The 57,671-nt window shown below is 46.7% G+C and carries 46 protein-coding genes and 1 riboswitch (1 of these 47 running past the window's edge); of the genes, 5 read left to right on the top strand and 41 right to left on the bottom strand.

Annotation, left to right across the window (positions count from 1 at the left end; genetic code table 11):
• The 3 genes from smc to RDW05_RS05155 all read right to left on the bottom strand — a co-directional run.
• On the bottom strand, nt 1-547 hold the start of the coding sequence (smc, locus tag RDW05_RS05165) for a chromosome segregation protein SMC (RefSeq protein ID WP_307978094.1). 3,023 nt of this gene lie to the left of the window's left edge; the window shows 547 of its 3,570 coding nt (coding positions 1-547); its start codon is at nt 545-547; its stop codon lies off the left edge, out of view.
• Between the two features lie 88 nt (nt 548-635).
• Nucleotides 636-1,133 carry a DNA-deoxyinosine glycosylase gene (locus RDW05_RS05160; RefSeq protein ID WP_307978093.1) on the bottom strand — a complete coding sequence of 166 codons (498 nt, stop codon included), beginning with the start codon at nt 1,131-1,133 and terminating at the stop codon, nt 636-638.
• The gene (locus tag RDW05_RS05155; RefSeq protein ID WP_307978092.1) at nt 1,103-2,113 is read right to left on the bottom strand and encodes a radical SAM protein; all 1,011 of its coding nucleotides are present in this window, start codon (nt 2,111-2,113) and stop codon (nt 1,103-1,105) included. The genes RDW05_RS05160 and RDW05_RS05155 overlap by 31 nt, the downstream gene beginning before the upstream one ends.
• Before the next feature lie 147 nt (nt 2,114-2,260).
• On the opposite strand from RDW05_RS05155, the gene RDW05_RS05150 reads away from it, so the two are divergent.
• Nucleotides 2,261-3,571: an MATE family efflux transporter gene (locus RDW05_RS05150; protein ID WP_307978091.1), complete on the top strand. Its 1,311-nt coding sequence runs from the start codon at nt 2,261-2,263 to the stop codon at nt 3,569-3,571.
• 44 nt (nt 3,572-3,615) lie between these two features.
• Here the strand turns inward: RDW05_RS05150 and RDW05_RS05145 are convergent, their stop codons facing one another.
• The 3 genes from RDW05_RS05145 to RDW05_RS05135 all read right to left on the bottom strand — a co-directional run bounded on the left by RDW05_RS05145 (nt 3,616) and on the right by RDW05_RS05135 (nt 5,268).
• Nucleotides 3,616-3,987, bottom strand: coding sequence for a metal-sensing transcriptional repressor (locus RDW05_RS05145; protein ID WP_307978090.1), 372 nt, complete (start codon nt 3,985-3,987; stop codon nt 3,616-3,618).
• A 65-nt stretch (nt 3,988-4,052) separates the two neighbouring features.
• A complete protein-coding gene (locus RDW05_RS05140; protein WP_307978089.1) occupies nt 4,053-4,859 on the bottom strand; it encodes a Cof-type HAD-IIB family hydrolase in 807 nt (268 codons plus the stop codon).
• Nucleotides 4,849-5,268: a hypothetical protein gene (locus RDW05_RS05135; protein ID WP_307978088.1), complete on the bottom strand. Its 420-nt coding sequence runs from the start codon at nt 5,266-5,268 to the stop codon at nt 4,849-4,851. The genes RDW05_RS05140 and RDW05_RS05135 overlap by 11 nt, the downstream gene beginning before the upstream one ends.
• A 169-nt stretch (nt 5,269-5,437) precedes the next feature.
• Between RDW05_RS05135 and RDW05_RS05130 the strand changes: the two genes are divergently transcribed.
• Nucleotides 5,438-5,701 (top strand): YhdT family protein, encoded by a 264-nt coding sequence (locus RDW05_RS05130; RefSeq protein ID WP_304261833.1) that lies wholly within the window; start codon nt 5,438-5,440, stop codon nt 5,699-5,701.
• Nucleotides 5,694-7,196: a sodium/pantothenate symporter gene (gene panF, locus RDW05_RS05125; RefSeq protein ID WP_307978087.1), complete on the top strand. Its 1,503-nt coding sequence runs from the start codon at nt 5,694-5,696 to the stop codon at nt 7,194-7,196. Before RDW05_RS05130 ends, panF begins: the two co-directional genes overlap by 8 nt.
• Before the next feature lie 76 nt (nt 7,197-7,272).
• Here panF and RDW05_RS05120 read toward each other — a convergent pair whose 3' ends face one another.
• The 26 genes from RDW05_RS05120 to RDW05_RS04995 form a co-directional block, all read right to left on the bottom strand.
• Complete coding sequence (locus tag RDW05_RS05120) at nt 7,273-7,680, bottom strand: CGGC domain-containing protein (RefSeq protein ID WP_021719696.1); 408 nt, start codon at nt 7,678-7,680, stop codon at nt 7,273-7,275.
• Entirely contained in the window at nt 7,677-8,573 is an 897-nt protein-coding gene (gene dapA, locus RDW05_RS05115) for a 4-hydroxy-tetrahydrodipicolinate synthase (protein WP_307978086.1), read from the bottom strand. The genes RDW05_RS05120 and dapA overlap by 4 nt, the downstream gene beginning before the upstream one ends.
• 252 nt (nt 8,574-8,825) lie before the next feature.
• Entirely contained in the window at nt 8,826-10,046 is a 1,221-nt protein-coding gene (gene dapG / locus RDW05_RS05110) for an aspartate kinase (RefSeq protein ID WP_293809275.1), read from the bottom strand.
• Between the two features lie 110 nt (nt 10,047-10,156).
• A complete protein-coding gene (locus RDW05_RS05105) occupies nt 10,157-11,194 on the bottom strand; it encodes an aspartate-semialdehyde dehydrogenase (protein WP_307978085.1) in 1,038 nt (345 codons plus the stop codon).
• A 19-nt stretch (nt 11,195-11,213) separates the two neighbouring features.
• Nucleotides 11,214-11,984, bottom strand: coding sequence for a 4-hydroxy-tetrahydrodipicolinate reductase (gene dapB, locus RDW05_RS05100; RefSeq protein ID WP_307978084.1), 771 nt, complete (start codon nt 11,982-11,984; stop codon nt 11,214-11,216).
• A gap of 94 nt (nt 11,985-12,078) precedes the next feature.
• Nucleotides 12,079-12,244: riboswitch (Lysine riboswitch) on the bottom strand.
• Nucleotides 12,245-12,480: 236 nt separating this feature from the next.
• Nucleotides 12,481-13,734, bottom strand: coding sequence for an ATP-binding protein (locus RDW05_RS05095; RefSeq protein WP_307978083.1), 1,254 nt, complete (start codon nt 13,732-13,734; stop codon nt 12,481-12,483).
• Nucleotides 13,735-14,136: 402 nt separating this feature from the next.
• A complete protein-coding gene (locus RDW05_RS05090; RefSeq protein ID WP_307978082.1) occupies nt 14,137-14,703 on the bottom strand; it encodes an aminodeoxychorismate/anthranilate synthase component II in 567 nt (188 codons plus the stop codon).
• 3 nt (nt 14,704-14,706) lie between these two features.
• Nucleotides 14,707-16,170, bottom strand: coding sequence for an anthranilate synthase component I (trpE, locus tag RDW05_RS05085; RefSeq protein ID WP_307978081.1), 1,464 nt, complete (start codon nt 16,168-16,170; stop codon nt 14,707-14,709).
• Between the two features lie 622 nt (nt 16,171-16,792).
• The gene (locus tag RDW05_RS05080; RefSeq protein ID WP_307978080.1) at nt 16,793-17,980 is read right to left on the bottom strand and encodes an ATP-binding protein; all 1,188 of its coding nucleotides are present in this window, start codon (nt 17,978-17,980) and stop codon (nt 16,793-16,795) included.
• A 48-nt stretch (nt 17,981-18,028) separates the two neighbouring features.
• On the bottom strand, nt 18,029-18,238 hold the full coding sequence (locus tag RDW05_RS05075; protein WP_307978079.1) for a hypothetical protein: 210 nt from the start codon (nt 18,236-18,238) through the stop codon (nt 18,029-18,031).
• A 61-nt stretch (nt 18,239-18,299) separates the two neighbouring features.
• The gene (locus RDW05_RS05070) at nt 18,300-18,851 is read right to left on the bottom strand and encodes a hypothetical protein (protein WP_307978078.1); all 552 of its coding nucleotides are present in this window, start codon (nt 18,849-18,851) and stop codon (nt 18,300-18,302) included.
• Nucleotides 18,848-19,102, bottom strand: a complete 255-nt coding sequence (locus RDW05_RS05065) for a hypothetical protein (RefSeq protein ID WP_293829587.1) — start codon at nt 19,100-19,102, stop codon at nt 18,848-18,850. Before RDW05_RS05065 ends, RDW05_RS05070 begins: the two co-directional genes overlap by 4 nt.
• A 100-nt stretch (nt 19,103-19,202) precedes the next feature.
• Nucleotides 19,203-21,188, bottom strand: a complete 1,986-nt coding sequence (locus RDW05_RS05060; RefSeq protein ID WP_304260982.1) for a TonB-dependent siderophore receptor — start codon at nt 21,186-21,188, stop codon at nt 19,203-19,205.
• A gap of 254 nt (nt 21,189-21,442) precedes the next feature.
• Nucleotides 21,443-21,631 carry a hypothetical protein gene (locus RDW05_RS05055; RefSeq protein WP_307978077.1) on the bottom strand — a complete coding sequence of 63 codons (189 nt, stop codon included), beginning with the start codon at nt 21,629-21,631 and terminating at the stop codon, nt 21,443-21,445.
• A 190-nt stretch (nt 21,632-21,821) separates the two neighbouring features.
• Complete coding sequence (locus RDW05_RS05050; protein WP_304221318.1) at nt 21,822-23,045, bottom strand: ATP-binding protein; 1,224 nt, start codon at nt 23,043-23,045, stop codon at nt 21,822-21,824.
• Nucleotides 23,046-23,164: 119 nt separating this feature from the next.
• Nucleotides 23,165-25,399: a TonB-dependent receptor gene (locus RDW05_RS05045; protein WP_307978076.1), complete on the bottom strand. Its 2,235-nt coding sequence runs from the start codon at nt 25,397-25,399 to the stop codon at nt 23,165-23,167.
• A gap of 286 nt (nt 25,400-25,685) precedes the next feature.
• Nucleotides 25,686-28,745: an efflux RND transporter permease subunit gene (locus RDW05_RS05040; protein WP_307978075.1), complete on the bottom strand. Its 3,060-nt coding sequence runs from the start codon at nt 28,743-28,745 to the stop codon at nt 25,686-25,688.
• Nucleotides 28,745-29,860 carry an efflux RND transporter periplasmic adaptor subunit gene (locus tag RDW05_RS05035; protein ID WP_293722136.1) on the bottom strand — a complete coding sequence of 372 codons (1,116 nt, stop codon included), beginning with the start codon at nt 29,858-29,860 and terminating at the stop codon, nt 28,745-28,747. Before RDW05_RS05035 ends, RDW05_RS05040 begins: the two co-directional genes overlap by 1 nt.
• Before the next feature lie 143 nt (nt 29,861-30,003).
• Nucleotides 30,004-30,561: a hypothetical protein gene (locus RDW05_RS05030; protein ID WP_307978074.1), complete on the bottom strand. Its 558-nt coding sequence runs from the start codon at nt 30,559-30,561 to the stop codon at nt 30,004-30,006.
• Nucleotides 30,562-30,617: 56 nt separating this feature from the next.
• Nucleotides 30,618-32,573: a VWA domain-containing protein gene (locus RDW05_RS05025; RefSeq protein ID WP_307978073.1), complete on the bottom strand. Its 1,956-nt coding sequence runs from the start codon at nt 32,571-32,573 to the stop codon at nt 30,618-30,620.
• 12 nt (nt 32,574-32,585) lie between these two features.
• Nucleotides 32,586-33,614, bottom strand: a complete 1,029-nt coding sequence (locus RDW05_RS05020; protein ID WP_307978072.1) for an AAA family ATPase — start codon at nt 33,612-33,614, stop codon at nt 32,586-32,588.
• 98 nt (nt 33,615-33,712) lie between these two features.
• Complete coding sequence (cobN, locus tag RDW05_RS05015) at nt 33,713-37,423, bottom strand: cobaltochelatase subunit CobN (RefSeq protein ID WP_307978071.1); 3,711 nt, start codon at nt 37,421-37,423, stop codon at nt 33,713-33,715.
• 130 nt (nt 37,424-37,553) lie between these two features.
• Entirely contained in the window at nt 37,554-38,531 is a 978-nt protein-coding gene (locus RDW05_RS05010; protein ID WP_307978070.1) for an ABC transporter substrate-binding protein, read from the bottom strand.
• 93 nt (nt 38,532-38,624) lie between these two features.
• Nucleotides 38,625-40,595: a TonB-dependent receptor domain-containing protein gene (locus RDW05_RS05005; RefSeq protein WP_307978069.1), complete on the bottom strand. Its 1,971-nt coding sequence runs from the start codon at nt 40,593-40,595 to the stop codon at nt 38,625-38,627.
• Between the two features lie 265 nt (nt 40,596-40,860).
• The gene (locus RDW05_RS05000; RefSeq protein WP_307978068.1) at nt 40,861-41,871 is read right to left on the bottom strand and encodes a TonB-dependent receptor domain-containing protein; all 1,011 of its coding nucleotides are present in this window, start codon (nt 41,869-41,871) and stop codon (nt 40,861-40,863) included.
• Nucleotides 41,816-42,790: an ABC transporter substrate-binding protein gene (locus RDW05_RS04995; protein ID WP_307978067.1), complete on the bottom strand. Its 975-nt coding sequence runs from the start codon at nt 42,788-42,790 to the stop codon at nt 41,816-41,818. The genes RDW05_RS05000 and RDW05_RS04995 overlap by 56 nt, the downstream gene beginning before the upstream one ends.
• Nucleotides 42,791-43,130: 340 nt before the next feature.
• On the opposite strand from RDW05_RS04995, the gene RDW05_RS04990 reads away from it, so the two are divergent.
• Nucleotides 43,131-43,964, top strand: a complete 834-nt coding sequence (locus RDW05_RS04990; protein ID WP_307978066.1) for a PD-(D/E)XK nuclease family transposase — start codon at nt 43,131-43,133, stop codon at nt 43,962-43,964.
• Between the two features lie 126 nt (nt 43,965-44,090).
• On the opposite strand, the gene RDW05_RS04985 is transcribed toward RDW05_RS04990, so the two are convergent.
• From RDW05_RS04985 to RDW05_RS04945, 9 genes are all read right to left on the bottom strand, one after another.
• A complete protein-coding gene (locus RDW05_RS04985) occupies nt 44,091-46,013 on the bottom strand; it encodes a TonB-dependent receptor (protein ID WP_307978065.1) in 1,923 nt (640 codons plus the stop codon).
• 170 nt (nt 46,014-46,183) lie between these two features.
• Nucleotides 46,184-46,954 (bottom strand): carbon-nitrogen hydrolase family protein, encoded by a 771-nt coding sequence (locus RDW05_RS04980; protein WP_307978064.1) that lies wholly within the window; start codon nt 46,952-46,954, stop codon nt 46,184-46,186.
• A gap of 220 nt (nt 46,955-47,174) precedes the next feature.
• A complete protein-coding gene (locus tag RDW05_RS04975; protein ID WP_307978063.1) occupies nt 47,175-48,200 on the bottom strand; it encodes a radical SAM/SPASM domain-containing protein in 1,026 nt (341 codons plus the stop codon).
• Nucleotides 48,190-51,909, bottom strand: a complete 3,720-nt coding sequence (gene cobN, locus RDW05_RS04970; protein WP_307978062.1) for a cobaltochelatase subunit CobN — start codon at nt 51,907-51,909, stop codon at nt 48,190-48,192. Before cobN (RDW05_RS04970) ends, RDW05_RS04975 begins: the two co-directional genes overlap by 11 nt.
• Before the next feature lie 15 nt (nt 51,910-51,924).
• The gene (locus tag RDW05_RS04965) at nt 51,925-52,962 is read right to left on the bottom strand and encodes an iron ABC transporter permease (RefSeq protein ID WP_307978061.1); all 1,038 of its coding nucleotides are present in this window, start codon (nt 52,960-52,962) and stop codon (nt 51,925-51,927) included.
• 16 nt (nt 52,963-52,978) lie between these two features.
• Nucleotides 52,979-53,950, bottom strand: coding sequence for an ABC transporter substrate-binding protein (locus RDW05_RS04960; protein WP_307978060.1), 972 nt, complete (start codon nt 53,948-53,950; stop codon nt 52,979-52,981).
• A 7-nt stretch (nt 53,951-53,957) separates the two neighbouring features.
• On the bottom strand, nt 53,958-55,253 hold the full coding sequence (locus RDW05_RS04955; RefSeq protein WP_307978059.1) for a nitrogenase component 1: 1,296 nt from the start codon (nt 55,251-55,253) through the stop codon (nt 53,958-53,960).
• Complete coding sequence (locus RDW05_RS04950; protein ID WP_307978058.1) at nt 55,246-56,535, bottom strand: nitrogenase component 1; 1,290 nt, start codon at nt 56,533-56,535, stop codon at nt 55,246-55,248. The genes RDW05_RS04955 and RDW05_RS04950 overlap by 8 nt, the downstream gene beginning before the upstream one ends.
• Nucleotides 56,525-57,331 carry a nitrogenase iron protein NifH gene (locus RDW05_RS04945; RefSeq protein WP_304226263.1) on the bottom strand — a complete coding sequence of 269 codons (807 nt, stop codon included), beginning with the start codon at nt 57,329-57,331 and terminating at the stop codon, nt 56,525-56,527. The genes RDW05_RS04950 and RDW05_RS04945 overlap by 11 nt, the downstream gene beginning before the upstream one ends.
• A gap of 148 nt (nt 57,332-57,479) precedes the next feature.
• On the opposite strand from RDW05_RS04945, the gene RDW05_RS04940 reads away from it, so the two are divergent.
• Nucleotides 57,480-57,671 (top strand): MerR family DNA-binding transcriptional regulator (locus RDW05_RS04940; protein WP_307978057.1); only part of this gene is annotated, 192 nt, incomplete at its 3' end.

The following is a 57,671-nucleotide window of genomic DNA, read 5'->3' as shown; positions in this document are numbered from 1 at the left end:
CGTCCAGCTTGCGCACCGCGTCCTTTTTGCGCAGGCGGTATTTGGCAATACCTGCCGCCTCTTCAAACAGACTGCGTCTGTCCTCGGGACGGCTATTTAAGACCTCATCAATTTTATTTTGGCCGATAATGGACATGGAGCCCTTACCAAGGCCTGTATCCGCCATCAGGTCGATAATATCCTTCAGGCGGCAGCTTTTCTTGTTAATCGCATATTCGCTGTCACCGCTGCGGAATATGCGGCGCGTCAGGCTTACCTGCTCAAAATCAAGCGGCAGTGTCCTGTCGCTGTTATCAAAATCAATGGTGACCTCCGCTACGCCCAACGCTCTGCGCTTGCCGCTGCCGGAGAAAATTACGTCCTCCATCTTGCTGCCACGCAGATACTTGGCGCTCTGCTCGCCCAACGCCCAACGGATGGCATCAGAAATATTGCTCTTGCCTGAACCATTCGGTCCGACAACAGCAGTAATTCCCTTGTCAAAGGTCAATTCAGTTTTATCAGCAAAGGATTTAAAGCCATAGGTTGAAAAGGACTTTAAACGCACTAGCAATCACCCATTTTCTATAAATCAGTTATTATATCTTTTTATTGTATCATAAAATACAATTTTTTTACACCAGGCAGAAGTTCTCTCATGCTAAAAATTGTAAAATAACCTGCCAGCGCTCCGCCAAATCTGCCAGACGCAAACGCGCATTGGCCGGACTTGTCGACGGCAGATAAAAGATTCGCACCTGCTGCGGCAGTTTTTTGGCAAAATATTTTTTGAAGGCTACAGCCGCCTTGCCACCATTGCAGACCACTGCCTGTAAATGCGGCAGCTCGCCTGCAAGCTCAACGACAGCGTTCGGCGCCTCGTTTTTGATGCTGCTGTCCAAGCTGCCCTCGCGCTCGCAATAGCCCAGCGTGTCCCACAGCGCAATGTGATGCTTATGCAGCAAGGCCTGCTTGGCTGCGTAATCCTGCGGCACTTCCTCCTGCAAAAGCAGTGCCAACAGACGCCAGAAGCGGTTCTGCGGATGTGCGTAATATTCCTGCTGCTCCAGGGATTTTATTCCCGGCATGGAGCCTAAAATCAATATTCTGCTATCTTCGTCTGCTATCGGTGCGAAGGATTTACATGCGGACATACTCTTATCTCATCTGCCTTATCTTGAATTATCTGCAGCTTAAGCCCCTGGAAGCGTTCCTGCCAATAGTGCAGGTTACAGCTTTTTTGCCCGCGCAGCTTCGATTCCAGGCGTGCAGGGCAATATATTGTAACAGCGCCGCAGTCAGCCAGCTTCTCTAATTGTGACGTCACTTCGGTGCGCAGCACTCTGCTTTTCACCAGCTCGCCCATCGCCGGATGAAACGGTCCTGCAAGAATGTTGCCCGGTGCGCACAGCTCCTCGTCAGGCTGCAGGCCGATGCGGATAACATTCACGCCTGCTTCCGTCAGCTCGCGATAAGCCCAGGCCGCCTGCGTCACGGCCTCCTCCATAGTCAGCGGTACAAAGCGCCCCGCCGCGTAGTCCGCAGCCAGCGGCGTACCCTTGATTACTAACAAAGGATAGATGCGCGCCACATCAGGATGCATCTCGATAGCCTTACGCACTGTTTCCTGCACGCTGGCAAAGCTCTGCTCGGGCATGCCCACCATCAGCTGCAGGCCGACTTGAAAGCCGAAGCGTTTTAAAAGCGCCACCGCCGGCGCCACCTGCGCCGCCGTGTGGCCGCGCTCCGCTGCCGCCAGCACGCTGTCATCCAGCGACTGCACGCCCAGCTCCACCAGGCGCACACCATGCTGCTGCAAAAGCTGCAAGCGCTCTTCATCTATATAATCAGGTCGCGTTGAAAGGCGCACGCTGCCGATAAAGCCTTCGGCCAGCAATGCGTCCGTCAGCGCCAGCAGCTCCTCCTGCAGCTCCAAAGGCAGGCCGGTAAAGCTGCCGCCGTAAAACGCCGCCTCGTTGGCCACGCTCGGCCGCAGCCAGCTGCGCCAGCGCGCAAGCTGCTCTTTGGCGGCTGCAACAGCAGCCAGCTTCTGGCCGCTAATCGTCTTTTGGTTACAAAAGACGCATTGATGCGGACAGCCTGCATGCGGTATGAAAATTGGCAGAATAGACATAGATATCCCTTCTTTTGAACAAAAACACAGCTTTTATGTAAATTTTTCAGGAAAAAGCTGATTAATGAGAATTATTCCTATTGACATTATCCCCTGTAGGGGGTTATTATAGTGTTGCAATAAATTTAATAGGAATGTGGTGCAGCAATGAAATTATCTCACATGGAGTTTATAAAAACAAGTCTTCCCTTTACATTTTCTACAATGGCGGCCTCGCTTATGGGTGCCGTCGACACTGCCGTAGTCGGGCATTTGGGGAATTACACATACATTAACGCTGTTTCTTTAGGTGCAGTAATCTTCAGCACAGTCTACTGGCTCTTCGGCTTTCTGAAAATATCCACCAGTGGCTTTGCGGCCCAAGCCTTAGGTCAGCACGATCCCAAGCTGCTTGCCGGTGCTTTTATCCGCGGAGTGTTGGCAGCCTTCGGCATCGGCCTGCTGCTCGTCATTTTGCAGGAGCCTATCTGGCGGACGGCTCTGCTGCTCTTCAATCCGGACGCAGCAACCAAGCCTATGTTAGAGCAATATTATCGCATGCTCATCTGGATTATGCCGCTGACGCTCGTTTTCCAGACTGCACAGGGATGGTTCGCCGGCACGCTGCATGTACGTATCGCGGTACTCACCGCACTTGCCAGCAACATTATCAACCTACTGCTGGACGTGCTCTTCGTCATCGTATTGCATTATGAAGTAACCGGAGTTGCTGCTGCCACCTGCATCGCCAACATTACCGGCTTTTTGGCCATTCTGTACTTTTATGCCAAGCACAAGCCCCTGCCGCTGACAGCAGTGCCGCTGCGAAAAATCTTTTCCGGTCCCACCTGCCGTCAGATGCTGCAATGCGGTTCGCATCTCACCGTGCGTATGTTCTGCATGATTATCATGGTCAACAGCTTTATGCACCAAAGCTCAGCCTTCGGCGGTGAGCTTTTGGCAGCTAATTCTATTCTTTTTCAGATACAGTTCATTATGGGCGATATTCTGACCGGCCTTTCGCAGGCAGGTGCCATCTATTCCGGCATTGCCTTCGGCGAGCACGACCGCTCCATGCTCAATGATACGCTGCGCATCAGCTTTATCTGGGCCATCGGCTTCGGCCTGCTGCAGACTGTCGGCTATTATTGCTGTCGTCACGCCATTCTTGGCTGCTTCACCAATCTGCACAGCGTTATTGCCACAGCGCAGCAGTACGATTTGTTTATAGCCTTCTTCCCGCTTATCAGCGCACTCGGTATCGTCTACTACGGCGTATTCAATGGTGCGCTCTACACTAGGCCTATCTGCATCTCCATGCTACTGACCGCAGGCTGTTACCTTACCGCCTACTTTACGCTCATTCCGCTTTACGGCAACATCGGCCTGTGGCTGGCCTTTCTCATCTTCTATATTGCTCGCAGCAGCTTTTTACTGTTTTTTGTTCCCAAGCTGCAGCAAAGAGTAGCTTTGGCGTAATCTCAAACAAGACTGCACGTTCTTAACGTGCAGTTTTTTTAACTTCAGCGCAGATATTGGTCAATGGCCGCTTCAAAATCCTCCAGGCTTTTGCTGCCCTCACCTTTTTCGATAGCATGCAAAATGCAATGCTCCAGGTGGTCTTTTAAAATAACCTTGGCTGTATTATCCAACGCCTTGCGCACCGCAGCTATCTGAATCAGCACCTCCGAGCAATCCCTGCCGTTATCTACCATAGTCTTGATAGAACGCACATGTCCTTCAATGCGTGCCAGGCGGTTGACAACCTTCTTCTTATTAGGATGGTTGTGAGCGTGTGCATGAGCTTCCTGCAAAGTCTGCTGCTTTTTATCATCCTGCTGCGTAAGCTCCGCCTGTCTGCGCACATATTCCAATAAAGATTTTTCTTCTGCCATTACTGTCACCAACCTTATCTCTACATTATTAAAAGGGAGCGCACTAAACACGCTCCCTCATTTTATTACTCTGCCTGCGGCGTCAAAATGCTTTCGATTACCAAAGCAACGCCGTCATCATTATTAGATGCGGTAATAATTTTTGCATTCTGCTTCACGCTGTCCTTAGCGTTGGCAACCGCTACGCCGATACCGGCATTGGCAATCATCTTCACATCGTTATTGGAATCACCGATACACATAATTTCCTGCGGCTGTACGCCGTAGCTTGCCGCTACGCTTTTTACCGCCTCCCATTTGTTGACACCGGGCTCCATCAGCTCCAGAAAATTATCCTTGGAGCTGGTAACATCCAGCTTACCGGCAAAATCCTCTTTAAATTGCTGCCATACAGCGGCAAATTCCTCGCTCTTGGTCATAACAAGAATCTTATACGGTGCTTCATCTGTATGATAAAGCGCCTCACCAATCGCAGTAGTCTGAATACCGCTGATTTTGGTATACATGCGGGAGCATTCGTTCTCCTGCTTAATCAAAATGCTGTCACCCACATAAAGCTGCAGGTAATAGCCCTTCTCGCGGCAGTATGCCAGCACCTCGTTAGCTGTAGACAGCTTCATCTTGTGCTCGTAATAAACCTTGCCGCTCAGGCTGCCCTTAACGAGAGCGCCGTTATAGGTAACAAGCGGCACATCAAGACCCAGCTTTTCCGCATAAGGACGCACGGAAACGTACATTCTGCCCGTAGCAATCAAAAAAATCTTGCCTGCATCCAGCGCCTTTCTGATAGCTGCCTCGTTACGCGGAGAAATTTGGCAGTCCTTATTCAAAAGTGTATCGTCCATATCGCTGGCAATCAGCTTAATTTCCATGCTCCATCTGCTCCTTTAACATCAATTTATCCAAAAATATAGCTGCTGCCGGATAAAGCAGCAAAAGAAAAATACCGTGCATGATGCCAAAATTAAGGTCGTAGCCCGGCAGCATCCGGCAAACAGTTACGGCACCCTCCAGGGAGAAGGCAGCCATCACCAGCATAGCCTTCAGACAGTCATTTCTGCGTTTGGCCAGCTCCTGCAGCCTCGTCAGCAAAAAATACTTGTCCACAATAACGTGCATCAGCTTCAGGCCCAGGCACATAAAAGCACCTTCAATAAAAGAGCCTGCCACCAATCCGCCCAAGGTAACAACCTGCAGCATACCGGTTACATATTCACAAAGGAAAAAAATGACGCTCAGCGTCAGCCACATTGTGGCTAAATTATACATTGTTTTCTTCAAATTAATCACCAAAATACATTATAACACAGACAGCCGTCAAATTACACCAGGCGTCTGATATTTTATGATGCTTTTAAGCATATTTTGCAAGTATTTCTGCATATTTTGTGGTAAAATAAATTTATTAACGTAAGCAGACATCATTGTCTGTACGAAAGGAGCAGTTTATATGAAGCGCAGTGATAAATTCCGCCAGGCCAATCGTGAGGCTCTGGCTACTGTTGTTGCCACCATCGCCGTCATCATCTTCTGGTGCTTGGCAGGCTTTGGACTGGCAGACAGTAATATTACATTCTGGCATACACCTCTTTGGGTTTGGGGCGGCTGTGTAGGCACCTGGCTTTTTGCCATCGCCGTTACCATTTTCCTGACGAAGAAGGTTTTTGTCAACTTTGATTTGGATGACAGCACGGAGGATAAGCAGCATGAGTAGTATTTTGAACATTATACCTGCGCTGGCCTTTCTGCTGATTCTTTTGAGCATCAGCGCCTATATCCAGCGCACGTCAAAGGAAAACAGACAAAAGGATTTCGCCAAGGATTACTTCATCGGCGGGCGTACCCTCGGCGGCTTTGTGCTGGCGATGACCACCGCTGCCACCTACAGCAGCGTAAGCACCTTCGTCGGTGGTCCGGGCGTAGCCTGGGTTATCGGTTACGGCTGGCTGTACATGGCCATCGTGCAGGTAGTCGTTATCTTCCTCGTTTTAGGCGTATTCGGCAAAAAGATTGCCCTGATTGCGCGTGAGATTGACGCTGTAACCGTCATTGACGTGCTGCGTGCCCGCTATCATTCCGATTTTCTGGCGAACATGGCTGCCGTTGTTATTGTCGCCTTCTTCTGCGCCACCATGGTGGCACAGTTCGTCGGCGCCGCCAAGCTCTTCGAAGCAGTAACCGGCTTCTCCTACCTCACCGGCCTCACGATGTTTGGCCTGATTGTTGTCATTTACACCACTATCGGCGGCTTTAAGGGCGTTGCCGTTACCGACGCCTGCTGCGCCATCGCCATGATCGTCGGCCTGTGCATCCTCATGGGCGGCATGATGCATGCAGGCGGCGGCTTCAACAAAATCATGAGCTACATCAGCACCCAGCATCCCGATATGCTGGAGCCGCTTTCCCGCGGCAAGATGCCGATTTCGCTTTACATCAGCCAATGGCTGCTCGTCGGCATCTGTACACTGTCGCTGCCGCAGTCCGTTGTCCGCGGCATCAGCTACAAAAATACCAAGGCGCTGCATAACGCTATGATTATCGGTACCGTCGTCATCGGTGCTATGACACTGGTCGCAACCTGGATCGGTGTCATCAGCAAGGGTGTTCTGACTGCGCCCATCACAGCCTACGGCAACAGTGTTGATAACATCATGCCTGTCGCCATCGTGCAAAGCCTCACTCCCTTCTGGGCCGGCGTCATCATCATCGGTCCCATTGCAGCAACCATTTCCACAGTTTCCTCGCTGCTGCTTTCCTCGTCCTCCTCTATCGTCAAGGACGTGTACATGAACATCAAGGGCAAGCGCGAAGAGCAGCTCAGCAATAACCAAATTCGCCTCTACAGTCTGGGCGCTACTGTTATCCTCGGCCTTTTTGTTTATGCCATCGCCATCAAACCGCCAAGCGTTATCTGGCAAATTAACATGTTTGCCTTCGGCGGTCTGGAAACAGCCTTCTTCTGGGTGCTGATTTTCGGTCTTTTCTGGCCCAAGGCCAACAAATACGGCGCTATTGCTGCCATGGGCGGCGGTGTAATCATCTACTGCCTGGCCATGGTCTTTAAGATTAAGGTGCTTGACCTGCACCAGATAGTGCTCGGCATCGGCCTTTCCCTGCTGTGCTTCTTCATCGGCAACAGCTTCGGCAAGACCGTTGATGAAAAAACGCTGCGCATCTTCTTCCCCGAAAAATTTGACGACGAAAAATAAATATCGTCAATCGAAGAAACACCCTGTGCATTGCCAACGGCAATACGCAGGGTGTTTTTCATTACTTATTCAAAGCTCACTCAAATTCCTTATAGATACCTTCCTCGCGACGTCTGGTTGCCGTTTTGGAAATATATGTACCATGAACAATATTGGTAAGCTTCTTCTTCGCTAAAATCTTTTGAATGTAATCAAGATGCGGGCAAGGCGGCTTATGCGAATTATCCGATACCATGCAGGTAGAGAGATGCACGCAAAGCTCCTGCCCCTCCTCCTTAAAGCGGCGCAGGCGCTTCGCCAGATTCTCCAGCTTCACCGTCAGCGCACCGCCGGAGCAGCCACCGCAGGTGAAGCTCATGTAATGCGTATCCTCGGGATAACCGGCAAACTTGCCCTCACGGCTGTAAAAGGCGTGCGTACAGTTGTAGCCGCAGCAACGCTGCTGCACTGTGTCGCACTGGATAATTACTACCAGCTTGCTCATTTTATCATGCCTGCTGCTTTTAAAGCTGCATCCAGCTTAGCCTCAGCGGCAGCGCTGATAGGAGTCAGCGGCAGACGCGGAGCACCTGCTTCAATACCGGTAACCTTGGTAACGGCAGCTTTGATAGGAATCGGGTTACTTTCTATGAACATAGCCTTAGCCAAAGGCACCATGACCTTGTTGAGGTCAGCGGCATCCTTAACGCGGCCTTCACTGTAGGCCTGCATCAATTGCTGCAGTATGTTGCCGTTAACGTTGGCCAGAACGGAAATCAAGCCGCAGGCACCAACGGACAGGAACGGCAGAATCAGGCCGTCGTCACCGCTGTAAATGGAGAAATCTTCTGGAAGCACGCGATACAGCTCAGCAGTTTGTGCAACATTGCCTGCTGCCTCTTTAATAGCCACAATGTTGCTGAAATCTGCTGCCAGACGTGCAACAGTTTCCGGAGCAATGTTGCCGCCGGTACGTCCGGGAACGTTATAAACGATAATCGGCAGCTTGGTAGCCTTTGCTACTGCTGCAAAATGCTGGTAATAGCCTTCCTGAGTCGGTTTGTTGTAGTACGGGCCTACTACGAGGACACCGTCAACACCGCAGGCTTCCATTTTCTTAACCAAATCAATAGTGCTGGCAGTGCAGTTTGTGCCTGCACCGGCAACAATCTTAGCACGGCCGTTGACACGAGCAACAATGGTCTGCATGAATTTAATTTTTTCATCCATGTCCATGGTTGCAGCTTCGCCGGTAGAGCCTTCTACTACCAGGCCGTCACTGCCGTTAGCCAGCAGCCAGTCAGCAAAATCTGCACCGGCTGCATAATTGATGCTACCATCAGCGTTGAACGGCGTAACCATTGCCGTTAATAATCTGCCAAAATACGGTTTGTTCATTGTAATTCCACCTCTTAAAACTAATTGAAACCAAAGATCTCTATGAAATATTGATTATTGTCTAAATAAATTTTATATATTTTCCGGCGTACTTTTGGTGCGCTAAAAAATCCTAGCAACGCAGACGGTGCTTTATTTCCTCTTTACCCTAATAGGCTGTGGAGAAAGTGCTGGATGCCAGGCATGTCGACGACGGCGTACTAGCGATACGTCGCGGATACATAACAACGCAGACGGTGCTTTATACACAGACTACAGCTTGAAGGCCTCATGGAGCGCCTTCACAGCTTCCACCAAATGCTCCTCTTTTACAATCGCGGAAATCGTAGTATCGCTGTCCACAGTTTGCAGAATAGCGATATTGTGGCTGGCAAGCGCAGTTACAAAGGTAGCCATAATGCCGGGCACGCCACGCATAGCACTGCCGACAACGGAAACCTTACCGCAGCCCTCGTTCAGCGTATATTTAAAGCCTGTTGCATCAAGCACCTTGCAGGTGTGCTCTACGTCCGGAGAAAATACTGCAAACATTGCTTCCTTCTCGGACAGGTTCAAGCAGCCTACGCTGATGCCTGCATCTGCCAAATCCTCGAACAGATTGCGGCCTGCAGTAATATCCTGCGGATTCAGGTCAATGCGGAATTGTGCCAGATCATTAAGATGAGCAACGCCGCTGGCGCAGGATTCGTTAATCGCAATTTCGCCGCCGTTACCCTGACCGATGCGCTCACTGGTAATCAAAGTGCCGGGAGCATCGCTGAAGGTGGATTTTACATACATGGGAATATTGCTGCCCATAGCAATTTCCACAGCACGCGGATGAATAACCTTAGCGCCGTTCTGTGCCATCTGGCAAACCTCAGCATAGGAAATCTGCTGCAGAATATTTGCCTTCTCGACAATACGCGGGTCTGCAGTCATAATGCCCTCAACGTCTGTATAAATTTCAACAAAATCAGCCTTGAGCGCAGCGCCCAGTGCAGCAGCAGAGGTATCGCTGCCACCGCGACCTAAGGTAGTAAATTTATAGTTGTTTTCCGTCATGCCCTGGAAGCCGCAGACAACCGGAATGATGCCTGCCTCCAGCAGACGGATAAGACCGGAGGTATTGATGTTTTTGATACGTGCGGCACCAAACTGGGAATCAGTAACAATGCCTGCCTGACCGCCGGTGAGCGCCATAGCGTTGATACCGAATTTTTGCAGAGTTGCTGCCATTACGCAGGCGGAAATGATTTCGCCGCAGCACATCATCATATCCATCTCGCGCACATTAACGGAAAGGTTAACGTCCTTCAGGGTACCGATAAGAGTATCGGTCGCGTAGGGCGCACCCTTGCGTCCCATAGCGGAAACTACAACTACCGGGGAGTAACCGTTACGGATAGCCTGCTGTACCTTGTTTTTAACTGCAACGCGGGCTTCCTCACTTGCGACGGAGGTGCCGCCGAATTTCTGTACAATGATTTTCATGTAAATTGCTCCTCATCTGTTTAAATTAAAACGCAAAATGTACCGGATGCCGGAAAGGCTGTGGTGTACAGGCTGTACGCCAGGTAGTCTTTACACGCAGAGGTGCATTATTATTTTTCTAACCAGCCGTTTTTAATCATAACCTCAGCAATCTGCAGAGTGTTCAGTGCAGCGCCCTTGCGGATCTGGTCGCCTACTACCCACAGGTTAAAGGTATTCGGGTTAGACTCATCGCGGCGCAGACGGCCAACAAAGCAGTCATATTTTTCCGAGGTATATAAAGGCATCGGATAAACCTGGTTGGCAGGATCATCCATCATCTTAATGCCGGGGAAAGCGTTGATAGCAGCTGCCATATCCTTCAGCTCCAAATCATGCTCAAACTCAATGTTTACCGATTCGCTGTGGCTGCGGTATACAGGCACACGCACGGTAGTAGCGGTAATGCGCATTTCGTCATCATGCATAATCTTTCTTGTTTCGTTAATCATCTTCATCTCTTCTTTGGTGTAGAGATTGTCAAGGAAAACATCAATCTGCGGAATCAGGTTAAAGGCAATCGGATAATGCTTCGACAGACTTGCGGACGGAAGAATGTGTGCCTCCATCTCACGGCCCTCGCTGTAAGCCTTGGTCTGGTCGGTGAGCTCGTCAATGCCCTCCTTGCCGGCGCCGGAAACAGCCTGATAGGTAGAAACGACGATACGTTTAATGCGTGCCAGGTCATACAGCGGCTTCAGTGCCATAACCATAATAATGGTAGAGCAGTTAGGGTTGGCGATAATGCCCTTGTGCTTCAGGATGTCCTCGGGGTTAACCTCCGGCACAACCAGCGGCACTTCGGGGTCCATACGGAAGGTGCTGGAGTTATCAATAACAACGGCACCGGCTTTCACAGCGTAGGGAGCAAACTCCTTAGAAACGCTGCCGCCTGCGAACAGAGCGATATCAATGCCCTCGAAGGAGTCCTTGGTAGCCTCCTGCACAGTATATGTTTTGCCCATAAATTCAATCTGCTTGCCTGCGCTGCGCTTGGAAGCCAGCAGACGCAGTTCTGCAAATGGGAAGTTTCTTTCTTCGATAAGCTTCAGAAATTCAGTACCAACAGCACCGGTAGCGCCCAAAATAGCAACGTTATACTTTTTCATAAAATTCTCCCCCTCACTATTAGAGTAATTTATCTAAGCCGTATACCAGGCCTACTTGGTCAACAATTTTGCGGCAGCCAAGCGCAACGCCCGGCATGTAGCATTCGCGGTTTACAGGATCAGTACTGATTTTCAGTGTTTCGCCCTGACCGCCGAAGATAACCTCCTGGGAAGCAACGTAGCCCGGCAGACGTACACTGTGAATCTTCATGCCCTCGTAATCCGCACCGCGCGCACCTGCCATGGTTTCCTTTTCATCAGGATTGCCCTGGTGCATAGCCTTGCGCACCTCAGCAATTTTTTGTGCGGTAATAATCGCCGTACCGCTGGGAGCATCCAGCTTATTATCGTGATGCTTCTCGATAATTTCCACATGCGGGAAGTATTTGGCAGCCTCACACGCCAGCTTCATCATTACAACTGCGCCAAGCGCAAAGTTCGGTGCAATCAGCAGGCTGGTGTTGTGCTTGCGTGCCAGCTCATCAACCTCTTGCAAATCCGCATCGCTGAAGCCTGTTGTGCCTACTACTGCATGCACGCCGAGCGGCAGCATTTTGCGCAGATTGCCCATAACAACATCAGGACGGGTGAAGTCAACAACAACGTCCGGTTTGGCAGCTTCAATCGCAGCAACCAGGTCAGTCGTTACCTTAACACCGTCGCCCAGAGGCACGGTGCCTTCCTTAATATCTACAGCACCAACAAGCTCCAAATCAGCTTCGCTATATACCTTTTTACATACCTCGCTGCCCATGCGGCCCAGCGCACCATTTACCAAAACACGAATCATGTTGTTCACTCCTTAATCATAAAAATAACCGTTGAGATATTTCCTTTGGATTCTATCTCAACGGTTAGCATGCTAAATAAATATTCACACCCATAGCCGAGATAGCCCTCCGCTGCAGATGCAGCGACAGTCCGGCAGCTTTCACTGACGGCCCAGCACAACGACACGGCTGCCATTGCACTTCGGCGTTAGCCCTTTTGTGATGCTTCTCAGCTCCCGCTCCACAACCTACTCATGCTTTCCGCGCCTCTATCTTAATGGTTTGCTATTAAAAAAATTATATTACTGTTACTGCTATTTGTCAACGAGGAAAATTATTAGTATGTTCTTATAGCGGCAAGTGTAAAGATTTTACAAAAAGGGAAGGTATAATGATTTCTATTACGAGATTTTGGCATTTTCTCCCTTTTCTCGTAATAGCATTCTCCCTATTTACTGCTACATTACGCATCCTATTACGAAAAAAGTGCATTTTTTACCTTTTCCCGTAATAGAATCACAAAAGCATGCTTTCAGGTTGAAGTAAAAACTGCTGCAATCCCAGCACCAAAATTCCCTCCTCATTATACCAGGGCTTTATATCATCCTTAACCACAATAATCTTTTTAAACGAATCATTGATACGGACAAGCGAATTCTGTTCCTGCTCCATCTTCTCTCTATCAGGAATAGAAAAGGCGGACTGAATATAAAAGCGCTGACTACCCTTATTACAAACAAAATCAACCTCTAAATTTATCTTTACCTGCTTTCCTTCAGCATTTTTGGTACGATACTCTACAATTCCGACATCAACATTAAAATCACGCACCAGCAATTCATTATAAATAATGTTTTCCATAATGTGATTCTCTTCCTGTTGACGAAAATTCAAACGTGCATTGCGTAAGCCAACATCAGTAAAATAATATTTGAATGGTGAAGCAATATACTTTCTGCCTTTAATATCATATCGTTCCGCTTTATTCACTAAAAAAGCATCCTGCAGATAATCAATATATGCCCCGATAGTTTTATCACTGACCTTAATACCCTTGCTGGCAAAAGTATTGGCTAACTTGGAAGGATTAGTCAAAGAACCAACGGACGAAGCCAAAATATTTACCAAGGTATCCATAACCACATCGCCACGTAAGCTATTACGCTCTACTATATCAGCCAAATACACCTTGCTGAACAAATCTCTCAAATATTTTGCTTTTAGCTCATCCTTTTTACGAGCTAAAATTTGTGGCAAGCCACCATAAGTATAATAATTCTTCCATGCTTCTTCTTTGCTTCCTGCAAATGCTGAAACAAATTCTGCATAATTCAAGGGATAAACGCGTACTTCATCGCCACGCCCACGAAACTCTGTTAAAATGTCAGTAGACAAAAACTTAGAGTTACTGCCGGTAACATAAATATCCAGATTACTGTAGCGATTTAAGCCGTTTAATAGTTTTGCAAAACCATCAACAAACTGTACCTCATCAAGAAAAACATAGTTCATTTTCTCTGGAACTATCTTGCTTTTAATATACTCATTAAGCATTTGAATATTAAGCATATCTTCCCATTCAGGACTATCTAAAGCTATGCGTATAATGCAATCCTTATCTACTCCGTTTTGCAGCAGGTAATTGTAATACAGATTAAATAACAGATATGATTTGCCACATCTGCGAATACCGGTAATAACCTTAATCTCTCCGTTTTCTTTACGGTCTATAAGCTTTTGCAGATAAAGATCTCGTTTAATTTCTGTCATTTCACACACTCCTATTACGAGATTTTTCACCTAGTGCACTTTTCTCGTAATAAGTATAGCATTATTAAGCACCTTAAGCAAGCTTAAGCATACTTTCTATTACGAGTTTTATGCACTTTTTCCCTTTTCTCGTAATAGAACTATCTTTTTTACCGCTTCATCACGCATCCTATTACGAGATTTTTCACCTAATTCACTTTTCTCGTAATAGTACTCTTCATTTTTATCGTGTCCGCACGCATCCTATTACGAACTTTATGCACTTTATCCCTTTTTTCGTAATAGAAGTCTCAAGATTACCGCTTCTGCACACATCATATTACGAAAAAAGTGCATTTTTTCCCTTTTCCCGTAATAGAAAACGCAGAGCGCACGTACAACCGTCACGCCCTGCGTCAAAGCTCACAGGCTCAAAAAGTTCTTCAAAATCGTCCGTCCCTGCGGCGTCATAATCGACTCCGGGTGGAACTGCACGCCATACACCGGCAGCGTTTTATGCTGCAGCGCCATAATCTCGTTCTTCGCCGTTTTTGCCGTAACCTCCAGGCATTCCGGCAGGCTCTCCGGCTCCACAATCAGCGAATGATAGCGCGCTGCCTCAAAGCCATCCGGCATATCCTTAAAGATGGGGCTTGCTGCCTCAAGATACACCTTATCCGCCTTACCATGCACGATCTCCGGTGCATGCACCACGTTGCCGCCAAAGGCTTCACCAATCGCCTGATGCCCCAGGCAGACACCCAAAATCGGGAACTCACCGGCCAACTGGCGAATCACCTCCAGGCAAATACCTGCCTGCTTGGGATTGCCGGGACCGGGTGAAATAATAATGTGGTCAGGCTGCATTGCTCTGATATCCTCAAGCGTCAGCTTATCATTGCGCACAACCTTGATATCAGGATTGATTTCGCCAATCAGCTGATACAGATTAAAAGTAAAGCTGTCGTAGTTATCAATAATCAAAATCATTCCTTACTCCCCCTCTGCCGTCATGCGCAGCGCTGTCATGCAGGCGCCCGCCTTATTCACAGTCTCCTGAAATTCATTATCCACTACGGAATCCGCTACAATACCGCCACCGGCCTGAATATAAACTCTGTCGTTCTTCTTGACCATGGTGCGGATCGTAATGCAGATATCCATGTTACCGCCAAAATCAAGATAGCCCATGCCACCGCCGTAAATACCGCGGCGCTCCGGCTCCAGCTCGTCAATAATCTCGCAGGCGCGAATCTTCGGCGCTCCGCTCAGCGTGCCTGCCGGGAACACTGCCCGCAGCGCGTCCAGCGCGTCCTTATCGGCGCTCAGCTGTCCTGTAACCTTGCTCGTGATATGCATAACGTGTGAAAAACGCTTAATCGCCTTGTAATCACTCACCTTGACGCTACCAAAATCACAGACACGGCCCACATCGTTACGCCCCAAATCTACCAGCATATTATGCTCGGCGATTTCCTTGGCGTCTGCTAAAAGCTCCTGCTCCAGCGCCTTGTCCTCCTCACTCGTCTTGCCGCGACGGCGTGTGCCGGCAATCGGCATGCTGATGACCCTTTTGCCTACAACCTTCACCAAAGTTTCCGGCGAGCTGCCGGCGATTTCCATATCGTCATTATGTAAAAACACCATGTACTGCGAAGGGTTCGTCGTTCTCAAATAACGGTAAGCGCTGAAAAGGCTCTGGTCGTACGTCGCGCTGAATTTTTGCGCGTAAACAATCTGAAAGGCATCGCCGTTTTTGATATATTCCTTGCAGCGCAGGACATTTTTATTATACTGCTCGCGGCTTTGGTTACTGGTGAACTCGCCCAGCTTAGCCTTTACAGGCTTCTTCGGCTGCACAGGCTGCAGCAGCATCTCCTCCATCGCCGCAATTTCGCGCTCCGCCTTGGCGTAGTTGATGGCAGCATTATCCGTTTTGACATTCACAATCAGGAAAATCTTCTGCTTGAGATGATCAAAGGCAATCAGCTTATCAAACAGCATCAAATCGACATCGGCAAATTCCGCCTTGCGCTCTTTATTTACCCGCATATCCGGCTCGCAGTAGCGCATAAAATCAAAGCCGAAGGTGCCGACAAGGCCACCGGTAAAATTAGGCAGGCCTTCAATCTGCGGTGCCTTGTATTCCTCCAGAATATGGCGGATGCAGCCCAAGGGATCGTTTTCCTGATACTTCACGGCGGCACCGCTGATGATTTCCGCATTACCGTCGGTTATTTTCAAACGCAGCACAGGATCATAGCCTACAAAGGAATAACGTGCCCAGTGCTCACCGCCCTCAATGCTTTCCAAAAGGAAGTAGTTGCGGCTGCTGCGTCTTACATTGTCCAAAAACGCCAGCGGCGTCAGCATATCCGCCAGGCATTCCTTCGCTACCGGTACAGCCTTGAAATCCTGTGCATACTGCATGACCTGCTCCAAAGATAAATTCAACATTTTTTCACCTCATCTGCTTATTTACACCCGTGTCAACAAAAAAAGCCTGCCCTCGTACTGCTCGCTTTGAGCAATATCAAGGACAGGCTCTAAATACTAATACCTGCGGTACCACCTTGCTTCGCCGTACATCGGCGCTCTCTCGCAGAATGCTGACACATTCCTCACCCTTAACGCCGGTGTAACGTTGCTGAATACTCTCGCCTGCGCGATTTGACAGCACCCTCAACGGTCCATTTATCAGCCTGCATCTCTATCCGGCTTCCACCTGCCCGAACTCTCTGTAAGCGCATCTGCTGACTTGATCTCCGTCTCAACGGTTTGTGGTCTTTTTTGAAGTTATGCCTAGTGTAACACTCTACATTGATAGAGTCAAGAAAATATTACACTTTGCGTACTTCCGATTATTTTACAGTAAATAATGTAAAGCTGGTTACAGTTTCAAAATAACTGCGCAACAGCAAACAAGGCAAAGCTTACGCAAGTTTTTTCTTCTCCATGAGAAAAACTCATCAAAAATCCAAAGTTTTTCTTTTGCAAACGAAAAACTTCTGAATTTCAAGTACTTTTTCTTCTACAGGCGAAAAACTTTTGGATGTAGGAAACAATATAACTACTTGACTCAATTTTCTTCCAAAAGAAAATCTATGATATTCTTTTGCTCAATCCCATCCTCACCCATAGGGAATTCATCAAGAGTAAGCACATACTTCGGATAGCTGTCATTAATCTTTTTAAGTGGAGCAAATTCACGCTCATATGTTTTTTCATCTAAAACCGATGCAGATACTTGATAATAAATGCGCTTATCCTCTTTTTGAGCAATGAAATCTACTTCGAGCAAATCTAATTTGCCTATGCTGACCTGATATCCTCTTCGTAAAAGCTCCAGATAAACAATATTTTCAAGAATATGTCCGATATCGCGAGTGCGTTCACCCAATAAAAGGTTACGCAAGCCTATATCAACGATATAATATTTTTCCAGTGATTTCAAAAACTCTTTGCCTTTGACATCATAGCGATTTGCTTCATACAAAATAAAAGCATCTTTTAGTGCTCGAATATAGTTATCAATAGTCCCTGATGTAGTCCTTCTGCCATTACTGTTCAAGGTATCAGCTATTTTTTTAGTTGAAACTATATTTCCTATATTATCAAATAAAAATCGTATTACATCTTCTAAGAGCTTTACGTCTGAAATCCTCTTGCGTTCAACAATATCCTTAAGTAAAACAGTATTGAATATACCTCTAAAGTATTCCAAGCGAACTTCTTTGTTATCAATAGTTGCAGCATAAGGAAAGCCACCATTAAGATAATATTTATTAAACGCCGTCTTTTTATCTCCACCGACTAATTCCCAATACTCCTTAAACGACAACGGCAGTATGCTCAGTTCAATATACCTTCCAGACAACAATGTAGATAATTCACCAGAAAGCAAATATGCATTAGAACCAGTAATATAAATATCTACATCATCACGTAAGAACAAACTGTTGATAGCCTTTTGAAACTCTGGAACAATTTGTATTTCATCTAAGAATATGTAATTTTTTTCATTAGGGGATAAGTTTTCCAGGATATGATTATATAAAGCATGATAATCCTTAAGACTTTCCCAACGCAAATCTTCAAAATTTATATATTGACAGCATGAAGGATGAACACCGTTGCTTACTAAAAAATCTCTATACATTTCCAGCAGTGTCGACTTACCGGAACGACGCACACCTGTAATAACCTTGATAATCTTTTTATCTCGCATCAATTTTAGTTTTTCCAAATATGTCTGACGTACGATCATACAAATCCTCCTCTCCCAAACTAGCATTATACTTCTTTGTCCTTTATATCATAACAGAAAGGATAATGCCACGCAAGTTTTTCTTCTCCATGAGAAAAACTCATCAAAAATCAGAAGTTTTTCTTTTTTAAGTGAAAAACTTTTGGATTTCAAGCACTTTTTCTTCTGCAGGCGAAAAACTTTGGTTTCTATTTTTTCTTTCGCATGCCAAAAGGTAGTCTCTATGTCTACTTTTTTTAATGAATTTGCGCAACTCATTTTATACGTCATCAAAAAAGGCGGTGCACTCACACCGCCCCAAGGTTTCAGGTTAATTTTACTATTTCATACACGCATCACGCGGCAGTCCCAGCTGCTCGCAGATGTCGCCCCATTTTTGCTGTCGTGTTTTCATCGCCAGCAGCTCCTCCACGCTCTTGTCGCAGTGGCGTGCCAGAAACATTGCACGCTTCACCTGATGCGAAGCGTAACCCATGCGCATATATTTATCTACCAGCTTTTTATCCAGGCCAAACAAACGGTGGATACGGTCAACCTTATACTCATGCTCAGCACGCGCCAGCTTTTCCGGCGTCAGTCCCAGCAGGTAATCAACGCGCGTCCACACGTATTTATCGCGCAGCTGCGCCACCTCCTTCACCGGTTTTTTCGCTGCGTAAGCATGCAGGCACAGCTTTTTCAGCTCCATGTAGCTGATGCCGCTGTCAAAAAGCTCACCCAGCTCTTCTTTGTCGAAGAGGAAACTGTCATGCAGGCCGTTAACTGCTTTTTCCTTATCCATGGGCTTCTTGCCTGCGGCGCTGGCAGCAGCTCCGCCAATGACGAAAAGACCGCAGAGCATCAGGCAGATTAAAAGCGTTATCTTTTTCATTTTGCACCTCTTTGTGAATATTTAATTATTAAATGGGCATTTTTCTTGATTCTTGCTAAAATTTTCTCCTGTTCTTCTTTTGTATAGCCGATTACATCTTTGATTTCGTATTTCGGTAAAACGCATAAAAGGCTATGAAATCCATCTTCTGCATCAGGTGTTTCCACGTATACTAAAACAGTACCATCGGCTTTCATTTCCGAATGCGTATATTCAGTTCCATCATTTAATGTCAAATATGGATAAATCATATTAAGCACCATCCTTTCATACGTATTATAGCATATCTGCAAGTTCATAAAAAGCTATATAAAAGTGGCGGCGCTAACGGCGCCGCCGTAGGGTTAAGTGTTAGAAGCTATATTCATAGCCAACCATGAAGTTACGGCCCAAGGAATAAAAATTCGATGTACTGTTACTCGTAATATCTAATCTGTCAAATATGTTGTTAATGTGCAAAAATGCCTTTTGATTTTTCTCAGGTGCATAGGTGAAATGCAAATCAGTAAAGCATTGCGGCTTGAGTTCTCTTTGCGGTTTGTCTATAGAGGCTCTGGTAGACATCCTGTCTCCTACAAAGTTTACAGACATGCTAGCAGCAAATTTACTTTGCGTATAATCAACAGCTCCTTGCAGCTGATATTTATTATAAATTTGATGCCAATCCATATCACCATAGTTATGAATATTTTGAGCTTTAGGATTTTGGTAGGTAGCACCCCAACGTGTTGACCAATTATCATCATGCGTTATTGCATAAGACAATTCAACACCAGTGTTTTTAACATCTTCGTTGAAATAGTCTACTCCATCAACAAAGCCGTCGTTATCATAGTTTACTTTAGCGTCTATGGAATCCTTGATTTTATAATTGAACAAAGCAAATCGCAAGTTGCCTTTGCCGATATTCGATTTATAACCGATTTCATAATGTGTTCCCTGTTCAGGTTTCAGATCAAGCGAAGGATTCATATTACCGTTACCGAAAAGTTGAGTCAAATTAGGCAAACGGAATGATTTACCAATCTTTGCATAAAAACTGCTATCATCGCTCACCTTATAAATATATTGCAGTTCAGGAGTAAATTTGCTTAAGTTGTCATTATGAGTATAGTTGCTAGTACCGGTTTTATTATCCTTCTGATAGCCGTCACAGCCTGTTGCCCACGTTTCACGGGCATTAAAAATTAAATTGGAGTTATCGGATACCTTCCAATCATAAGAAGCATAGACAGAATAGTTATCACGTTGATAGGTGCTATTTTTATTATTGCTTGAAGAGAATAAATCCATATCTTCTTTTTGATAACCGGCACCGATTAATAATTTGTTTTCTCCCATATCAAATGTTTTTTGTAAATCAATATTTGTATTATGTCCTTTGCGCCAGCTATAAGGAGTCTTTGCGGACCATGCGCCCTTCGAAAAATTAGACCGATCATATGATTTTTCCTGAGTTCCGTAAGATACATTAGCCTTTAAACCATCTTTATCGTATTGAAGTAAGAACATATTGTCGGTATCTTCATAATAATTATTTTGCGTACGCTCGCCTGACAACGCTTTTTTCTGCCAGTATTCATGCTTGTTATTTGAATAACTATGCGTAAAGGTTAAGCCATCAAGCATTTTCCAGTTCCACAAAACACTTTTTCTATCACCTTTACCATAATCATATACAGTAGTCCTAGCAGTAGGTTTGCCAACATAGCCACTCATATTATCGGCTTTACCACGCTTCTCATAGCCGGCAACAATATTAAATTTATCTGCACCGACACTTACATTGTAGCGTTGCTTACCAAAATTACCTGCAGCAACTTTAACAGTATTGCTCATTGCTTTCTTGGTAATAATATTAATTACACCGCCGGTAGCTTCACTGCCATATAATACAGAACCGCCGCCCTTTACTACCTCAATTTTTTCAATAGACTCTGTAGGAATATCCTCCAGATTGTACTTACCATCTTGGTTCATAGGAACACCATTTACCAAAACCAATGTACCTTTTTCTACGGCACGAATCATAACCTTACTGGTCATTGTTCCCATACCGGTACCATTAAAACCTTGAGATTGCGTATTAACACCTAATGTGTTTTGCAACACATCATAAGCATTAGCAGCATTGCTTTTTTCAATCTGCTCTTTGCCATAAACATCTACAACAGCAGGAATATCCAAATCCTTTTTTTCTGTTCTTGTTGCTGTTACAACCATTTGGTCCAGCGAATACTCCTGCAGCTCTTCAGCAAATACGTTTGTGCCCCCCCATATTACACTACCGGTAATGAGGGCCGTCATCAATAAGCCCTTGGAAAAATTACTCTTCATGTTTACTCATACTCCTATCAAAAAAATTTATTGAAAAGCCCCAGCACACCCAGTCTTTCATGGTCATATGCAACAAGCTTCACAATCGGCAAAAAATATTTGTATATCAGCTCATCTAGATAATATTATATCTTATTTTAAAGTATATAGCTACTTCATAGTCAATATTTTTATGAAAATTTTTGCAAGTAAAAATCACCGCCAGATTCGTCTTCAATCTCAGCGGTGATCAATATTATTATTAATTTGTATCCCTAGGCGCTCATTTTAGCAGCCAGCGCACGTACTTCCTTTACTGAAAGCTTAGAGTACTTAACAATCTTATCTATGCATTCATTATCGGCCAGCATCTCTTTAGCTACGCTGATACGTGCTTCCTTTTGTGCTTTTCTCATAGCTTCTTTTTCACGCTTTGCTATAAGCTTTTCCATTACATCGCCCATTTTATCCAAGCCCTCCTTCTCTTCTTTAAAGTATCTAATTTTTTCAGCAACAATTATTTACATATTATAATAACAAACGTAAAATGCAAAGTCAAATAACTGCAAATCGTACTTTTTGTGCTAAACAGCTGCTCTTGTATACAAAAAGGCGGCGCAAGCGCGCCGCCATAAAACCATACGCCTGCAAAAATTACAGATACGAAATCGGTATAACCTTATCATTATCTTTCAACGCAACTATTCTATCATACGTGCAAATAACACCGCCACTGCCACGCTTAACTCCAGGGATAGAATCCAACACAGAAAAGGCTTTGATGTCTGCTGCTTTAGGATCAGCATGTTTTTTCATTTCCAAAGGATGGAGCACTCCATTACATTCGATAAGTAAATCTATTTCCTTTTGCTCCTTATCTCTATAAAAATATAAAGGCGGCTCTGCTATCCCCTTATTGTAATAACTCTTAACTATTTCAGCAATGACAAACGTTTCAAAAAACGCTCCTGCCATGGCTCCGTTTTTCAGCACATCAGCAGTAGTCCATTTCGTCAGATAGGCTGCCAAGCCAGTATCCATGAAATAAAGCTTCGGCGTTTTGACCACCCTTTTTAACACATTATTCGCATATGGACGCAACAAATACACTATATTGCAAGTAACAAGAATAGATAGCCAGCGTTCGGCGGTTGATACACTAATTCCCACATTCTTGGCAAGTGACGAAATATTAAGCAACTGGCCGGTAATACTTGCTACAGCAATCATGAACGTAATGAATTTCACTTCATCACCAACCTGTGTCAATTCACGCACATCACGTTCAATATAAGTTTTTACATAAGAAGCGTAGAAAATCTGCCAGTCATAATCCTCATTAAGCAATAAATCCGGCATGCTGCCCCTATGAATTACTTTCCATAAATCTTCATAGGTTATAGGCTTTAGTTCCTTTTTGCGTGCAGTAAAATACTCTTCAACTGGCAAAAATGCATCATTAAATTTAATCTGCTGATACTCACGCAGCGAAAGCCCCAATAGATTAAAAATGCCTAAGCGGCCGGCAAGCGATTCGCCCACATTCTTCATCAGTTTAAACTGTTGTGACCCGGAAAGGTAAAACATCCCTTTGCCGTTCTGTTCATCTACCTGCATTTTAATATAAGGAAACAGATTAGGCGCATACTGGATTTCATCCACAAAAACCGGTGGAGTATTATCTTTAAAAAAAGTAGCTGGCTGTTCAACTGCAGCATGAAGCTGCATGGGATCATCTAAGCTTATGTAATTAGCACTGTTGGCGAACCTGCGTAGCAAAGTTGTTTTACCAACCTGACGCGGACCTGTTACCAAAACTGCGCCAAACATTTTTGAAGCTTTTTCAAGTATGCTTTCCAAGTGACGATGAATATACATAAGGTGCTCCTTTCGACTAATTTATTTTTTAATAATATATTAGCCGTTTTTTTCTAAGAACGCAAGTTTTTTTAGAAAAAAAGGCGGCGCAAGCGCGCCGCCTCAGCTATTTTATTAAATTAGAAAGTATAAGAATAGGTCAACAGGAAGTTACGACCTTGTCCTAATGAATAGTTATAATATTCTCTGTCTAACAGGTTGAATACACTGAATTCCAGACCATGATGTTTGTCAAAATTGTATTTAGACGTAAAGTTAACGAGGAATACAGGATCGTATGCTCCAGGCACACCAGTGATAGTATCACTGTTATTAGCTTGACCAAACTTTTTACTATAATAATTACCAGCTAATTCAGCACTAAATTTATTGTCAACATAATCAACACCAATATTCAGCAAACGTTTCGGAGTCATGCGAACAATTTTATCATTTTCATCAACATTAGCACCCTTAGTAATTTGTGGATTTTGAATAGTTGCATTCACATAAGCAGAAAGTTTATCGTCAAACTGATGCGTTACACCAATCTCAAAGCCGATTGTCTTACCTTCACCCTCAGAGGTTAACTGCTTTTCTTGATAGGGACTAGTACCATCGCCATTTAGATTATCATTATCAGGCAGATTTTGATAATTACCAGTTGATGCCTGATAATTAATATTTTTTATTTTATTATGGAAAACTGCCATCTGCACAGTTGTCTTTTCGCCAATATTTTTCTTATAGCCAGCTTCAGTTGTTGTAATAATTTGCGGTTTCAAACTAGGATTAGCAATTACAACGTTCTTATTAGAAGCCGCTGTACCAGTTGCAGAACCATTAACCGTGCCAGAGAACATATCATAAAGAGAAGGTGCAGAGAATGCTTTACCCCAAGAAACATAAGCACTTTGGGTATCATCAAACTTATAGTTCAATGCTAATTTAGGACTTACAGCAGAATCACTGCGAGAACCTGGTCTATCATCTATACCATTAATATCATAAGCATGACCGTCTTTAACAGTCCAATGATCATAACGAAGAGCACCAATTAAAGATACTTTATCACTAAACTTATGCTCATCTTGGAAGAAAATACCATACATATCAGTTTTGCCTGCACCGGCTTGGCTGATAGTTTTAAAATCAGTTTTCTTGAGCTTTACCTTATCCATAATATCATGTTGATATTGAACGCCAAAAACAGCATTGTCATTATCGCCTAACTGTGCTTCCTTAACAACGCCTAAAGTATAGCGCTTGCTATCATATTGAGATAAATCGCTCTTAGAAGTGCCACCAGAATATACGCCACCATTCCAACTTCTGTTATCAGTCAAGCCTGCATTTACATGCAATTTAGCGTCCTTATCAGAATAACCAACTGTATAAATTCTCTCATCTACACCGCCAGGTGCTCCATCAAATGTTGATTTTAGCACACTAAATTTCTTTCCATCAGGAGTAAAAATGGTACCTGTTTTGCCAAGCCAATTCTCATGAGAGCTATAATCATAAGAATATTCATTTTTGGTTTTCATATAACCAACACTTAATGTCTTGGAATCATCAAATTTATAGGTCAACTTTCCTTTGTAATTATCTTCATCCCAGATTTTATTACCCTTCTTACCTACAATAGCTTGCAGACCATTACCTTTACTATTAGGGAGTACTTTATAACCTTCACCATTTGGTGTACCACTGCCAGATTTCAAACTTGCTGTTGCCATATCACTATATGTATGGCTATCAGTTCCCTGATAGTATAAATCGTAACCAAACTTACCAACCTTATCGCCAACATTTACTTTCTTAATCCATGTATGGTTAGTGCCGTAAGTTAAGGAAGTTTTAGCATGCATCTTTTCGCTATCCTTAGTCGTAATATTAATTACACCAGCCATAGCGTTACTACCATAAATTGCAGAACCAGGACCTTTTACAACCTCAATTTTTTCAATGCTTTCAACAGGAATATCATTCCAATTTACAGTACCGCTATACGCATTTACCATAGGTTGTCCATCCACTAATACAAGGACGTCACTGCCAGATTTTACACCACGCATAGTAACAACGGGTTTAGAGTTTGCTAAGCCACCAGTTCTAGATACGGCAATACCTGTAACCTTCTTCAAAGCATCATCAATATATGTTGCACCAGATTTCTCAATATCCTTTGCAGTAATCACTTCGACACTTGCAGGAACATCAATAATTTTCTTCTCCGTTCTCGTCGCCGTTACAACCATCTGGTCAAGCGTATACTCCTGCAGCTCTTCAGCAAATACATTTGTACCCCCCCACATTACACTACCAGTAATGAGGGCCGTCATCAATAAACCCTTGGAAAAATTACTCTTCATGTTTACTCATACTCCTAAAAAATATATTTTGACCACTCTTCCCCCGCCCAGTCTTGCATGGTCACGGGCTATCAAGCGCATCAAGCAAAATTGTAAGCTATACGGCAATATAGCTATAAAAAAGCGCCCTTGCTTTTATAATCAGCAAAGGCGCAAGTTGCTCTTCTGATATCCTATGAGAAAGCTTTCTGGCAAAATTTAGTTTCGCTTTAAGAATCTTTCTTTTTTCATATCTATAGTATACTACACAAGTCTTATATATTCAATATATATTCTTATTATTAAGCTAAATTCTACTAGGAAATTTTTCTTTCAACCACAAAAACAGTATCGGCAGCACCAAAAGCGTAAACACCGTTGATGTTATCATACCGCCGATGATTACCCACGCCATGCTCACGCGCGTCTCCGAGCCTGCGCTCAGCGAAAGCGCTGTCGGCAGCATGCCCACCACCATCGTCAGTGCTGTCATAAAGATAGGCTTCAGACGCGTTTTGCCTGCCTCGATTACCGCTGCCTTCGCCGTCATGCCTTCATGCATCAGCGTGAGCGTATAGTCCAACAGCAACGTGCCGTTTTTCGCTACCAGGCCGTCCATAACCAGGATGCCGATAAGAGAATACAGGTTGATGGTATTATGCGTCAACAGCAAACAGAAGATGGCACCGATAATGCCCAGCGGCAACGAGAACATACGGATGAACGGCGTAAATACCGATTCATAGAGCACTGCCAGCAGCAGATAAATCAAAAGCAGTGACAGCGACAATGCCATAGCCATTTCGGCAAAGGAATCGTTCATCGTGGTCGCCTGACCGGAAAAAGCATAGCTACTCTTAAGACCTGCGGCATTGAGCTTTTGCGTCAGCTCCTTAACTACCTCGTTCAGCGGTCTGTCCGTCAGGTTGCACTGGATGTTGATGATGCGCTCCTTGTTCACGCGACGAATCGTAATAGGGCCTACGCCCTCTTCTACGTCGGCAAGGTCGCCAAGAAAGACGCTTCCTCTGCCTGTCTGCACCGGAATAGCGCGCACGTCTTCAATATCATAGCCACTGCCACCGGCAAAGCGTACTGCAATATCGGTGTCATTGCCATGGTTTTGCACATCGTTCGCCAGTACGCCGGCACTGCGTCCGCCGATAGCGGCGTTAAAGGACTGCGCCACATCATTTACTGTCGCGTGATAATATTTCAGCTTGTCGCGGTCTACCGTCACCTTCAGCTCCGGCATGCCTTTAACATAGGAATTTTTGATATCCTTCAGGCCTGCAGTCGAAGCAAAAATCTGCTCTACCTTGGCGGAATCAGCCACGAGCTGGTCCATATCGCTGCCCTTAAGCTCCACCTGTACCGGTGAACGCACAAGGTTGCGACCGCCCGAAACACCGGTAACGGATGACTGAATCTCATTGACGCGCACCTTGATTTCGCCAAGATTCTGCTTGGCAAAGCTGCGGATGCCCTGTGCTACCTGCCACACGTCCCTGCTGCGGTCATCGCTGTTTTTGAGTGCGATAACAAGCTTGCCCATGCTCTGCGTGGTCGTTACATTCGTCATATAGTGCTCGATTTCCGGCACCTTGGCCAAATAATCCTCAAACAGCAGCAAGGCCTCGTTGGTTTGGTCAGCGTTAAAGCCCGTAGGCAGCTCAATATTCACCTGAATCGCGCTTTCGTCGGTACGCGGCATGTACTCTGAGCCAACTATACCGAGCGGCACCAGCGCCACCGCCACCGCAAAGGCTGCCAGTACTCCCAGCACCAGCTTCTTCGGCTTTTCTATGCATTTGCGCAGTAGAACATCATATTTGGCAATCGTCTGAGCTTCCAAAGCATCCAGCCTGCTCCACAGCTTGCCCTTAGGCTCCTCCACGCCGTTTTTATAAAAGCGCGAAGCCAGCATCGGTGTCAGCGTAAAGGATACGACAAGCGACATCAGCGTAGCAAAAACAATCGTCATGCCAAACTGCTTGAAGAACTGGCCTGTCGCACTTTGCATAAAGGCAATCGGCAAAAATACCACCACGTCGCAAAGCGTCATAGCGATTGCCGCCATACCAATCTCATTACGTCCTTCCTCCGCTGCCACGTCGGCGCTTTTGCCCATCGCCAGAAAGCGATGGATATTCTCCAGCACAACAATGGAGTCATCGACAAGAATACCGATACACAGCGCCATACCCATAAGTGACATCATATTGAAGGTAAAGCCTGCCAGATACATAAGGAAAAAGGTAGCAATCAGCGAGGTCGGAATGGCAATCATAACTGCCAAGGACGACTTCCAGCCACGCAGGAACAGATATAAAACAAGTCCTGTAGTCACAAGACCTTCGAGCAGCGTTTTTAGCGTGTTGCTCAGGGAATCGCGCACGAAATGCGACTGGTCATAAACAACTGTGAAAACGTAGTCAGGATAATCCTTGCGCAGAGTTTCCAGCTGCTGCAGCACGCCGTCTGCTGTGTCGACGATATTGGCGCCGCTGGCCTTATAAACCTCCAGCGATACCGCCTCATTGCCGTCTACACGGCTATAGGCCACGGCACGCTTATCCTTGGCCTGCACGTTAGCCACCTGCCCCAGCTCGATATATCTGCCGCCCGCACCCTTAAGCTGCAGGTGCTGAATCTCCTCCGGAGCCTTATACTGCGCCTGCAGACGCACGGTTTTTTCCAAAGCATCGGTATAGACGGAGCCGGAAGAAACAATAACGTTTTCCTTGCGCACCGCTGTAATAATATCCTGCAGCGTCAGTCCGTAATAATTGAGCTTATCCTTGTCAACCTCGATGGCAATTTCCTTGGCGCGGCCGCCTGTGACATCAACATCAGCTACACCGGCAGCCTGCTGTAGCCGTTCCTTAAAGCTGCTGTCAGCCAAGGCAAAAATATCGTCCAGGTTATCCTTGGAGGTTGCCGCAATCTGGATAATAGGAAACTCCTCAGAAGAACGCTTGAGCACTGCAGGCTCATCAATATCCTCCGGCAGATTCTTACGGATACGGCTGACTTTTTTCGTTGCCTCGATAGCCACCATATCAGCATCGGCCTGACTGTCCAGCTCGACAAAAATCTCCGCACGTCCGGGACGTGTAGCGGAACGCACCTGCTTGAAGTGCGAAATTGAGGACAGCTCGTCCTCAATCGGCTTCGTCACCTGCTGCTCGACTGATTCCGTGCTGGCGCCGGGATAATTGACAATAACGCTGATAAATTTAGAGTCCACGTCCGGCAGCAGCTCCACGCCAATGCGAAAGAAGCTGATAAGACCAAGGACGCAGACTAATATGTAAATCATGCAGATACCGATAGGCCGTTTAATAGAAAAGCGTGTAATATTCATTACTTCGCCTCCTCCTTGGCCACCTCAACCACCATGCCGTCACGCAGACGCGCAAGATTATCAAGGATAACCGTTTCGCCTATCTTCACACCCTGCACTATTTCAATGCTTTCATTATTACTTGCACCGGTAGTAACAGGCTTTTTCAGAGCCTTATTACCCTTGCCCAGCACATAGACGAAATATTTGCCATCCCGTTCCAGAACGGCATTTTTAGGTAAATATATAGTGGATGGCTTTTGCAGAAAACGCAATTCACCCTTGGCAAACAAGCCTGCCTTTACATTGGAGCCAGGCTCATCCAGCCTGATGCGGAGGGTAAACTTGTTTGTTTCCCTGCTTCTTACAGGGCTCACATAAACAACAGTACCCCGGCATATTTCGCCAATCGCCTCCAGCTTCAGCTCGACCTGCGTGCCAACGGTAACAGAAGCAGCCTCAGCCTCTGTAATATCGCAGTCCACTGTAAAACCGCTGTCATCCAAAAGGGTAAGCAGCCTGCTGCCTGCAGGCGCATAGCCACCCACTTCTGCATCGCGGTAGGTAATAATACCTGCGCGTGGTGCCTTAAAAATCAGATCGTGATACTTGTTTTGCGCAATAATGTACTCCTGCTCGCGTCTGGCAGCAATCTGCTCCTGACGGTAAACCTGCGACGGTGTGCCGTCATAATCCACCTGCTGCGCCAAAGCATCGTACTGCGCCTTTTTATTAGCCAGCGTCTGCTCCATGCTGTCCAGCTCGGACTTGGAAACAGCGCCCTGCGCATACAGCTTGCGGTAACGCTCCGCGTTGACCTGCGCCAGCTTATAATCAGCCTCATAGCGAGTAAGGCTGGTGCTATAGCTCACATCCGTAGTTGCCGCATTAGCTCCGGCCTCGGCATAGCGTGCCTGGGCCTTGAGCATTTCGGCACGGGCATCATCAAGATGCTGCACCAGCAGAATATCCCCTGCCTGCACCTTGCTGCCCAAATCAACATTAACCTCGTCGACGATACCGGCATACTTGTTGACGATATCAATCTGTGCCTTGGCCTTGAGCTGTCCAAAAAGATTAATGCTTTTATACAATGGTCGCCTGCTTACTGTCTGCGTGTGCACAATAGGTTTCATTACTGCTTTTTTTGACGTAGACTGGTTGGAGAGATGCCTGAGGCCCAGTGTCAAAGTAATGCCTATCACACAGATAGCAAGCAGACTAAGGAGTTTGTGTTGTAATATATAATTTTTTGCCTGAGTAAAATCGGGGCGCAGCATTATTTCGTTGCTGCTTGCGCATCAGCAGCTACTGCCTGCTGGCAGATTTCCAGCATAGCCTCAGCAAAACTGCCTGCCGGAACTGGAACAAACTTCAGCTCCTTTGCCTGATGGCTCAGCAGAGTTTTCTTGCTGCCATAAACATCCATTACCTCTACGCCGTAGGTTTTATCCTGCAGATTAAAGGTCATGACGATTTCACAGTATTGCACCTTCTCTTTTTTACTCAGAGAAGCCTTGTATTTTTCATTGAGCTTTTTCAGCATATCCTTATCGGTAAAAACGGTTTTCGTCAGCACGGAAATAATATTTTTATCTGCTACACCGTTCGTAACCTTGCTGAAGGTCAGGGAATCCATATCGTAAGCATAAATACCTACGTTATTTTCTACAACGATAGACCAACGTGCCTGCTCCTGCTCTTCCTCGCTCGGTTTAGGCATCATGCTGATTTCCCAGTTCATACCCTCTTGGGTTGCAGGCTTTTTGTCTGCATCCGCAGCAAATGCGGTTGCACAGCAAAATAAAGTCATCAATAAAATAAGCAATTTTTTCATAAAAGCTCCACTCCTTTGTATGCTAATATATCTATTAGTATACTATACTCTTATCTTTAATTCAAATTTCTTACAATACGAATTATATTTTCTTTAGACAGCTTCTGCAGCGTGTAATAATTGGCCTGCATAGCGGCGGCAACCTTCTTTGCCAGGCCCAGCTTGATAAAATCGCTTTCCGTATCAATAACCACCGAGGTAATTTTAGCCTTAGCGATTTTTTCGGCAATGCTGATTGCAGCAGCGACAGGATCCTTTTCGCCTTCGTGCACGGCATTCGCACGTCCGTCGGTTACAACAATCAGAATAGGCTCCAGCTCGCTGTCACGCTTGTTCATCATTGCCAGCGTTTGCAGCGACAGCGCCAAACCGTCAGCCAGCGGCGTTTTGCCACCGGTCGGCATTTCTGCCAGACGCTTCTGCGCCAGGTCCACGCTGCGTGTAATCGGCAGCAGCATATCTGCCTTATCGCGACGGAAGGCAATCATGCCTACGCGGTCACGCTTCTGGTACGCTTCCTGCAACATGTAGAAAATAGCACCCTTAACGGCACGCATACGCTCACGCGCACCCATAGAACCGCTGGCATCCACCGCAAACAGGAAGGTGTTACCGATGCGTTTTTCGCGCACCTTCTGGCGCAAATCCTCTTCCTTGATGTTCAGCGCACAGCCGTTGTCCTCTCGCAGGCGCTGATAAGGCGCTGCAGCACGGATGGTTGCGTCAAATGCCAAATCCGTAACCTTGCTCTTAGGCTGCTCGGCGCGCACATAACGTCCCTGCTTCAGGTCAGTCTTGGTCACGCTGCGCTTGCCGCTGCCGCGGCGCACATTGCGATCCTTACCCAAATCCAACAGCATCTTTGGCAGGTGGAAGCTCTTGTCGATATCGGCAAGCTGTTCCTCCGGTGCCAGGTTGCTGTTATTGTGCTCCTGCTGCTGCTCGTCCTCGTCGCTTTCGTCGTCCTCATCCTCATCGTCGGAGGCATCGTCATCTTCGTCATCATCGCCGTTATCCAATGGCGGTGGTGGCGGCAGCTGATTATCTTCGTTATCCTCGTTGTTATTATCATCGTCAGAATTATCTTCGTTATCCTGCTCGTTTTCTTCTTCGTTTTGGTTATCGTCCTGCTGCTCCTGCTCCTCGGGCTGCTGCTCAGGCGGCTTGCGCATACGGTGCGGCAGCACAAACTGCGCTGCCTCCTCCACATCCTTCGGTAGCACATAGGTGCGACCAGCCAGAGCAGCAATAGCACGCGCAGCCTCCAGCAGATAAATCTCCGCACGGTGACCGGCGCAGAAGGCCTGCGAGCACAGTTGGGCAGCAAGCATGAGCATCGCGTCGCTCACCTCTACCTGCGGCAGCAGCTCACGCGCTGCCTGCACCTTCGCTGCCAGGGCAGCGGTTTCTTCCGCATATTGCTCGCAAAACGTAAGGGTATTGCTACTATATGCTAAGGCACGTCGGATAACCTCCACGCGCTGGCCGATATCCTGCAACGCCTGCATATCGGCGTACATGCCGAAGCGGTCCAGAATATGTCCGGGCAGAGTGCCCTCCTCCGGATTCATCGTAGCAATGACGGTCGTGCGCACCTCATGACTACAGCTGATGCCGTCACGCTCCACATTGTTGATGCCTGCACTGTTGGCATCAAGTGCTGCAGTAAGCAGCTCCTGACGCAACAGGTTAGCTTCATCAATATATAGAATATTATCTGTCGCACGCGCCAGAATGCCCGGCGAAAAACGCTTTTCGCCCAAGCTTACGGCAGCCTCCAGGTCGATGCTGCCAAAAAGCATATCCTCCGTTACGTTCAGTGGCAACGTCAGCAGCTTTTGCGCACCAATCAGGCTCTGCACACTGCGCGCCAGCACGGATTTTGCCGTACCCTTGGCACCGCCTATGAGCAGACCGCCTGCTCTGCGGTTGACCAGAGCAATCAGCAAGGCCTTTTTAGCCTCCTCCTGCCCCACTACCGCAGTAAAGGGATAGAGATTATTTTTCAGCATAGTCAACGCTCCTTAGGCTTCAGCAGCCAAAAAGCTTTCTACCTTATTCCAATCCAGCTCGCCCTCTTCAAACGGACGGCGGCGCATACGGTGCGGCAGCACCAGCTTAGCTGCTTGCTTCAGGTCGTCCAAATTAGCCTGCTTGCGGCCGTTGAAGGCAGCCAAAGTCAGCGCTGTCTTGATAACGGTAATATCTGCACGGTGACCGTCAACGCCCAGCTCAACAGAAAGCTTAGCTACGGTTTCCAACAGCTTGTCATCAATAGTTACCTCAGGCAGCAGCTTGCCGGCAGCAATAATTTTTTCTGCGAGCTCCTCCTGCGCCTCTTTATAGCCTGCAATAAAGCTCTCCGCATCGTTTTCGTAAGCCAGACGGCGCTTGATTACCTCTACGCGCTGCAGCGGGTCATGCTCGCCGGTAACAACAACGCTCAAACCAAAGCGGTCCAAAAGCTGCGGGCGGATGTCACCCTCCTCAGGGTTCATAGTGCCAACCAGCACAAAGCGTGCGGGATGGGAGTAGGAAACACCCTCGCGTTCAACAGTGTTTACTCCCATAGCAGCGGCGTCCAGCAGTACGTCGACAACATGGTCATCCAGCAGGTTGATTTCATCTACATATAAAATATTACGGTTAGCCTGCGCCAAAATACCGGGTTCAAACTTTTTCTCACCATGCTTAATCGCATGCTCAATATCCAATGTACCGACAACGCGATCCTCGGTTGCGCTGACAGGCAGTTCAACTACGCGCATGTTGATGGTTTCTTCAGGCAAGCTGCCCTCTGCCTGCAGCTTCGCAGTGCAGTCATCGCACAGTTGGCTGCTGTGCGGGTCGCAATGGAAGCGGCAGCCGTGCACAGCTGCCATAGGCGGCAAAAGCTCGGCGAGAGCGCGCACAGCGGTAGATTTTGCCGTACCCTTTTCACCTTTAATCAAAACACCACCCAAAGCCGGGTTAATAACATTTAAAATCAGGGACAGCTTCATTTCTTCCTGTCCGACAATCGCAGTAAAAGGATACACAGCAGTACGTTTCATTTATATTCCTCCATTTATTAAAACGAGCTATCAATAAAATATGTATCTAATTATACAGTGTCTACTAGGTATACACGCAAGCGGTTTAATGAAAATTTTTATTCATCGCCGCGTTCTTCTATTTCGCCTTCGATATTCAGCAGCAGCTCCTGTAGCGACTGTTTGGTTTGCGGCTTAGCGTTCCACAGCTCGCGCTGCTCTGCCTCCAGCAAAACCTCCGTCAGTCTGCGCAGCGCCCAGGGATTAACCTCAGCAAACCATTTCTGCATATCTGTATCCAAGGCATATTTTTCCGCAAACTTTTCATACATCCAGTCCTCCATAACGGCGCTGGTAGCATCCCATTGGAAGCAGTTATCAACATAGGTTGCCAAATCGCCTGCTCCCTTATAGCCAAACTCCTTCATGCCTCGGATATATTTGGGGTTAATCGCTTCACCGCGGAACAGACGCTTGACCTCTTCCGCCAACGTGCGAATCACAACATGCTGACGGTCGGAACTGTCACTGCAATAGTTCTTCGGCATCTTGCCGCTGAAATTGCGCACTGCGGCAATCATACCGCCACGATAAGCGTTGTAATCATCGGAATTCAGCAGATTAGACTCGCGGTTATCAATATTGCTGACGGTAATCTCCAGCTTCGCCATACGATTAGTGAACAGCTTCGGCCTGTACTGACCTTTTTCGCCCTCGCCGTAAACATGTGCACCCCAACGCACATACACATCAGCAATATCGCCTAGGTCATCCCAATTGCGGGAAGCTAAAAGTGCGCTCACGCCTGCGCCATGCGCTCCCGGCGGATCGCCGAAAATGCGGTAGGATGCCTGTCTCCAGGCCTGCTCCTTGTCCACGCCCTCGCTTTCCAATCGTTGAGATTCCTCCATGACATGCTTGCGCACAAAGTTGTCCTCGAAGCTTTCGTCAAGCGCTGCCACCTGCTGTACTGCTTTATCCAGCCAGCAAACCGCTCCAGGCAGTGTATCACGGAACAGGCTGCTGATACGTCCGGTAACATCAACACGTGGACGCTTCAGCTCATTAAGCGGAATAATCTCGATGCCTGTCACCTTCAGGGTTCCCTTCTGCCAAACAGGACGCACGCCCATCAGGCGCATAAATTCCGCCATACACTGACCATTAGAGCGCATGTTATAGGTCGCCCACAGCAAAATACCTACGCTTTCGGGATAGCGGCCTTCCTCCGCTACAAATTTGTTAATCACATCCTCCGCCATCTGTGAACCAATTTTCCACGCTACAGGTGTAGGCAGCAGCTGCGGGTCAACGCCGTAAAAATTGCGTCCGGTTGGCAAAATTTCGGCGCCGCCACTTGTAGGCGCACCACCGGCACTCGGCTCGATATATTCAGACTGCAGCGCGCGGATGCAGTTGCTGCGTTCCCAGGTAGTATGCGCCAGGCTGGGATACAGCTTGTCGCAGATGAAGCCGGCAATTTTTATAATATCCTGCTGCACAGTCTCATCCCAACACTTTACGCACTCCAACACCCGCAATTTATCTTCGTGGACTACGAAACCATCATTTTGCAGCAGACGGATAATCTCCAAGCATTGGCCGTTAATTTTATCAAGCAGCATACCGTAGCTCAAAATGCCATCCGGTAGCAGCTTACTGCTGTTGTCAATCAGCTCATAATAATCATAGCCATAAGCCTGCGCCAAGGTTTTTGGCAGTGACGGCATATCAGGATTTTCCAAGCGCACCAACGCATAAAGGTATTCCGTCAGCTTTTCGCCCTGCGGCGGATTACCCATGATATGCAGGCCAGTAGTCATCTGCATATTCTTCAAGTCCGTCAGATAAGTATGCAGATGGCTGACATATTCGTCAAAATCGGCAGCATCCTCCTCCCGCACCTCGTCCGTAAGGTCAGCAGCAGCGGCCTTCTCTCTGATTTGTGCCATAGGTTCGCTCAAATCGGCATCCTTATCAGCCTTAAAGTGTACATATTCCTCCAAAGCCTTCTCCAGCTCCGCCAGCTCATCATACACACCGCTGATGCTTAACGGTGCTGAAAGATAGCTGATGAGGCAGGCAGCACTGCGGCGTTTGGCCTGAATGCCCTCGCCCGTATCAACTACCCAATAGGGATAAACATTTGGCAAATCACCGGTGCAGATATCGGGATAGCATTCATTGCCCATCGCCACGCCCTTGCCCGGCAGCCATTCCAGACTGCCATGCGTACCGATATGCATCATCGCATCTGCGCCCCAGATATCGCGCAGCCAGTGATAAAAGCCTAAATAATGATGTGTCGGCGCACAGTCAGGCGAATGGTAAATTTTATCAGGATCCTCGCCAAAGCCACGCGGCGGCTGCATCGTAATAAAAATGTTGCCGTTCATCGTACCGGGAATCAACAGAAAATCGTCATAAAAGAATACTTCACCGGGTGCTTCGCCCCAATCCTGCGCCAGGCGTTGCTGTACCTTTTCCGGCAGGGTCTTATAATAATCGCGGTATGCACTGACGAGGAGCTTGGCATCGGCATTATCAATCTGCTTTTCGCTCATGTAGTCCCTGTCATTCGTCGCACCTGCAATAAGCTCGTCAATGAATTCCTGCCTGTCCGCCGGAATATGGTCAACGACATAGCCTGCATCCCGCAAATCCTGCAGCAGCAAACGCACGCTTTCAATGCTGTCAATTGCCGCGCAACTGCCAATGTTTGAATTGGTTGACGGATGGTTATGAAAAACAATGGCGATTTTCTTTTCCGCATTCGGCTTGGTACGCAAAAGTGCCAGCTTTTTCGCCTTGCGCACCAGCATATTCATGCGCTCTGCTATCTCCTGCGTAACCTGCTTGCCTTCAGCATCACGCTCCACTGTCGTCACCGGGCAGCTATGGATAATGCCGTCAAACTCAGGCAGGCTCACGCTGTACGCCACCTCTACCGCGCTCATGCCGTCAAAATTGTCGTACCATTCCTGATACGAACGGTACAGGGTATAGGCCTGCAGTACCGTGATATTGAGCTTTGTCAAATCATTCAGCGCGCAGGCGCGGATACTGAACAGCGAAAATTTTATAGTATTGATGAAAACATCGGCATAGCATTTGCCGTCCGCGCAAACATACTTGCTTAAGGCTTCTTTAAAGCCGCCGCAGCCGCTTGCGGCGTCAGGCGAGCTTGTGGAGAAGAAGCATAAGGCGTTGCACCCCAGCGCTTCAATCTCTCTGACTACCGCATCTGCAAAAACGGTATTGCCCCACAGCCAGTCACTGCGGAAGAAAACAACAGCCAGCGTAGGTCTGTCCGCCTTGCAAAAATCACGGCGATATTCCTCCACATCATGATAAATTTTGGCTGCTTGCGGATGATAAATACCATCCCACGGCAAAAGCTCGGGAGCAGGCACATTACATCCTGCCTGCAAAAACTGCTGCGCCAGCCACAGCCACAAATTTATCCAGTTCTGCAAACCTCCGAATTTATAATAATCATTTATCCGCTTCAGCTCCTCCTCAGACAGACCGCCGTGCAGTATATCCTCCGGATTACCGGTCATCAGATAGACGTGCTTCTTTTTGTTGGCCAGCAGATAGGATGAAGATTCCGACAAAAACTTGGTGCTAAGTCCTGTGCCCATCCAGGGGAAAATGACAACCTCCGCCTGCTGCAGCTGCTTTTCCATATCCCTCGTCCATTCTGTATCGCTTGGGACATACAGCACCTGTCCTGCTACAGCTTCCTGAGTCTGCTGCGCCAGCTTCAATGCATCCTGCAGATAAGTTGCAGTCTGCTCCATATTGGTGAGAAATAAAATTTGTTGCATTCTTTCACCTCCGAAAATTATCGATACTCCTATTCTTTCATAAAAATGAGGACGAACAACCATCGCCCTCACAATAAAATAATATTACGCTATATAGTTCTCATACAGTCAAGCACTTCAGCCTTATTTGCTAATATCCCTTAAGAAAAACTTCCTCTTCATCAGTAAATATATTTCCATAAGCAAGATTGGCAATCTTCTTAATCGCCCATACGCAGTTTTGATTGGAAGCATATAAATACTTGTCCTTCAAATAGCAGACATGATTATTCTTGACCGCCTCCAGATTAGCCAACGCAGGATCCTCCAAAAATTCCTTTTTATACCCATCCTTGTTATCATGCTTAAGCTCCCAGGACAGAGAAAGCAAGAAGTAATCCGGATTTGCACGCAGCATTATTTCTTTATCCATCAGCTGACCGTTGAGCACCCCTATCTCTGCAGGTGCATTTTTCACCCCGGCAAAGTGGCACATATCATCAAAAAAAGAGCCCTTACCACCGTAATTATGGTTCATTTTAGAAACAAGCATCACACTTTTTGGCTTCATGCTAGCGCTATCAACCTTGCTTTTGATATAGTCAAGCTGTGTCTGCATTCTCTGCTGTAGCTTTTCCGCACGCTCTGATTCCCCCACAGCCTGACCTATCTCCTGAATCTGCTTTTTTATCTCTTCCACATTATTCGCATTGCTCACCACGTATACAGGTATCCCCATGGCGCGATAGGTCTGTATGCGGTTTTCACCTGTGCTTTCTCGGGCGATGATTAAATCCGGCTTGAGTGCCAGAACTTGCTCTGAGGAAAAATCATAGTTTAATTTTGTAGGCTTTTTGATTGCCTCAGTACTGATATAAGATACCGAAGCATCATACATTGATTTAGAGAGAGCAATAACACGCTCTTCATCAACAAGTCCCATTACAATATTGTCCAGATTAAAATGTGTTGTCATAATCCGCTGGGGCTTTTGCGCAAATTTTATTACATTCCCCTGCGAATCAACTACCTGATAGGCTGCCCCGCTTGTTTTTTCAACATACTGCTTTTGACAACCTGCTGTACAAAATGCCAACAGCAGCAAAAGCATCAGTAAGTTCTTCCACATTGTTTCACCTCATTTCCTTGTGATATGAAAAAGCAGGACGGAATAAATCCGCCCCACTTTTTCGGGAGTGTGAGTTATGAGAAAAGTTATAAGTTAGAAACTTCTTTCATAAGTTACATAGAAGTTAATCGGTGTGCAGTAGTATTCATTATAGTTTACTACATCCTTACGATTGAGTAAATTGCGTCCAACTAAGCGCAAAGTATCTTTATCAGTCGGATTATAGGAAAGCGATGCAGACCAATCAAGCCTGTTTTTCAAATTATGGTCAGGATTTGTACCATTCTTTGCGCTTGCAGAAGCACCGTTATACAAATAAGATGAAGGCTCGCGTTTTAAAGTTGCAGTAATGCGTGTATCAAATACTAACTTTGATTGATGATAGGTCGTGCCTAAATTAAACAGAACCTTTGATTCATCTTGAGACCATTCTCCTGGTTTGGTCTTCCAATCACCATAATCTGACTTAGACTTAGGATTTTGGAAAGTAGCACCCATGTAAACATCCTGTTTGTCATTAACTTTTTGCTTTAAGTTAAGCTCCAAACCATAGTTTTTCCATTTGTCGGCATTAATCTGGATGCTCTTATTGTCTGTTGTCTTACCCCAGATGATTTTATCAGTAGCATCAACATAGAAAATGCTTGCAGAGAAGAAAGTCTTATTGTTATCGTATTTATAGCCTGTTTCATAAGACCAGCTAGATTGCGGTTTAATATCAGGATTAACTGCATACTTGGGACCAGTATAAAAGTTAGAAGAAAGCTGCGGCATTTCAAAAGACTTACCAACATTAAAGTATACACTTGAAGTATCATTAATCTTATACAGGCCTTGTACTTGAGGAAGAATTTTTCTTTCGCTGCCCAAAAATTTAGAAGAACCCATCCAATATTCTCTAATACCAAAAATCATATTGTAGGCATCGCTAAACTTATGGTCATATGATTGATATAAAGAATAGCTCTTACGTTCAGAATCGGTATCTGTATTGCTAGATACCAAAACGGATTTCCAATACTCTTTAGTTGCCTGACCGCCAAGAACTAAAGTATCATTACCATTATTGAAATTAATTTTCTTGTGTACATCCAAGTCCCAGTTATGGCCTTTGTATAAACTGTTTGCAGCACCATAACGATATGTTTGAATCATAGAAATATCCATATAGGACAAGCCTGCACTCCAGCCATTATTAGCATTATCATAATTCAAGGAATATGTATTATAGGTTGCATCAGAATCACAATCCTTAGTTATGGACTTCACACCGTTTTTAAATGTTCCGCTCAACCATCTGTTGTGAGATTTTTTGTGGCTTAAAGAAGCAGTCAGGTCATCTGTAATGCGAACTGTGCCGAAGAGTTGCTCTAAATTTTTATCTGCTACTTCTAAAGCTCCGCCACCACCCTGTGCAGGTCTTATTAAATCAGGGAAATCCTTGTAGAAAGATTTTTGCCCGCCTATGCTGATTCTTTCAGAGTCAACATTTAATCCGTAATCATTGTATCTATTGCCCATACTGCCAAAAACTTTACCGGATGTTTGCTGGCCTTTAGATGGTTTCTTGGTAATAACGTTAATAACGCCAGCCATAGCTTGTGGTCCATACAAAACGGAACCAGCACCTTTTACAACCTCTATCTTTTCAATTTGATCAAGCGGAATTTGATTCAAGGCAGAAGCATTTAAAAAGTTTGCAGGATGTCCGTTAACTAAAACCAATGTACCATTATCCATACCACGCAAGCGAATTCTGGATAACATGCCGCTATAATCGGTACCATCATCCTGCCAACCCATAGCACCAGCCTGCGTCATACTTGTAACGAGTTCAAAAGCACTACTATATCCTTGATCTTTAATTTGCTCCTTAGTAATTACCATAGCATTAGCCGGTGTATCAACTAATTTCTTCTCTGTTCTAGTTGCAGTAACAACCATCGTATCCAAAGAATACTCCTGCAGATTATCAGCAGCAAAAGCGGTTGTACCCCAAACTACACTTGTACTCATAAGTACTGACATCAATACCGCATTACTTAATGCCTTGACTTTGTTCATTGTTGATTTTCAATCCTTTCATAGCCATCGTTTTATTTTTTGTTTCCGTCCAGACACAGCTAGTCTTTCATAGTCCTGTGCTATCGCTTGAAACATGCATCAGTATAAACTGTAAAGTGTTCATACAGTCAAGTGTTTTTATTTTATTTTCTTGACTTTTTGAGAATTATTCCGTTCTTGCATAGTAAAAAGCAGGACGGAATAAATCCGCCCCACTTTTTTAGGAATGTGAATTATGAAAAAGGTTAAGTTTTATAAAATATGCTTAGAATGCATATTCCATGCCTACCAGGAAGGAACGGCCGGGAGCACGCCACCATTGTCCGTCAGGATCTGCACTCCAGTTATAACGGGCATTAGAATGCTCTGCATAGAATTTATCGAAGATATTATTGACTTTGAAATAAATCTTCGCATTCTTATTAACATTGTAGTTCATAGATGCATCCCAAACAAAGTAGGTTGTTGCCGGGAAGAAAGCATCAACGGCATCAGCAGATTGAGGTCCCATACGGTCAATAACGCCCTTACCGATCAGGCTGGCATTAAAGTCCTTGTTGTCATAATCAAGGCCGATATCCCATGCGCCTTTCGGTACATAGCCGTCAACATTTTTTGCACGTTGAGCGGTTGCATCAACATTGGTATGTGTATAGCCAACATAAGTAGAGAATTGCGGTGTAAATTGTTTCTTCAGCTGGATATCCCAACCGCGCGCTTTTTCATCACCAACATTCGCATATTTAGGATATACATAACCGATTCTATTCTCAGAATAACGTTTAAAAGCATGTGCAGATAATACAAAGGTATCATCAAATTTATGGTTAATGCCTATTTCCTTAGTGTTACCGGTTTCCGGCTTGATATTAGGATTGCCGTATGCTGCACTGTAAAGGTTGCTCGGAGAAGGCGGAATGAAATACTCGCTGTAGCTTACATAGACATTAGTTCTGTCTTTATTAAAGGTATAACCTAGGTTAGCACTAGGAGTAGTGTGCTTGCCAAAGCCGGAGTTATTATCATGACGCACGCCGGCAGTCAGCTTCAGCTGGTCGGTAATATCAAACTGATCCTGCAGGAAGAAGGCTCTATTCATCATCTTCTTACCATTAAACGTAATAACCTTATCATGGCTGAACTCAAAGCCTGCGGTCAGCAAATGATTACCTAACTGCGTAGACAGCTGGTCAGTAATACGTTTGGTATTGGTTTTTGTCTTATAACCATAAATGCTGTGCCCCCTGCATAGCGAAGGCTTCGCCATAGGCAGCATGAGCAATTTCCTGCACGCCGAAAACAACGTCCTGCGAGCAGTTGTAGATATAGCCTTCATTGGGATAAAAAAGCTGCTTGTTTTTGATGGCGCGCATGGTCTGCAGCGACGGATCCTCTAAAAATTCCTGATTATATTTCTTGATATCAAAATTGCCATGGTCGTTATACACCGGCATTATCAGTAAATCTGGATCAATCTTCACCAGCATTTCCTTAGTAACCTGCTGGCCATTTTTGATTCCTGCAGCCGAAACGCCGTTGATAACGCCTGCTTCCTTACACATATCGTCAAAAATGCAGCCTTCGCCGCCGTAGGAGCTCATCAGCGAAACAAGGACGATTTTCTTCGGTTGCTGCAGCCTGAGCGCCGCTACCTGCTGCTTCACCTGCGCCAGCCTGCTGTCCATCAGCTTTACCAGCTCTTCTCCCTTACTGTCGGCGTGCATGGCTTTGGCGACGGTGCGCACGTTACGCCTGATATCCTCAATAGTCGCCGGCCCTTTCAGTACGATAGCATTCATGCCCAAATTACGCAAATTTTCGACACGGTTCATGTCGCTCCAATCGTAAGCAAAGACTACGTCCGGCTTCAGCGCCAGCACCTCTTCTGCCGAAGGGTTTTTGATGTTGTGCTGAATTTTTTTAGCCTGCTCTACAAGGTTGGAGCTTACCGGGTCATCGGCAAGATAATTGACGGCAACCAATTTATCTTCCATACCCAGGCCCATGATTATGCCATCGCTGCTGAGTGCCAGCGTCAGTACCTTTTGCGGTGCCTGCTTAAACGTAGTCACTGTTCCATGCTCATCAGTTACAGTGTAGCTGCCGTCTGCGGCAGCGTCTTTACCGCCGCTGCCTTGTCCGCAGCCTGTGACTAAAAGCAGCAGCAACAGCAGTAAACAAAAAATTTTCTTCATGCTTTATGCCTCTATTCTCATCATTTTACCTTTGCAGTATTGACATATATGCGACAATACCGACAATACAACAATTTATATTATAAAGTATATAGCGCTATGATAGTCAAGAACAAAGAAAAGGAAACGCTTGTTTTTATTTTAACTGTATGTTATAATTATTCTAGTTGCATGGGTAGCCGTTTTCCAACGGAGGTCATGCCTGGTTGTGAGAACCAGTGGCGTTTGTCGAGCTTTCGGCAAACGCCTTTTTTTATATCTCTTCCTATTGCAAATTAAGCCAGTCCTACCATCTTATATATTTTTCATTACTTGTGTGTTATAATTAAAGGAGGAAAGTATGAGTTCCAAACAATACCCGGAAAGCCTCATCCGCAATCGCGAAAGGCTTATTGAAAAGGCCAAACAACTGAACCTATTCAGTGATGCAATGGCTAAAATGGTCTTTACTGATTCAGGTGCCTGCGAACATGTTTTACGTATCCTTTCCGGCATCGATTCACTGGTCATTAAGGAAAATCGTACTCAAATGGTCATTAACAAATTTGCATCCAAGGATATTATTATGGATGTTCTTGTAGAAGATGCAAACAATAAGCTCTACGAAATGGAAATTCAAAAAAGCGATGGTAAAATTGACCATGCTAGACGCATGCTGTACTATTCTTCGAGCATCATTGGTAGCTATTTGCCAAAGGGCAAGGACAAAAAATATAAAAGCGTTCCCGATTTATATATGTTTTACATAACCGAGCCTGATATTTGGCATTTAGGTTGTACCTGTTACAATGTAACCAAGCGCCTTAATAACTTACCAATGACATACGATGATGGTCTGCATATGTATTACATTAACGCAGAAGTTAATGATGGCTCTTCAATTGCAAAATTAATGCAGTATTTTAAAACAGCAGAAGCAGATGACTTGAGTCAAGGGAAATTATCTAAACATGTCAATTACCTAAAGGCTACGAAGGAGGGGAAAGCCGCCATGTGTGAATTTACTGAAAAAATTTATAGTGAAGGTAAAGCTGAAGGCGAAGCTATTGCCAACTACGCTGCAGCAAAACGTATGCTTTTAAAAGGAAATAATTCGCTTCAAGATATTGCGGAATTTACTAACCTGCCTATGAGCAAGATTTTGGAACTGCAAGCAGAGCTTAATAATGCTTAAACATTAAATATGCATTTACCTTCACTGCCGTGCGCTAAAGCGCACGGTTTTTTTCTTTTGCATTCCTCTTCCACACGTCAAAAAGGCGGCGCCAAGCGCCGCCTTAAGAGTTAAACTGTTATGATGTTAGAAAGTGTATTCTGCGCCGATGATGAAGGAACGTCCTGCCATCGGGTATCTTGCTTCGCCGTTTTTGTACAAGCCGCCAAATTCAGCATAGCGTGCATTGGTAAGATTGTAGCCATTGATGAACAGTTTAGCATTATCGTTAATCTTATACTGTGCACCAAGATCTAAGGTGAAATAGCTGCTGTCTACAAAATTCTTTTCAGATTGTCCGGTAACAGCATTAGCATTCAGGGTAAACAGCCAATCAGCATTCTTATACTTCAAGCCGGCACGATAAATATTCGGCTTAGTAGTCAAATCCTTGGCAAAGCCGTAGCCCTTGTCCTGCTTAACCTGTACATAAGTATAAGAAGCATACGCAGATAAGTTATCATCAAAATCATGATTCAAGCTCAATTCCAAACCACGACGTTTTTCTTTATTAACGTTAATAGCTTGGGTAGTTGTTCCGCCATCCCATACCCAGTCAATAGCGTCCTTGATATCACTATAGAATACACTGGCAGAAATATCCGTCTTATCATTCAGCTTTGTATTGCCACCAAAGGTCCAAACATAACCTTTTTCCGGTTTAAGGTTAGGATCGCCGTAAGTCGGGTACATGCCCGGCTGATACCAGAACAGGTCATCTGTAGTAGGTGCATTAAATACACGTCCCCAAGATAAGTAAACATTGCTGTTCTCATCAAACTTTTTGTTTAAAGCAACCTTAGGAGTAACCTCACTGCCATACTTACTGTGATGATCATAACGCAGACCTGTATTTAATTGCCAGCTTGGAGCAAACTCCCATCTGTTTTCTGCAAAAATTGCTTTGTTATTAATATCACGTTCACCAGTATACAATGCTGTATTATCAACCGTAGTCTTGTAATATTCCAAACCGACAGTTAATTCATCAGTATCACTGAATTTAAAATTCTGCTGTGCTTCAAGGCCGATTGTAGAATCGGTAAAATTAGATTGCCTACTTGCGACAGGAGATCTGAAATGAGCATGTTGGTAGTTTTTATATACCTGAACATAACCTCTTTCATCACTGCTTTCGTTCCAATCATAACGTAAAGCAACGTTATTGCTGATACGTTTATGACTATCAGTATTACCAAAGCCGGAATAACCGAACGGAGAACCGCCTTCAGCATTGATATGCTCAAAGTTAACGCCAATGCGGTTGTCCTCGCCAACCTTCTGATCCAGCTTAACAATTACGCCGGTATCATCATAGCCGGAGTTTTTCAGCATCTGAGATTTGCCGTTGGCATTTTTAAATTTATATTCGCCTCTGCGTTCTTTGGTCGCAGAAACAATAAGGCCTAAGCCGCTGTCGTTACTGCCGCTGGCAGAAATTGCGTACTGCTCGGCATTCCAGCTGCCACCTGCAGCCTTAACAGTAACATGATTACCGATGTCACTGCCTTTTTTCATGATAACGTTGATAACACCGCCAACTGCATCGGTACCATACAGAGCAGAACCGCCGCCCTTAAGTACTTCGATACGTTCGATTGCATTAACAGGAGGCAGCCAATCGGCACTGCTGTTACCACTGCTGCCAAGGTTCATTCTGCGTCCGTCAACCAATACCAGCACTCTTTCATCGCCATTGAGCAGAATCTTATCCTGACCCATGGAGGAGCCTTTGGCACCGCTACCTAATACGTTAACACCGGGAATTGCTCTTAAAGCGTCAGAAACATTGGCATAATTCTGATCAGCAATTTCTTCCTTGGTAATTACGCTGATATCAGCAGGTGTATCAACCTTCTGTGTCGGAACACGGCTGGCAGTTATTACCATATCATCAAGCGCGAACTCCTGCAAATCCTCTGCTGCAAACGCTGTGTCCCCCCATACTACAGTTGTACCTGCAAACAAGGACACCATTACAGCATTACGTAATCTTTGAATCTTTTTCATACTCTAAACCCACCTTTGAATAAAATTTATAGCATACCATACACCTCTATACTTTCAAGACAGGCGCACAGCAAAACTAGCTTTCTCTCTCAACTATCAGTTTATCTTTTCATCATCAACTCGTCAACGGCTAGAACAAAAGTGTTATACCGCTATGAGTATTTATTTACTTACTTTATATAATGAACATCATAGGCAATCGACTGCACACGCTTAGCTTCTGCATCGTAATCAAAAAGCAGTACCGCAGGCTCACCGCTGTACGCCAGCTTCAGCTCACCTTGGTCGACAACCACGCTCTGCCCCACATTCATATCCATCCACTGCGGGGAACCGGTCTGATTGCAGACAATTATCGTCACATCAGTTACCTTAGATGCATGCAGCCATGCAGGCAGCGGATTACCGCACACCTGTGTCGGCGGCCAGGCTGCAATATCAACAATAAATTCAGCCCCCTGTGCCTTCGTCCCCTTGTAATATTCCGGGAACCACAGGTCAGCGCACACCAGCACGCCTGTCTGCAGTCCGCTGCAGGGAAGCACGGTAAAGCTGTCACCCTTGCGCGCCCAGGCCTCTGCTCCCAAGCACTCGCCAAACAACTTGCGATGACGGCCGATGATTTCACCATCAGGACCAAAGACAAGACAGCTGTTGAAGTTTTTATCACAGGCAGCATCATATTCGCCGCAGCCTAAAAAGAGGGTAATGCCGTATTCACGGCATAAATTACGCAATGGCTCCAATTCAGGTGACGGTTGGGGTGCTACCACAGCATTTTCATCTATACGATAAAAATAATATCCCTGTACTGCCACCTCAGGTGTTAATACCCAGTCTGCGCCCTGCTCTGCAGCAATACGCACTGCCTGCTCCAATATCTGCAGATTGCGCTCCTGAGGACCGCAACTTAACTCTAAATGACATAAAGCAATTATCACCCTATTGCCTCCGAAAATTCTAAACAATCATTTTTTCTATTTTATTGTATATACTAAGAATATAGTCAAGCAAAAGATACTAACAATCAGCTTAGTTCTATCAAAAAACTTATAGAAAATACTTGTTAGCCGTCAGAAGCAGTACTCAACGCATTATTTATTAATAAAGAAACGTCAGCGAAGCGAAATACTTTGTTAAGCACCCGACGCTGACGTTTTTTTACTTTTGTATGCGTTTTATCGCTTCACGCTTCATGCTGCATTCCGCGCCATAGGCAGACTTATCCTCGAAGCCATACCAACGCGCGAAGCAACCGCCGCCGCATAATTTAAAATCGTCGCAATGACGGCAAAAGTCCATAGACTCGGCAATCACCTGCTTAGTTTTTTCTACCAAAGCAGGCTCTAAGCCGTTATATACATTACCAAGGTAAAAATCCGCATTGCCTACCAGCGAAGAGCAGGCGTAAATATCACCCTTGGCATCTACAAAGGCTGCTTCGCCGTTCATAGCATAGCAATGTCCGAAGGTCAGACTGCAATCCTTACATAAAAGCTGCGCCCTCTCCTGCTGCGCAATCGCTATGCGCATTCCTGTGAGCTTCGCCAGCTCATCGCAACGCGCAAAAACGCGCTGCATAGCCTGCTGCATCGCTGCAGGCGCAGGCGGCTGCAGATTGCATCCACGTCCCTGCCCGCGCAGGATATCAAAGCCGATTTTACGGATGTTGCCCAAAAAGTAGGCAAAATCCACAATGCCTTCCAGCGTATCTACATTTTCCGATGTCACTACACAGGTCACGCCGCAGGCAATATTGTTACGGCGTAAAACCTCAATACCTTTGAGGATTTCGCCGGTCGCACCGTAGCCGTTCTTTTTCAGCCTCAGCTTATCATTGACCGCCGGTCTGCCGTCAAGACTTACGCCGATAGCAACCTTTCTTTTATAAAGATATTTCGCAATCTTATCAGTAAGCAAAGAGCCGTTAGTCTGCAGCTGCAGTACGGCAGGAATTTTTTCCTGATGCACATAATCTACCACTGCCTTCAGGCAATCAAAGTTCAGCAGCGGCTCACCGCCGCTGAACTGAATAACAAAGCGTTCACCGCCGTCCGCTGCCAGCTTAACTGCTGCCAACGCTGTTTCCGGTGACATCATACTGCGTTCATGCTCGGCAGCATAGCAGTATCGGCAGGCAAAGTTGCACTGGCCGGTCAGGCTCAGCACTAACATTTTAATGCTCATCTGCTCTGTCCTCCAACTCGCCTTCCATATCAAGGTAGAGCTTTTGCAGCTCCTCCTTGGTCTCCGGCTTAGCCTGCCACAGTCCGCGCTGCTCTGCCTCCAGCAGAATTTCTGTCATGCGCTGCAGCGCCCAGGGGTTAACATCGCGCAGCCATTCCTGTACTGCCGGGTCAAAGGTATATTTTTCGGCATATTTTTCGTACATCCAGTCTTCCATTACGGCGCTCGTCGCATCCCACTGGAAGCTGTGCGCAATCATGTTGGCCATATCGGCAGCGCCCTTATAGCCATGCTGCATCATGCCCTTGATAAACTTAGGATTGATAGCCTCGCTGCGGAACAGGCGCTTTGCCTCCTCCTGTACGCTGTGCATCGTCACACGCGTCCTATCAGTGCTATCGCCGCAGTAGGAACGCGGCGCACTGCCCTTAATCGAACGTACTGCTGCAATCATGCCACCATGATAAGCATTGTAGTCATCACTGCTGAGCATATTGGTTTCGTGGTTATCCTCGTTTTTAATCGTAATATCCAAACTGCCCATACGCTTGCGGAACTGCTGTGGCAGGAATTTGCCCTTGGTTTTGCCGCCGTAGGCATGACCGCCCCAACGCACATAAACATCGGCAATATCATCAATAGTTTCCCAATTTTTGCTTTCCAAAAGCGCCGCAACGCCTGCACCATAGGTTCCCTGTGCATCGCCGAAGACGCGGAAGGCCGCCTGACGCCATGCAGCATCGTGCTCCATGCCCTCCTGCTGCTCCAGCTCCCTGGTATCCTCCTGAATATGCTTGCGTACAAAGTTTAAGTCCTCAGGCTCATCCTGCTCTGCTGCCAACAGCACAGCCTTATCCATCACCTGCATTACGGAAGGCATGGTATCGCGGAAGAGACCGCTGATACGCGCCGTAACATCAATACGCGGACGCTTAAGCTCCATCAGCGGAATAACCTCCAGACCGTTAACACGCAGGCTGCCGCTCTGGTACTTGGGACGGATGCCCATGAGATAGAGGAATTCAGCAATACACTGTCCATGACTGCGCATATTCGCGCCGGACCAAAAGACCATACCGATATTTTCCGGATAATGGCCTTCCTCCGCAATGAAGCGCTCTACCACCTGGTCACCCAGCGTTTTGCCAATCTCCCATGCTGCCGGTGTCGGCAGGCAGCGCGGGTCTACACCGTAGAAGTTGCGGCCTGTCGGCAACAAATCGGCACCGCCGCTGGAGGGCGCGCCACTCGGACCAGGTTCGATATATTCTCCCTCAAAGCCACGCAGCATATTGGTAATTTCCTGCTTCGTCAAAAGCAGATTGGGGTAAAGTGTATCTACAATATAGTTGCATACCACTTCCAGCTTTTCTCTGCTTTCCGCCGGTGCCTGCTGCACCCAGGGGAGCTGCAGAGCATCAGCAACCGCTTCCTTCACAAAGTCACGCTGCTGCAGGCAGCGAATCAGCTCGCGGCACTGATTGGCGATACGGTCGATCAGCATACCATAGGTGATATTCAGCGGCTCATATATCAGGCTGCTGTTTTCCAGCAGATAGTAATAATCAAAGCCATACAGCGCTGCTATTGCTTGCGTCAGGCTGGGGATATCGCCGTTATCCAGACGCAGCAGCAGCCACAGATAATCCTCCAGCTGCTGATTCTCCGGCGGCTGGCCCATAATATGCAGGCCTGTGTGCACCTCCATATTCTTCAAATCCGTAATGTAATTATGCAGATTCATCACGTATTCGTCGAAGGGCTTTTCTTCATCATAAGTAACCTCATCCTGCAGGTTGGCCTCGGCAACCTTCGCCAGCACAAGCTCCTGCAAGCGCGGCAGATTATCCGGCTGCGTGCTGCTGAAGTGCACGTATTCATCCATGAGCTTTTCCAGCTCCTCCAGCTCGTCGTACACTCCCGCTTGTGTCTGCGGTGCCGGCAGATGCTCAATCAGGCAGGCAGCGCCACGGCGCTTCGCCTGAATACCTTCGCCCGTAATAGTGATGTTATAAGGATAAATGTTCGGCAAATCTCCCAGCGCCAAATCCGGGTAGCAGCTGCAATCAAGGCCGGCGTTCTTGCCCGGCAGCCATTCCAGGCTGCCATGCGTACCGATATGCGCAACAGCGTCTGCATGCCACACATCGCGTACCCAACGGTAGAAGGCCAGATATTGATGCGTCGGTGCAACGTAAGGATCGTGGTAAATTTTCTCCGGGTCCTCGCCAAAACCACGCGGCGGCTGCACGGTTACGAAAACATTGCCGTTCATCGTTCCCGGTACCAGGATATCGCCGTCATATTCCATGACAGTGCCGGGCGCTTCGCCCCAATCCTTCACCAGCTGCTCCTGCACCTTTTTGTCCATCAGCGCAAAGAATTCTTTATATTCTGCTCCCGTCAGCTTATAGGCAGCATCAACCTGCTTTTCCGTCAGCATACTGCGGTCATTGGTGGCATTAGCTGTCAGCTGTTTGATAAATTCCTTCGTATCCTCCGGAATCCAATCTACCTTATAGCCACGCTCGCGCATAGCAGCAAGCACGCGGCGGATACTTTCAATGGTGTCCAGACCGATAGCACTGCCGATATTGGAATTGCGCGGCGGATAGTTATGGAAGATAATCGCGATTTTCTTCTCGCTGTTGGCCTTGTGGCGCAGCATCGCCCACTTCTTCGCCTTGGAAGCCATGCGTTTTACACGTTCTGTATTCGGCAGATAGCGTACATCGCCGTTTTCCAGCACCTTTTTATGCGCTATAGGCACGCCGTGAATAATACCATCAAATTCCGGCAAGGAAACGCTGATGGAAACCTCCATGGCGTTCATGCCCTCAAAGCTGTCCTTCCATTCCTCAAAGGGCGCAATCGTAGTATAGGCAGCCAAAACTGGTACGTTAAGCTTTTTCAGATAATCAAGATTAATCGAACCTCCGGTAGTCATGGAAAATTTCATCACGTTCAGCAGCACGTCAATTGCCGGTACACCGTCCGCAGTGCAGAAGAAGCTGTTGAAAACCTGCGTCAGGCTGGGCATGCCCATCTCCTCAAGCGGCATGCCGTTGCTGAAAACGCAGACAGCGTTAACGCCCTGTGCTTCCAGCTCTTCAACCATCGCAGTCTGGTAGGTCAAATCGCCCCATACCCATTCGTCGCGGTAAAAAAGAATGCCCGCTGTCGGACGGTCGCTGACGCAAAAATCACGCTGGTATTCCGCCAAATCGGTATATACCTTTTTTGCCCGCGGGTGATAAATACCGCACCAGTGAATAGGATTCGGCTCATCGACTGTAATAGTCTCACCTTGCAACAGCTGCTGCAGATATAACCACAGATTGCTATAGTTGATTTCGCCGCCGAACATGCAATATTTTTTGATAACAGCAAGCTGCTCAGGTGTCAGTCCCTGTGACAGCTCACCCTCCTTGCTACCGGCAGCATCAATATAAAAGGGCAGGCGCAGCTGCTTCAGCAGGCTGACGCAGCGCTGCAGAAACGGTGTATCCAGACCTGTGCCCATCCATTTCATAATCACCAGCTTGGAGCTGGCAAGCTCCTTCTGCCATTTATCCTCCCAAACCGTCGCATCTGTAATCCAGCGGCAGGCGCAGGCATTATTCAGCTTGCCTTCCTGCTGCAGCTTTTCCATAGTCTGCTGCATCATACCCATGCGGCGAATAACATTCGTCAAGAAAATAACCTTCATAATTTCTACCTCATCTTAAAAGAACTGCTTCTGCATTCTGCGCAGCAGATACAGGAAGTACGGCGTACCTAAGAACGCCGTCATAATACCTACACGCACCTCTGCCGGCGGCATAATAACACGTCCCAGCGAGTCGCAGAATACCAGAAAGGCTGCACCGCCAAGAGCGCTGGCCGGCAAGAGTACACGATGGTCAGGACCAATCAGCATACGCATCATATGCGGAATAACCAGGCCGACAAACCCGATATTACCGCTGACGCAAACGGAGGTAGCAGTAGTCATGGCCGCTACGAAAAGCAGGCCCATGCGGAAGGCGGTAACAGGCATACCAACGGCTTTAGCTTCCGTTTCGCCCAGCACCAGAATGTTCAGGTGACGTGCCAGCATGCACATAATCACAATACCGCACAGCACAGGTCCCACTGCCAGATATACGTGCTCCCAGCGACGGTAATCAAGACCGCCGACCATCCAGAACAGATATTGCTGCAGCTTCTGCTCGTTCATAAAGGTTAGCAGACCGGAAGTAATGGCACCCAAAAGCATACCTACGGCAACGCCTGCCAAAAGCAATGTCATAACAGGTATTTTGCCGTTACGCATCGCCAAAAATACTGTCAGGCACACAGCACAGATACTGCCGCAAAAAGCAAAAGCCGGCATAGCAAACATGCTGCCGGAGGCAGCACCCAAAGCAATAGAAAGCACCGCACCGGTAGCAGCACCGGAGGAGATACCGATAAGACCGGGATCTGCCAGCGGGTTGCTGAAGATGCCCTGCATTACAGCGCCGGAAATACCTAGCGCCGCACCTACAAGCACACCTACCAGCATACGCGGCAGGCGGATATACCAGATAACGGCAAGCTGCTCTCTGCTGTAATCAGCCTCGGTAAAGCCGGGCAGATTCAACTGAGAGCCGATAACTGCCAGCGCCTTGCCTACAGGCACATCTATCTGGCCGAAGGTCAGAGATACACAGGCAATAACAATTAAGAGAACTGCTAATAGAATAATAGCCAAAGGACTCCGTTCACGTTTAATAATCATCTACAAACACACTTCCTCAAAAAATTTCCGGATATACAGCATGCGCGATGTTTTCAATAGCATCGACAATATGCTGGCTGGCAACATAGCGGTATTTGTCCGAAACAAACTTAATCTGCTTGTTGCGTACAGCCTTAACATCGCGATAAGCGGGGTCATTCATTACGGCATAAGCATAACCCTGCACATCCTGTTTATTATTATAATTCCAGGTCGGCAGCATAAAAATATCCGGATTTATGCGTACCACCTGTTCCTTGCTGATAGCAGGCATACCATGCTCGCTCTTGTTTTCATCGGCAACAATAGCCGCGCCGTTGATAACATGCGCCATCGTCAGCATACTGTCGAGCAAATCGCCCTTCCGCCCCATGGCAGAGGTAAAATTAAAGGCTACAGCAACGCGCCTTTCGCTTGACGGAATCTGACGCAAGCGTTTTTGCAGCTGCTGCAGGTGCGTGTCCATCTTCTGCACCATCAGCTCCCCCTGCTGCTTTTCGCCTACCGCTGCAGCTATACCGCGGATTTTGTCGCACATCTCCTTGTAATTATGCGGACTGCGCGCTATATAAACCGGCACGCCCAACCCCTCCAGACTGCGTACCAAGTCGCTGGAGGTAGCCGTTGAAGCAACAACAAGGTCAGGCTGCAATGCATAAACAGCTTCGGTATTTTCCGGCACCTTGCGTCCTACAGTATAGGCCTGCTCCTTGGTAATAAAGCTGATTTCGCTGTCGCCTGCCCAACGGCTGTAGGCCATAATACGTTTTATGTCAACTAAATCGGTAAGGATTTCATCCGTACCATAGGTAAGCGAAACTATCCGCTGCGGCTTATGCTCAAAGTGCAACGTCCTTCCGGCATCGTCCGTAACGCTATAGGCCACATCCGCCGCCGGCGAAGCAGGAACATCGGCAGCCTGCTGCTTACTGCAGCCTGCAGTAAATACCAAAAGCAACAGGCTTATAATCATCAATAGCTTTTTCATAGACCACCTACTCTACTTTATTCTTTTTCCTGCGGATAAAGCAATTCCACAGTCGCTCCAGCATATAGGCACTGCCGCGCAGGCCTACCATCGGCTGATTGGTAATAAACACCTCATCATTTGTAGGATAGCAGATATTGCAGGCATCAAAGCTGCACTGCTTTCTGCGATAAAGAACCGAGCTTTCGCTACTGCTCGTCAGCAGCAGTACATTGTCACAGGTTTTAAAATATTCGCTGATGGCAGCATCGTCCACACCAACAGTATAAATCGCCTCTGCAGTGTCGCAGGCAGGCGCATCTTTAAGCGGTTGCTGGCAAATAACCGTCAGCTTGCCGATATCGGTCCATTCCGTGCGCAGCGTCTGTGCGAGGCACAGCGCCTGTGTAGCAGGCGCGCTGACGAGTACGTTGTCAAACCACATGCTGCCCCAAAGTGCAATTGCTTCATTATTACGGCTCAACAGATAATTATCCTGCGCCTGAGCTTCTGCCGTTACCTTATCCATAGCGGGAGCAGGCAGCTGTGCATTTATCTGCTGCAGCCAGCGTAGCGTTCCCTGCACACCGTAAGGCAGTCCGACAAAAATATACGGCGTGCCGTATTTTTTCTGCAGATATTCAGCCAGCGGCAAACCCAGCTCCGCATTCGTAACAATGTTCAGCGAAGCCTCCGGCAGCTTCTGCAGCTCCTCCAGCGTGCATTCGCAGCCGGGAGTGCACAGCACCTCATAGCCTGCCAGCTGCAGTAAGCGTTTTAATTCCTGCGTATCGGCAGCTCCCTGCAGATAAAATTCCGATTGTCCTAAAATATTTACTGCCAAGGGCTTTGCTGTCGCAGTCTGCGGCAGCAGCTGCGCAAACAGCTTCTTGGCAGCCTTGGCGTAGCCTGCGGCAAAACCGCCGACCATACCGCCGCTGTCGAGCGTAACTACCGGGAACGGCAGCTCCAGCTTGCGTGCCATGCCTGCCAAATCATCACCGATTAAGCTCAGCGAGCAGCTGCTTTCCAAAAGCAGTACCGAAGGCTTATGACCATCCTCCAACATGCGCCGCAGTTCCTGCGTCACATATTCCTCGGAACCGTAAATAACAGCGTTATTATCAGGCTGTGAGCCGTAAAAGCGCGTATACATATCAGGACGCGCCTTTTCCAGATGGCGTAAAGCATAAAAATAACACCACAATGGTCCGTTAATCAAAACCTCACTCTTATCAATAGCAGCAAAAAAGGCACCTGCACCTGTCAGCGCACAGGTATCCACTCGCTCGCAAATATTGCCCCAGCCTTGCTTTTCAGACATAGCGCACGCCTCCCTTCAGCCTGCTGCACAGGCTCTGATAGATTCCCTGCATCATCTTGACCTCACCGGCAACGGCAACCTGCGGCAGCATCGGCAGGAAAATCTGGCGTGCCTCCTTATTCTGCAGCTCGTGCGTTGTCAGCACAATGTCTGCATCTGCTACCAGCTTTTCACCCTCAGCCGTAGTATATACAGGCACATCGCTGTTTTCCTGCACAACCTTCAGCATCGCTTCGCGCTCATCACCGTCATAGGAATCCAAGAGAATAATGCCTGTAAGATTCAAGCGCAAAAGCCTGATAGTCTGCAGGATATTCCCCGGATGAAAATATCTCAGAATACGGCCGATGCACAGCACTGTTTTCTTGCCTTCCGTTACCGGCAGAAAATGCTGCAGCTGCTCATCTAAGCGTTGCTGCTCCAGCCTCAACACCTGCTGCGCCAACTGCTCACGTCCCAGCATACGGCCGATACTGATAATCCAGTCCTGTGTTTCCTGCCAGCCGACAGGATAAACATCGGCCAGATAATGTGTGCCGTATTTTTCCTGCAGCTGCTCTGCAACCTTACGCAGGCCGATATGCGTCTGCCCGCGGCCGCCAAGCACCACAGCATATTCGGCGGCTGCCACCTTTTCCAGCTCATCCATAGCCATATAGCCGGGAAACTGGCCGATAACCTCTACGCCGAATTCCTGCAGAATACGGGTAACCTCTTTCGCATAATGGCCCCACGGGCCGCCGTTATCACCTAAAAGCAATACACTGTCCTTTTGCTTGGCGCAAGGCTTCACAAAGCGTTCTAGCAGCTTCTGCGTAATTTCAAAATAGCCGTCATAATATTCCGCACCCAAAAAGCCGCAGCATTCCACAGTAAGGATAGGAACATTGTATTCCTCCTCCACCTCGCGTGCCACCGATTCCACATCGTCACCGATAACACCGGCAACGCAGGAATTGGCAATCATCAGGCATTTGGGCTTGTAGGTTTCAATAGCAAAGCGCAGGCATTTTTCCAAACGCGCCGCACCACCGAAAATCGCATCCTTTTCCTGCATCTGGCTGCTGAGCAGCGGCACGGAGCCCCATTGCTCACGTTCATTCTCGGAAAGCGTGCGGTATTGGGAATTGATATCCATCGTGCGTGCTACATGAGCACAGGCACGCGGGCTGTGAAAAACTACTACAGCACCGTCCATATAGGCAACAGCGCGCCACACGCCCGGCATGCTGCAGCTGCAGCTTTTGCGTGCACTGTAAAAACGTCTTGTTTTAATTGCCATATTCGGCCACCAGCTTTTCAAGCTCCTCAAAGCTCATCGGCGTAGGAATAGCCATGTTTTCATTATGCCAGATATCATGCGCCAGCTGGCGGTAAACACCGGCCTGAGCGCTTTCCGGTGCATACTGCAGCACTGTCTGGCGATTGTTTTCCGCCTTATTGACAATAACGTCACGCGGTATAAAGGCAATCAGCTGAGTGTGCAGGCGTTTGGCGAATTCCTGCAGCAGCTGCTGTTCGTTAGGTGTATTACGACCGTTGCCGATGATACCGCCCAAACGCACACCGCCGCGCAAAGCAAAGCGCTTAACGCCCTTGGCGATATTGTTGGCAGCATACAGGCTCATCAGCTCGCCGGAAGAAACAATATATATATCGGTTGCATAGCCCTCGCGGATAGGCACGGCAAAGCCACCGCATACTACGTCACCTAAAACGTCATACATAATCAGGTCCTCGTCCGTCAGCACCTCCAATGAACGCAGCTTTTCCAAAGCTACGATAATGCCGCGGCCCGCACAGCCTACGCCCGGTTCAGGACCGCCGGCCTCTACGCATTTGATGCCATTGTAGCCTGTATGAACAATATCCTCTGCCGCAACCTCATCATTATCGCGCACCATGTCCAGCACAGTCTGGCTGCAGATGCGTCCCAGCAAAAGTCTGGTAGAATCATTTTTCGGGTCGCAGCCGATCTGGCAAACCTTAAGTCCTTCTTCGCTGAATGCAGCCGACAGATTTGAAGTTGTTGTGGACTTGCCGATACCGCCCTTACCATAAATCGCAATTTTTTTCATTAGATATTGACCTCCATCCTATACTAAAAAACTCCTATTCAAATAGTAAGAAAATATGATATAATTTACTAGATAAAAAGGAGTGATACTACTTCTTTTAATATTAAACTATATACTAGTATTATAGTCAAGCTTATGAGGAATAATTATGATTAATAAAGACAAACGAAAGTACTTTACTGCCGGCGAATTGGCAGCAATTTTTAATATATCTAAGCAATCATTGCTCTACTACGATAAGGTTAACCTGCTTTCACCGGACTTTGTCAGTGAAAACGGCTACCGCAATTATTCAATTCAGCAGTTTCTTGATTTGGAAATCATCGTCAACCTGCGTGCG

The sequence above is a fragment of the uncultured Phascolarctobacterium sp. genome (assembly GCF_902463975.1).
Lineage (GTDB): Bacteria > Bacillota > Negativicutes > Acidaminococcales > Acidaminococcaceae > Phascolarctobacterium_A.
This window is presented reverse-complemented; position numbering and strand designations above follow the sequence as displayed.

Excerpts from the sequence above, each read along its gene's own strand:
- cobN (WP_307978071.1), bottom strand. The coding sequence starts at position 37,423 with ATGCAACAAATTTTATTTCTCACCAATATGGAGCAGACTGCAACTTAT.
- RDW05_RS05070 (WP_307978078.1), bottom strand. The coding sequence starts at position 18,851 with ATGAAAAAGATAACGCTTTTAATCTGCCTGATGCTCTGCGGTCTTTTC.
- dapA (WP_307978086.1), bottom strand. The coding sequence starts at position 8,573 with ATGAACAAACCGTATTTTGGCAGATTATTAACGGCAATGGTTACGCCG.
- RDW05_RS05000 (WP_307978068.1), bottom strand. The coding sequence starts at position 41,871 with ATGCTGCCTATGGCGAAGCCTTCGCTATGCAGGGGGCACAGCATTTAT.
- RDW05_RS04975 (WP_307978063.1), bottom strand. The coding sequence starts at position 48,200 with ATGAGCATTAAAATGTTAGTGCTGAGCCTGACCGGCCAGTGCAACTTT.
- RDW05_RS05075 (WP_307978079.1), bottom strand. The coding sequence starts at position 18,238 with ATGAGTTGCGCAAATTCATTAAAAAAAGTAGACATAGAGACTACCTTT.
- dapG (WP_293809275.1), bottom strand. The coding sequence starts at position 10,046 with ATGAAAATCATTGTACAGAAATTCGGCGGCACCTCCGTCGCAAGTGAG.
- RDW05_RS04990 (WP_307978066.1), top strand. The coding sequence starts at position 43,131 with ATGAGTTCCAAACAATACCCGGAAAGCCTCATCCGCAATCGCGAAAGG.
- trpE (WP_307978081.1), bottom strand. The coding sequence starts at position 16,170 with ATGTTGAATTTATCTTTGGAGCAGGTCATGCAGTATGCACAGGATTTC.
- RDW05_RS05155 (WP_307978092.1), bottom strand. The coding sequence starts at position 2,113 with ATGTCTATTCTGCCAATTTTCATACCGCATGCAGGCTGTCCGCATCAA.
- RDW05_RS04965 (WP_307978061.1), bottom strand. The coding sequence starts at position 52,962 with ATGATTATTAAACGTGAACGGAGTCCTTTGGCTATTATTCTATTAGCA.
- RDW05_RS05050 (WP_304221318.1), bottom strand. The coding sequence starts at position 23,045 with ATGTATATTCATCGTCACTTGGAAAGCATACTTGAAAAAGCTTCAAAA.
- RDW05_RS05080 (WP_307978080.1), bottom strand. The coding sequence starts at position 17,980 with ATGATCGTACGTCAGACATATTTGGAAAAACTAAAATTGATGCGAGAT.
- panF (WP_307978087.1), top strand. The coding sequence starts at position 5,694 with ATGAGTAGTATTTTGAACATTATACCTGCGCTGGCCTTTCTGCTGATT.
- RDW05_RS05025 (WP_307978073.1), bottom strand. The coding sequence starts at position 32,573 with ATGCTGAAAAATAATCTCTATCCCTTTACTGCGGTAGTGGGGCAGGAG.
- RDW05_RS05040 (WP_307978075.1), bottom strand. The coding sequence starts at position 28,745 with ATGAATATTACACGCTTTTCTATTAAACGGCCTATCGGTATCTGCATG.
- RDW05_RS04995 (WP_307978067.1), bottom strand. The coding sequence starts at position 42,790 with ATGAAGAAAATTTTTTGTTTACTGCTGTTGCTGCTGCTTTTAGTCACA.
- RDW05_RS05055 (WP_307978077.1), bottom strand. The coding sequence starts at position 21,631 with ATGGGCGATGTAATGGAAAAGCTTATAGCAAAGCGTGAAAAAGAAGCT.
- RDW05_RS05105 (WP_307978085.1), bottom strand. The coding sequence starts at position 11,194 with ATGAAAAAGTATAACGTTGCTATTTTGGGCGCTACCGGTGCTGTTGGT.
- RDW05_RS05010 (WP_307978070.1), bottom strand. The coding sequence starts at position 38,531 with ATGTGGAAGAACTTACTGATGCTTTTGCTGCTGTTGGCATTTTGTACA.
- RDW05_RS05095 (WP_307978083.1), bottom strand. The coding sequence starts at position 13,734 with ATGACAGAAATTAAACGAGATCTTTATCTGCAAAAGCTTATAGACCGT.
- RDW05_RS04985 (WP_307978065.1), bottom strand. The coding sequence starts at position 46,013 with ATGAAAAAGATTCAAAGATTACGTAATGCTGTAATGGTGTCCTTGTTT.
- RDW05_RS04955 (WP_307978059.1), bottom strand. The coding sequence starts at position 55,253 with ATGTCTGAAAAGCAAGGCTGGGGCAATATTTGCGAGCGAGTGGATACC.
- cobN (WP_307978062.1), bottom strand. The coding sequence starts at position 51,909 with ATGAAGGTTATTTTCTTGACGAATGTTATTCGCCGCATGGGTATGATG.
- RDW05_RS05020 (WP_307978072.1), bottom strand. The coding sequence starts at position 33,614 with ATGAAACGTACTGCTGTGTATCCTTTTACTGCGATTGTCGGACAGGAA.
- RDW05_RS04960 (WP_307978060.1), bottom strand. The coding sequence starts at position 53,950 with ATGAAAAAGCTATTGATGATTATAAGCCTGTTGCTTTTGGTATTTACT.
- RDW05_RS05160 (WP_307978093.1), bottom strand. The coding sequence starts at position 1,133 with ATGTCCGCATGTAAATCCTTCGCACCGATAGCAGACGAAGATAGCAGA.
- RDW05_RS05090 (WP_307978082.1), bottom strand. The coding sequence starts at position 14,703 with ATGATTTTGATTATTGATAACTACGACAGCTTTACTTTTAATCTGTAT.
- RDW05_RS04950 (WP_307978058.1), bottom strand. The coding sequence starts at position 56,535 with ATGGCAATTAAAACAAGACGTTTTTACAGTGCACGCAAAAGCTGCAGC.
- RDW05_RS05035 (WP_293722136.1), bottom strand. The coding sequence starts at position 29,860 with ATGAAACCTATTGTGCACACGCAGACAGTAAGCAGGCGACCATTGTAT.
- RDW05_RS05145 (WP_307978090.1), bottom strand. The coding sequence starts at position 3,987 with ATGGCAGAAGAAAAATCTTTATTGGAATATGTGCGCAGACAGGCGGAG.
- RDW05_RS05065 (WP_293829587.1), bottom strand. The coding sequence starts at position 19,102 with ATGATTTATCCATATTTGACATTAAATGATGGAACTGAATATACGCAT.
- RDW05_RS05150 (WP_307978091.1), top strand. The coding sequence starts at position 2,261 with ATGAAATTATCTCACATGGAGTTTATAAAAACAAGTCTTCCCTTTACA.
- RDW05_RS05030 (WP_307978074.1), bottom strand. The coding sequence starts at position 30,561 with ATGAAAAAATTGCTTATTTTATTGATGACTTTATTTTGCTGTGCAACC.
- RDW05_RS05130 (WP_304261833.1), top strand. The coding sequence starts at position 5,438 with ATGAAGCGCAGTGATAAATTCCGCCAGGCCAATCGTGAGGCTCTGGCT.
- RDW05_RS05140 (WP_307978089.1), bottom strand. The coding sequence starts at position 4,859 with ATGGAAATTAAGCTGATTGCCAGCGATATGGACGATACACTTTTGAAT.
- RDW05_RS05120 (WP_021719696.1), bottom strand. The coding sequence starts at position 7,680 with ATGAGCAAGCTGGTAGTAATTATCCAGTGCGACACAGTGCAGCAGCGT.
- RDW05_RS05005 (WP_307978069.1), bottom strand. The coding sequence starts at position 40,595 with ATGAACAAAGTCAAGGCATTAAGTAATGCGGTATTGATGTCAGTACTT.
- RDW05_RS05060 (WP_304260982.1), bottom strand. The coding sequence starts at position 21,188 with ATGAAGAGTAATTTTTCCAAGGGCTTATTGATGACGGCCCTCATTACC.
- dapB (WP_307978084.1), bottom strand. The coding sequence starts at position 11,984 with ATGATTCGTGTTTTGGTAAATGGTGCGCTGGGCCGCATGGGCAGCGAG.
- RDW05_RS05045 (WP_307978076.1), bottom strand. The coding sequence starts at position 25,399 with ATGAAGAGTAATTTTTCCAAGGGTTTATTGATGACGGCCCTCATTACT.
- RDW05_RS04945 (WP_304226263.1), bottom strand. The coding sequence starts at position 57,331 with ATGAAAAAAATTGCGATTTATGGTAAGGGCGGTATCGGCAAGTCCACA.